The organism is Flectobacillus roseus (assembly GCF_030056595.1).
GTDB lineage: Bacteria > Bacteroidota > Bacteroidia > Cytophagales > Spirosomataceae > Flectobacillus > Flectobacillus roseus.
Map to the genome: position 1 here is coordinate 346,029 of NZ_JASHIF010000007.1, position 57,671 is coordinate 403,699.

The 57,671-nt window shown below is 37.9% G+C and carries 43 protein-coding genes (2 of these 43 cut by a window edge); 19 read left to right on the forward strand and 24 right to left on the reverse strand.

Going from position 1 to position 57,671, the window contains the following annotated elements:
• The 4 genes from QM524_RS08440 to QM524_RS08455 form a co-directional block, all read left to right on the forward strand.
• Positions 1-231: the 3' end of a sugar porter family MFS transporter gene (locus tag QM524_RS08440; RefSeq protein WP_283344220.1), read on the forward strand. 1,098 nt of this gene lie to the left of the window's left edge; 231 of the gene's 1,329 nt are visible here — the last part of the coding sequence; its start codon lies beyond the left edge, outside the window; it ends in the stop codon at positions 229-231.
• Between the two features lie 12 nt (positions 232-243).
• Entirely contained in the window at positions 244-1,158 is a 915-nt protein-coding gene (locus tag QM524_RS08445) for a carbohydrate kinase family protein (RefSeq protein WP_283344221.1), read from the forward strand.
• Between the two features lie 129 nt (positions 1,159-1,287).
• On the forward strand, positions 1,288-4,434 hold the full coding sequence (locus tag QM524_RS08450; protein WP_283344222.1) for a SusC/RagA family TonB-linked outer membrane protein: 3,147 nt from the start codon (positions 1,288-1,290) through the stop codon (positions 4,432-4,434).
• A 144-nt stretch (positions 4,435-4,578) separates the two neighbouring features.
• Positions 4,579-6,285: a RagB/SusD family nutrient uptake outer membrane protein gene (locus tag QM524_RS08455; RefSeq protein ID WP_283344223.1), complete on the forward strand. Its 1,707-nt coding sequence runs from the start codon at positions 4,579-4,581 to the stop codon at positions 6,283-6,285.
• Between the two features lie 406 nt (positions 6,286-6,691).
• Here the strand turns inward: QM524_RS08455 and QM524_RS08460 are convergent, their stop codons facing one another.
• On the reverse strand, positions 6,692-8,143 hold the full coding sequence (locus tag QM524_RS08460) for a glyceraldehyde-3-phosphate dehydrogenase (protein ID WP_283344224.1): 1,452 nt from the start codon (positions 8,141-8,143) through the stop codon (positions 6,692-6,694).
• Between the two features lie 567 nt (positions 8,144-8,710).
• Between QM524_RS08460 and QM524_RS08465 the strand changes: the two genes are divergently transcribed.
• A complete protein-coding gene (locus QM524_RS08465) occupies positions 8,711-10,084 on the forward strand; it encodes an MATE family efflux transporter (protein WP_283344225.1) in 1,374 nt (457 codons plus the stop codon).
• A 215-nt stretch (positions 10,085-10,299) separates the two neighbouring features.
• On the opposite strand, the gene QM524_RS08470 is transcribed toward QM524_RS08465, so the two are convergent.
• The 4 genes from QM524_RS08470 to hemN all read right to left on the reverse strand — a co-directional run bounded on the left by QM524_RS08470 (position 10,300) and on the right by hemN (position 15,621).
• Positions 10,300-10,815, reverse strand: coding sequence for an ankyrin repeat domain-containing protein (locus QM524_RS08470; RefSeq protein WP_283344226.1), 516 nt, complete (start codon positions 10,813-10,815; stop codon positions 10,300-10,302).
• Between the two features lie 12 nt (positions 10,816-10,827).
• Positions 10,828-12,042 carry a glutamyl-tRNA reductase gene (gene hemA / locus QM524_RS08475; protein WP_283344227.1) on the reverse strand — a complete coding sequence of 405 codons (1,215 nt, stop codon included), beginning with the start codon at positions 12,040-12,042 and terminating at the stop codon, positions 10,828-10,830.
• Between the two features lie 177 nt (positions 12,043-12,219).
• Entirely contained in the window at positions 12,220-13,743 is a 1,524-nt protein-coding gene (locus QM524_RS08480; RefSeq protein ID WP_283344228.1) for a catalase, read from the reverse strand.
• Positions 13,744-14,112: 369 nt separating this feature from the next.
• Complete coding sequence (hemN, locus tag QM524_RS08485) at positions 14,113-15,621, reverse strand: oxygen-independent coproporphyrinogen III oxidase (RefSeq protein ID WP_310586444.1); 1,509 nt, start codon at positions 15,619-15,621, stop codon at positions 14,113-14,115.
• A gap of 213 nt (positions 15,622-15,834) precedes the next feature.
• On the opposite strand from hemN, the gene QM524_RS08490 reads away from it, so the two are divergent.
• The 4 genes from QM524_RS08490 to QM524_RS08505 all read left to right on the forward strand — a co-directional run bounded on the left by QM524_RS08490 (position 15,835) and on the right by QM524_RS08505 (position 19,447).
• Entirely contained in the window at positions 15,835-16,362 is a 528-nt protein-coding gene (locus QM524_RS08490; RefSeq protein WP_166580096.1) for an RNA methyltransferase, read from the forward strand.
• Positions 16,363-16,613: 251 nt separating this feature from the next.
• Positions 16,614-17,000: a hypothetical protein gene (locus QM524_RS08495; protein ID WP_095167403.1), complete on the forward strand. Its 387-nt coding sequence runs from the start codon at positions 16,614-16,616 to the stop codon at positions 16,998-17,000.
• 159 nt (positions 17,001-17,159) lie between these two features.
• On the forward strand, positions 17,160-18,080 hold the full coding sequence (locus QM524_RS08500) for an ABC transporter ATP-binding protein (protein WP_283344229.1): 921 nt from the start codon (positions 17,160-17,162) through the stop codon (positions 18,078-18,080).
• Between the two features lie 41 nt (positions 18,081-18,121).
• On the forward strand, positions 18,122-19,447 hold the full coding sequence (locus QM524_RS08505; protein WP_166580095.1) for an ABC transporter permease: 1,326 nt from the start codon (positions 18,122-18,124) through the stop codon (positions 19,445-19,447).
• A gap of 340 nt (positions 19,448-19,787) precedes the next feature.
• On the opposite strand, the gene QM524_RS08510 is transcribed toward QM524_RS08505, so the two are convergent.
• The 7 genes from QM524_RS08510 to QM524_RS08540 form a co-directional block, all read right to left on the reverse strand.
• The gene (locus QM524_RS08510) at positions 19,788-20,549 is read right to left on the reverse strand and encodes an MBL fold metallo-hydrolase (protein ID WP_283344318.1); all 762 of its coding nucleotides are present in this window, start codon (positions 20,547-20,549) and stop codon (positions 19,788-19,790) included.
• Between the two features lie 157 nt (positions 20,550-20,706).
• The gene (locus tag QM524_RS08515; RefSeq protein WP_095167395.1) at positions 20,707-21,078 is read right to left on the reverse strand and encodes a response regulator; all 372 of its coding nucleotides are present in this window, start codon (positions 21,076-21,078) and stop codon (positions 20,707-20,709) included.
• Positions 21,079-21,347: 269 nt separating this feature from the next.
• The gene (locus tag QM524_RS08520) at positions 21,348-22,541 is read right to left on the reverse strand and encodes a TlpA family protein disulfide reductase (protein WP_283344230.1); all 1,194 of its coding nucleotides are present in this window, start codon (positions 22,539-22,541) and stop codon (positions 21,348-21,350) included.
• Positions 22,542-22,752: 211 nt separating this feature from the next.
• Positions 22,753-23,271, reverse strand: a complete 519-nt coding sequence (locus QM524_RS08525) for a DUF2911 domain-containing protein (protein ID WP_095167391.1) — start codon at positions 23,269-23,271, stop codon at positions 22,753-22,755.
• A gap of 119 nt (positions 23,272-23,390) precedes the next feature.
• Positions 23,391-24,221 (reverse strand): SdiA-regulated domain-containing protein, encoded by an 831-nt coding sequence (locus QM524_RS08530; RefSeq protein WP_283344231.1) that lies wholly within the window; start codon positions 24,219-24,221, stop codon positions 23,391-23,393.
• Positions 24,222-24,362: 141 nt separating this feature from the next.
• Complete coding sequence (locus QM524_RS08535) at positions 24,363-24,671, reverse strand: SelT/SelW/SelH family protein (protein WP_283344232.1); 309 nt, start codon at positions 24,669-24,671, stop codon at positions 24,363-24,365.
• 128 nt (positions 24,672-24,799) lie between these two features.
• On the reverse strand, positions 24,800-27,031 hold the full coding sequence (locus QM524_RS08540; protein ID WP_283344233.1) for a DUF5916 domain-containing protein: 2,232 nt from the start codon (positions 27,029-27,031) through the stop codon (positions 24,800-24,802).
• Positions 27,032-27,513: 482 nt separating this feature from the next.
• On the opposite strand from QM524_RS08540, the gene QM524_RS08545 reads away from it, so the two are divergent.
• Positions 27,514-28,926, forward strand: coding sequence for an APC family permease (locus QM524_RS08545; RefSeq protein WP_166580089.1), 1,413 nt, complete (start codon positions 27,514-27,516; stop codon positions 28,924-28,926).
• Positions 28,927-29,346: 420 nt separating this feature from the next.
• Here QM524_RS08545 and QM524_RS08550 read toward each other — a convergent pair whose 3' ends face one another.
• From QM524_RS08550 to QM524_RS08560, 3 genes are all read right to left on the reverse strand, one after another.
• Complete coding sequence (locus tag QM524_RS08550; protein WP_095167379.1) at positions 29,347-30,012, reverse strand: HAD family hydrolase; 666 nt, start codon at positions 30,010-30,012, stop codon at positions 29,347-29,349.
• A gap of 228 nt (positions 30,013-30,240) precedes the next feature.
• A complete protein-coding gene (locus QM524_RS08555) occupies positions 30,241-31,410 on the reverse strand; it encodes a trans-sulfuration enzyme family protein (RefSeq protein ID WP_283344234.1) in 1,170 nt (389 codons plus the stop codon).
• Positions 31,411-31,572: 162 nt separating this feature from the next.
• The gene (locus QM524_RS08560) at positions 31,573-32,916 is read right to left on the reverse strand and encodes an APC family permease (protein WP_283344235.1); all 1,344 of its coding nucleotides are present in this window, start codon (positions 32,914-32,916) and stop codon (positions 31,573-31,575) included.
• 486 nt (positions 32,917-33,402) lie between these two features.
• Here QM524_RS08560 and corA point away from each other — a divergent pair, with 486 nt between their 5' ends.
• The 3 genes from corA (at position 33,403) to QM524_RS08575 (ending at position 36,972) form a co-directional block, all read left to right on the forward strand.
• The gene (corA, locus tag QM524_RS08565) at positions 33,403-34,347 is read left to right on the forward strand and encodes a magnesium/cobalt transporter CorA (protein ID WP_166553680.1); all 945 of its coding nucleotides are present in this window, start codon (positions 33,403-33,405) and stop codon (positions 34,345-34,347) included.
• Positions 34,348-34,436: 89 nt separating this feature from the next.
• A complete protein-coding gene (locus QM524_RS08570) occupies positions 34,437-35,192 on the forward strand; it encodes a DUF4241 domain-containing protein (RefSeq protein ID WP_283344236.1) in 756 nt (251 codons plus the stop codon).
• Positions 35,193-35,901: 709 nt separating this feature from the next.
• Positions 35,902-36,972, forward strand: coding sequence for a mechanosensitive ion channel family protein (locus QM524_RS08575; protein ID WP_283344237.1), 1,071 nt, complete (start codon positions 35,902-35,904; stop codon positions 36,970-36,972).
• Between the two features lie 300 nt (positions 36,973-37,272).
• Here the strand turns inward: QM524_RS08575 and QM524_RS08580 are convergent, their stop codons facing one another.
• Positions 37,273-38,637, reverse strand: coding sequence for an HAD-IB family phosphatase (locus tag QM524_RS08580; RefSeq protein ID WP_283344238.1), 1,365 nt, complete (start codon positions 38,635-38,637; stop codon positions 37,273-37,275).
• A gap of 304 nt (positions 38,638-38,941) precedes the next feature.
• Here QM524_RS08580 and QM524_RS08585 point away from each other — a divergent pair, with 304 nt between their 5' ends.
• From QM524_RS08585 to QM524_RS08595, 3 genes are all read left to right on the forward strand, one after another.
• On the forward strand, positions 38,942-39,634 hold the full coding sequence (locus tag QM524_RS08585) for a hypothetical protein (protein WP_283344239.1): 693 nt from the start codon (positions 38,942-38,944) through the stop codon (positions 39,632-39,634).
• Between the two features lie 315 nt (positions 39,635-39,949).
• A complete protein-coding gene (gene fumC, locus QM524_RS08590) occupies positions 39,950-41,353 on the forward strand; it encodes a class II fumarate hydratase (RefSeq protein ID WP_166580131.1) in 1,404 nt (467 codons plus the stop codon).
• Positions 41,354-41,541: 188 nt separating this feature from the next.
• Complete coding sequence (locus QM524_RS08595) at positions 41,542-42,372, forward strand: inositol oxygenase family protein (protein ID WP_095167362.1); 831 nt, start codon at positions 41,542-41,544, stop codon at positions 42,370-42,372.
• Between the two features lie 545 nt (positions 42,373-42,917).
• Here QM524_RS08595 and QM524_RS08600 read toward each other — a convergent pair.
• From QM524_RS08600 to QM524_RS08635, 8 genes are all read right to left on the reverse strand, one after another.
• Positions 42,918-43,253 carry a helix-turn-helix domain-containing protein gene (locus tag QM524_RS08600; RefSeq protein ID WP_095167360.1) on the reverse strand — a complete coding sequence of 112 codons (336 nt, stop codon included), beginning with the start codon at positions 43,251-43,253 and terminating at the stop codon, positions 42,918-42,920.
• Between the two features lie 462 nt (positions 43,254-43,715).
• Entirely contained in the window at positions 43,716-44,537 is an 822-nt protein-coding gene (locus QM524_RS08605; protein WP_283344240.1) for a universal stress protein, read from the reverse strand.
• 221 nt (positions 44,538-44,758) lie between these two features.
• Positions 44,759-45,967: a nucleoside permease gene (locus QM524_RS08610; RefSeq protein ID WP_095167356.1), complete on the reverse strand. Its 1,209-nt coding sequence runs from the start codon at positions 45,965-45,967 to the stop codon at positions 44,759-44,761.
• A gap of 286 nt (positions 45,968-46,253) precedes the next feature.
• Positions 46,254-47,654, reverse strand: a complete 1,401-nt coding sequence (locus QM524_RS08615; protein ID WP_283344241.1) for a hypothetical protein — start codon at positions 47,652-47,654, stop codon at positions 46,254-46,256.
• A gap of 11 nt (positions 47,655-47,665) precedes the next feature.
• The gene (locus QM524_RS08620) at positions 47,666-48,556 is read right to left on the reverse strand and encodes a hypothetical protein (protein ID WP_095167352.1); all 891 of its coding nucleotides are present in this window, start codon (positions 48,554-48,556) and stop codon (positions 47,666-47,668) included.
• Positions 48,557-48,845: 289 nt separating this feature from the next.
• Entirely contained in the window at positions 48,846-49,874 is a 1,029-nt protein-coding gene (locus tag QM524_RS08625) for a hypothetical protein (RefSeq protein ID WP_166580128.1), read from the reverse strand.
• A gap of 530 nt (positions 49,875-50,404) precedes the next feature.
• Positions 50,405-51,190, reverse strand: a complete 786-nt coding sequence (locus tag QM524_RS08630; RefSeq protein WP_283344242.1) for a Fic family protein — start codon at positions 51,188-51,190, stop codon at positions 50,405-50,407.
• A 141-nt stretch (positions 51,191-51,331) separates the two neighbouring features.
• Complete coding sequence (locus tag QM524_RS08635) at positions 51,332-54,751, reverse strand: PAS domain S-box protein (RefSeq protein WP_283344243.1); 3,420 nt, start codon at positions 54,749-54,751, stop codon at positions 51,332-51,334.
• A 177-nt stretch (positions 54,752-54,928) separates the two neighbouring features.
• Here QM524_RS08635 and rsmA point away from each other — a divergent pair, with 177 nt between their 5' ends.
• The 3 genes from rsmA to mgtE form a co-directional block, all read left to right on the forward strand.
• The gene (gene rsmA / locus QM524_RS08640; RefSeq protein ID WP_283344244.1) at positions 54,929-55,744 is read left to right on the forward strand and encodes a 16S rRNA (adenine(1518)-N(6)/adenine(1519)-N(6))-dimethyltransferase RsmA; all 816 of its coding nucleotides are present in this window, start codon (positions 54,929-54,931) and stop codon (positions 55,742-55,744) included.
• 2 nt (positions 55,745-55,746) lie between these two features.
• On the forward strand, positions 55,747-56,778 hold the full coding sequence (locus QM524_RS08645) for an AI-2E family transporter (RefSeq protein ID WP_283344245.1): 1,032 nt from the start codon (positions 55,747-55,749) through the stop codon (positions 56,776-56,778).
• A 418-nt stretch (positions 56,779-57,196) separates the two neighbouring features.
• On the forward strand, positions 57,197-57,671 hold the start of the coding sequence (gene mgtE, locus QM524_RS08650; protein ID WP_095167495.1) for a magnesium transporter. It continues 872 nt past the right edge of the window; only the first 475 of its 1,347 coding nucleotides appear in the window; its start codon is at positions 57,197-57,199; its stop codon lies beyond the right edge, outside the window.

Sequence of the window (57,671 nt, forward strand, 5' to 3'; positions counted from 1 at the left end):
CCCAACGAGGTGCGTGCCTATGGACAAGCGATTGGGAGTTTCACCCACTGGATACTGGCAGCCATCATCACCTTTACCTTTCCCTATTTGGCCGAAACCCTCGGAGGAGGTGTCACCTTTAGTTTTTTCGCTTTGATGATGATTATTCAAGGATTTTTTGCTTGGAAAATCATGCCTGAAACCAAAGGTACTAGTCTTGAAAATTCTGAAATAATCGTTTTAGCTCATTAAACCCTATTTCAAATGAAACAATTTGTATGCTTTGGCGAGATGCTTTGGGATATGCTTCCTAGTGGAAAAATCCCTGGTGGTGCTCCTATGAACGTAGCCATTCATCTCAAACATTTTGGTCATCAGGTATCTATTATCAGTCGTATCGGGAGCGATGACCTAGGCAAAGAGTTAATAGATTTTGTCAAAAGTAAAGCACTCAATTGTCAACTCATTCAGCAAGGCAATACCCATTTGACGGGCGTTGTAAAAGTCAATATGGATGACAAAAGCAATGTGACTTATAAAATCGTCAAACCTGTGGCATGGGACTATATACAGTCCGAACCTCTTGCCTTGGACACTGTTGCTCAGGCAGATTGTTTGGTATTTGGAAGTTTATCGGCACGCTCACCACAAAGTTTTGAAACACTAAAAGAGCTTTTGCAAGTTGCCAAATTCAAAGTACTAGATGTAAATCTCCGACCGCCATATTATGATACCACCACACTTTCGTATCTGATGACACAAGCCGATATGGTCAAGCTAAATCATCATGAGTTAGCAGAAATCTGTTCTTGGTTTTTTGTAGAAAATACCCTCGAAGAACAAATTTCAAGGTTAGCGACCCATTTCCAACTCAAGACGATATGTGTCACACTGGGTGCCGACGGGGCTGTGCTTTATCATCAAGGTTTGTATTATCGAAGCGAAGGTTTTCCAGTTGAGGTATGTGATACCATCGGTAGTGGCGATTCATTTTTGGCGAGTTTCCTATCTAGTTTTTTACAAAATGATAACTATGAATATGCCTTACAAAAAGCCTGTGCCGTTGGAGCGTTGGTAGCTACGCATCACGGTGCTACGCCATTTATTTCTGAAGAAAGTATTGAAAAATGTTTAGCGGAAAAGGCGCAAACAGATAAAATAAATGTGACGATGTCGTAAGGTAGTAAAAGCGTTTCAAGCCATATCTCCCAGAAAAGCTTTGTATCTCTTCGACATAGAAACACTCGATGCCTTTGTGCCTTTGCCACTTTGTCCCTCAAAAATCTTTAACTAATAAATCCTAAAATAATGAGAAAAAATTTATTACTCTTTTTCCTCTTGTCGATGTTGGGACTTTCCCAGCAATCACTTGCACAACAACGCACTATTACGGGTAAAGTAATAGCTGTCGAAACCAGAGAAACCTTGATTGGTGCCAATATCCAAATCACAGGCACAACCAAAGGAACATCTACAAATGCCGAGGGCTATTTTACGTTGACGGTTCCAGAAACGGCCAAAAGTTTGACGGTTTCTTATGTTGGTTATACCACACAAACAGTTACTATTGGCACACAAACCAATCTGGTTATTGCCCTTGAATCTAGCAATCAGCTCAACGAAGTTGTTGTGGTAGGTTATACTTCTTCACGCAAGCAGGATCTCACAGGCTCGGTTGCAGTGGTAGATATGAAACCGCTCAAAAATATTAGTTCGGGTAACCCAATGCAAGCCCTACAAGGTCGTGTGGCTGGTTTGTATATCGAAAAAGATGGCTCGCCTAATGGCTCAAACAGCCGTATTTTGATTCGTGGTGCCAATACCTTGGGCAATAACGACCCATTGTACATCATCGACGGTATTCCGACAACACGTCCAGAAGTTTTCCAAAACATTAGCCCAACCAATATCGAATCAGTGCAAGTATTGAAAGATGCCTCCGCTGAATCTATCTATGGTGCTCGTGCATCAAACGGGGTAATTATCGTAACGACCAAAAATGGTGGAAATACCAATGGAAAAGTAGAGTTCCAGTTCAATAGCAGTGTTTCTTTCCAGTCAGAAAAAGCAATGCGCTTCAAAATGCTTAATGCCGTTGACCGCGGTAGAGCCCTTTGGCAAGCATCCATAAACGATGGACAAGACCCAGCTTCGGGATATGGGGAAATTTACAATTTTGATTGGAACAAAAACTTTAGCAATCCTATACTCAATAGCGTTACGCCAAAACCTTTCGTGGGCGGCGACCCAAACACACCTGTTGGCGATACAGATTGGCAGTCGGTGATGTACAAAATGGGCGTAGTAACTCGCAACGACTTTACCATTTCGACAGGTAATAAAACGTCATCGTTGGAGGTAAACTTTGGTCAGTTGAAAAACACAGGTATGCTTCGTTTTACCAATTATGACCGTTTGAGCGGAAGTATCAATGCTATGACTCGTGCCTTCAATGATAAAGTTCGTATTGGCTTAAACCTTCGCGTGGCTAACTCAAACGAAACTCTTACTGCTACCGACTTGGGTGGTGCAACTACTACAGGTTTGGCAGTGAGTTTGGTACCAACTATTCCTGTGTACCAAAAAGACGGTGTGACGTATGCAGGTGCTTCAGGTGGTGGTTATTCTGACCGTAACAACCCGCTTCACATGCAGGATATTGCCAAATGGAACAATGCTAATCGTTTGAGTACTTTCGGAAATATCTTTATTGAAGTTCAACCTATTAAAAACTTATTTTTCAAAACCAATTTAGGGGTAGATAACGCTAGTTACCAAAACAAGATTATTACGCCAACTTTTTCAGAGGGAGCTTTTAACCGTACTACTAACAGTTTGACCTTTGACCAAAACCAATATTTGAGTTTAACTTGGTCAAATACACTTCGCTATAACTGGGATTTGAACGACAAACATCAATTCAAATTCTTATTGGGTACAGAATATATCAAAACAACACTCAATACGCAATTCTTGAAAAAAGAAGGATATGCCTTACAAAACGAAGACTATTTCACTTTGAGTGCAGGTACAGGTAATACAACACTTACAGGTAACGTAACAGGCAATATCCTTTTCTCTCAATTCGGACGTGTAGATTATACTTACAGCGATAAATATTTGGCAGCATTAACGGTTCGTCGCGATGGTTCGTCAAGATTTGGTACTGACAACCGCTATGGTATTTTCCCTGCGGCATCGTTGGGTTGGAAATTGGATAAAGAAGATTTCTTGAAAAACAATAATACTGTTTCTGAACTAAAACTTCGTGCAGGTATTGGTCGTGTAGGTAACCAACAAATTGGAGATATTGCTCGTTTTGGTTTGTTTGACACTCGCTATGGTACTACGCAAGCACAATTAGTAGGTGGTTTCTGGGAACAATACATGAACATCGGGACTGCTTATTCCTTATCTGGAGCTAATACAGGTACATTGCCATCAGGTTTTGTACAAACGCAAGCAGCCAACGCAGGTTTGAAATGGGAAACTACCGACGAAGTAAATGCTGGTATTGACTTTGCTTTTTTGAACAATAAATTCTTTGGTTCATTCGATTACTTTACTCGTCAAACTACTGGTATCTTGATTACTCCTCCAGTAGCAGCAACATTAGGCGAAGGCCAAACCAAAGCGGTAAATGGTGCATCTAAATCAAACAAGGGTTGGGAATTGGTATTGGGTTATCATGGTGAAGTAAACAACGGTTTGAAGTATAATGTATCAGCCAACTTTGCTCATTTTAGAGATAAAATCACTGAATTACCTGAAGAAGTTCGCCCAGCCTATCCTGGCAACTTAGTAAGCACTATTATCGGACATTCGCAGTTTGATATTTTCGGTTACAAAACTGCTGGTTTATTCCAGTCACAAGCTGAAGTAGATGCTGCGCCACAGCAAGTAGGTGCTGCCCCAGGACGTATTCGCTATGTAGATATTAATAATGATGGTAAAATCGACGACCTTGACCGCACTTGGATTGGTACTACTTTGCCAGCATTGGAATACGGTATTCGTTTTGATATGACTTACAAAAACTTTGACCTGTCCTTGTTTGGTTCGGGTATAGCGGGACGTACAGGTTTTGATGTGTACACCACTTATAACAACCTCATGCGTAGCCGTGAAAACGTAGGACCTGGCGTATTCGATGCTTGGACTCCGCAACACACTAACACAACAGTGCCAGCGCTTACCTTGAAGGACAATAACAACGAGACTCGTACTTCGGACTATTTTATGGTAAATACTTCGTACTTCAAAATGCGTAATGTTCAAGTGGGTTATACGCTTACACCAAAAGCTGTTTTCTCGAAGCTACGTGTGTATGTAATGGGCGAAAACTTATTCTGGATTAAAAGCAAAAGCTACCAAGGTCCAGACCCTGAGCGAATCGACATCAACCCTGTACCAATTCCACAAACATTCACATTCGGTGTAAACGCATCGTTTTAAAGCAATAGGCTCTAGGCGATAGGCTATCGGCATCAATAGATATTTTGACGCTAGTATTGAAAGTACACTACGTAAATCATTTAGGCTGTAGTTCTCATTGCTTAAAGCATACAGCTTACAGCCTAAAGCAACCATTGTAAACTCATGAAAAGAAAAATATTTTCCCTCTTATTTGTCACTGGCTTACTTACCATGAACTCGTGTAAAGATGCCCTTGATTATACACCAAAAGGTGTGCTGTCCTCATCTGATTTAACCTCTCCTACGGCTGTGGAAGGCTTAGTAACTGCCGCTTATGCCGCTATTGGCAATGGCGACATGATTGGTCCGATTTATAGTAACTGGGTCTACGGAAGTGTACGCTCCGATGATGCCTACAAAGGCGGTGGCGGTACAGGCGACGTTGGTGAAATCGATGCCATTGAGCATTATAACCTCGTTACGCCCTCTATTAACTCGTTTGTAACTCGTACTTGGCAAAATCTATTTAAGTCGATTTCAAGATGTAATGTAGCATTGCGTGCAGTAAACTCACTTAGCGAAGCTAGCTATCCTAACAAAAAGACTCGCTTGGCTGAACTTCGTTTCTTACGTGCACATAGCTATTTTACGATGAAGCTTTTGTATAAAAATATTCCCATTTTTGACGAAAATGCTTCAGCTGAAGAAATACTAAAGGTGTCAAATAGCTTAAGTAACGAGGAGTCATGGAATAAAATTGCGGCAGATTTTCAGTTTGCCATTGATAACCTTCCAAGCTCTCAGCCAGAATTGGGTCGTGCCAACAAAGTGGCAGCTCAGGCCTATTTGGCAAAATTGCGTTTGTACCAAGCATACGAACAAAATGAAACACACCAAGTTGTCAATATCAATAAAACTCGTTTACAGGAAGTAGTTAATTTAACTCAGGCAGTAATTTCTTCAGGTAAATACAGTTTGAGTAAAGATATTGCTGATAACTTTTTGGCAGAAACTGAAAATGGCTCTGAATCGATTTTTGCTATTCAGTTTACCATAAATGACGGTACGACTTCTGGACGCTTGAATTTTGAAGATGGATTAAATTATCCTCACGGAGCACCTCAGTATGGCTGTTGCGGATTTCATGCACCAAGCCAAAACTTGGTAAATGCCCACGCTACAGACGAAAATGGTTTACCAAAATTTGATACCTTCAACGATTCGAATATCGACTTGAATACCGCTACTGTCGACCCACGTCTTGACCATACCGTAGGTATTGATGGTCACCCGTACAAATACGATAACACCAAGCCATTCAGTAATAGCTGGGTGCGTGATGCTGGGGTTTATGGTAATTTTCACTCGATGCGTGCTCAACAATTAGCAAGTAGTTCTTCGTATTTCAAACTTGGACCATTTATGGGAACTGCTAAAAACTACGATATTTTGCGCTACGACGATGTATTGTTAATGCAAGCAGAAGCCTACATCGAATTGGGACAACAAGCAAGCGCATTGCCACTTATCAACCAAGTGAGAAAACGTGCATCAGAAAGTACTGGCAGACTCAAAAAAGCAGATGGCACTTTTGCTTCGAAGTATTTGGTAAAAGAATACACTACCACAGGCTGGACACAAGCTTATGCTCGTAAAGCCTTACAATGGGAACGTCGTATGGAGTTTGCTACTGAAGGTCCTCGCTTCTTTGACTTGGTTCGTTGGGGTATCGCCGAACCTACGTTGAATGCCTATATCAATAAGGAAAAAACCAGACGTACCTTCTTGAATACTGCCAAATTTACCGCAGGTCGTGATGAGTACTTACCGATTCCTCAAGCAGAAATTACCTTTACCAATGGTTTATACAAACAAAACCCAGGTTACTAAAGGTATTGTGTGAATTGGTGGTTGAGAAAATGAGTGATTTATCTGATTATAGGACAAAATGAGTAAGGGACATTCAGATGTTTGGACTTCACCACTGAATTTTATGAAAACAGTTTTAAAATGTTTAAAAGGTGAGTCCAAGACTAAGTCTTGAACTAGGAACGACTAGAAACTTCAATTTTGTCCAGTAAAGAGAAAATTCATATAAATTGGGAAAAATGGAGACTTTAGGGGGAGCGAAGGTTTTAAGCATTGGTTTGGCCACCTCCTTCTACTGTTCTTTTGTTTGATATTTCCCACAAAAAAGCCCTCAAGAAACATCTTGAAGGCTTTTTACTTATCTATCCCTTTTTACTTAAACAAATGATACAGGTCTCATTGTAGCAACCTAAACCATCAAACTAACTCAATAATACATTAACCTTAAAACACCAGAAATATTCTTAGCAACTTTCAACGTTTGTCTTGTATAACCATATTCGTTGTCGTACCAAACATATAGCACAACGCTTTTTCCATCTTTTGACACAATCGTCGCTCTACTATCAAATACAGATGGACTTGGGCTTCCGATAATATCAGAAGAAACTAATTCTTCGGACATAGAATACTGAATCTGCTCAACTAAATCTCCCTTGAGTGAAGCCTTACGAATTACTTCATTTACCTCCTCTTTTGTTACCGTGCGTCCTATTTGTAGGTTCAATACGGCCAAAGAACCATTAGGCGTTGGCACACGAATCGCATTTCCAGTCAATTTGCCTGCCAACTCAGGAATTACTTTGGCTACTGCTTTGTCTGCCCCAGTTTCGGTAATTACTAAATTTTGTGCTGCCGAACGACCTCTTCTTGATTTTGGATGATAATTATCCAACAAGTTTTGGTCATTAGTGTAAGAGTGAACCGTTTCGATATGTCCTCTTTCTATGCCTAATTCTTGATGAATAACCGACAAAATCGGAACGATGGCATTTGTAGTACATGAAGCAGCCGAAAATATATTTTCACCTTCTTCATACGCCAAATTATTGACCCCAGCTACAATATTCGGAATATCGCCTTTGCCTGGCGCTGTCAATAATACTTTGCTAACTCCTTTTGCCAGAAGGTGTTTACTCAACCCCTCTCGGTCTCGTTTTACACCCGTATTATCAATCACCAAAGCATCATCAATATCGTATTGTGTATAATCAATCGACTCAGGCGAAGAGGCGTTAATCATTTGCACACGTTGTCCATTGATAATCAGGCATCTATTTTCTTCGTCAACGGCAACTGTTCCAGCAAATGGACCATAAATAGAGTCATTTCTGAGCAAATCAGCACGTTTGTAAATATCTTCTGCCGAACGGTCACGGGTTACGATGGCTCTCAAACGCAACTGTTCGCCTTTGCCTGCCATACTTACCAACATACGTGCCGCCAAACGACCAATACGTCCAAAACCATATAAAACCACATCTTTGGGCGTCAAACAAAGTCGATCTTTTCCAATAAAATCGCCCAACTTAGTTACGACAAATTGCTTGGCATTATCGTATAATACAGATTCTTGCAACCACTCACTTCCCAAACGCCCCATGTCTATGCGTGATGGTGAAATTTCTATCTCATGAATAGCCTGAGCCAATTCTAATGTTACTTGTACTGTAATAGGTTGACCAATAAAATTCTGTGCGTAATCATGTAAACTTAACAAGCCCGAAGAGCTCACATCAAACATTTGGTTTCTAAAAAGCAGCAATTCTACCGATTTTTCAAACCAAAGTTTACCTACCACATTTACCAATTCCAGCGCTGCTTTTTCATCTTCAATCCAATGACTCAGTTCTTGTTCATAAATAGATTCTTGTATCATGATTTACTCGTTTCAAGGTTTGTTTTGTTATAAGAAAAGATTTGTGACAAATCTTGATACAAAAGTAAGATGGCGGAATATTAATTCTAAGCGAAATTTCGCTAAATATCTATAGGTATAAATACTGAGGATTTTTCGTTCATACCAAACTTACGCCATATCGAATAGATTGGATGTATAAAGTCCTTCTGAATGTTTAATTTTTTATTAAAATCCTGCTAAATTTTATTTAAACGCCATTTTTCAAGGAAACTCTTCACTATCTTGACTTGTTTTAGGTTGTAAATCCTTTATTTCAAATCATTTAGCTGTGTAGAGAAAGACAAAATACTCTTTATTTCTTTGAAAAGATTTTTTAGAACATTCTATAAAAAGTCCTAAATCCTATTACCTTTGCAACACCAACCTCAAACAGGCTTTAAGCCGTAAATGCCCATGATTTTCTAATATTTAGTCCCTACGTGGTACTTTATTTTCCCCTCTTATTTTCCTAGTCAAAAACTAGGCTTTTCTGCTTTATAAAAAGCTATATTATTTTACCATTATCTTATCGTATCGCAATTCTCAATGAAAAAATACATTGAACTATTCCTCGAAGCTATTCGTGGAGAAGAACAGAATTATACTCAAATGAGCATTAATCGAGCGATTTTTCTTTTATCTATTCCTATGATATTAGAAATGATCGGAGAATCGCTCTTTGCAATTGTTGATGCCTTTTTTGTATCTAAAATTAGCATAGAAGCCATCGCTACCGTTGGGTTGACCGAATCGGTACTTACCCTGATTTATTCGGTTGCCATAGGTCTTAGCTCGGCAGCTACCGCCATTGTCTCACGTCGAACAGGCGAAGGAAACCCCGAAGCGGCCGCTCATGCCGTATCTCAGGTAATTCTTATTTCCTTAGTTTTATCGGCGCTCGTTGGAATTCCTGGGGCAATTTTTGCTGAACAAATCCTCGCACTTATGGGTGGCGAACCTCATTTGATTGAGCAAGGAGCCTTGTTTACTCGCTTGATGTTTATTAGTAGTCCTGCTGTAATTTTACTTTACACACTCAGCGGTGCATTGCGTGGTGCAGGAGATGCCTCTACGGCGATGCGTTCGATTATTTTGGCCAATATCATCAATATGGCACTCGATGCTCTCTTGATTATGGGGTTAAAGTTTGGGGTAGAAGGCGCAGCCATTGCCACTACTACAGGTAGAACTATTGGCGTATTATACCAATTATGGTCTTTACAAAAAGGGCAAGGCAACCTTCGCTTAGAATTGAGATTACTCAAACCAGACTGGGCTGTCCTCAAAAACTTGATTGCTATTGGTTCGGGTGGTACAGGGCAATTCTTGATTCAGTCGGCAAGTTGGATTTTCTTAACGCGTATTATCTCAAGTTTCGGAAGCGACGCCGTGGCAGGTTATACTATTGCTATCAGAATTATCGTGTTTACGATTTTGCCAGCATGGGGTATGGCGAATGCCGCCGCTACCTTGATGGGACAAAATTTAGGCGCTAAACAGCCTGACCGAGCTGAGAAATCTGTTTGGAGAACCGCTTTTTACAATATGATATTTCTATTGTTGGTAGGCTTATTGTTTTTAGGTTTTGCGGAGAACTTCATTTCAATTTTCAACAATAATCCCAAAGTCGTAGAAGTAGGTGTTTTATGTTTGCAAATCATGAGTGCGGGCTATCTCTTTTTTGGCTACGGAATGGTCATCGGACAAGCACTCAATGGTGCTGGCGATACTCGCACGCCAACGATTATGAACTTTATTTGTTTCTGGCTCATCGAAATACCTTTGGCTTATCTGATGGCGCAATACTGGCATTGGGGGCCGCTTGGGGTATTCTTATCCATCGCCATTGCCGAATCTATTTTGGCACTGATGGGCATTTATTTCTTCAAAAAAGGTCGCTGGAGAACGATGAAGGTATAAATTGAGTGATTGTAAAAATCGAATTCCATCAGTAGAGACTCAATGATTGCGTCTTGAGAGGTATCTTTCTGAAATATAGTATCAAAAAAGGGGTTGGAATTTATTTTCCGACCCCTTTTTTTGATATGTGACTCAACCTTAGACGCAAAGTATGGCGTCTCGCCTGAAGGCATACAAATTTTTACAATAATGACTCATGTGTGTTAAACTCTATTTTACTTCAAAAGCTCTGCTATTTCGGTATTTTCCTGCATCAATGCATTTTTGAGAGGGGTGTTCCCAAAACGATCTTGGAGACGCTTGTTGGCTCCTGCCTGCAATAATACTTTGACTAAAGAAAGATGCCCAAAAGTAGCTGCAAAACTCAAAGCTGTAGCGCCATTACCATTTTGAATATTAGGATTTGCCTTTTTTACTAATAATAATTGTGCGATTTCGGTATATCCTTTAAAAGTAGCTCCCATCAAGGCCGTATTGCCAGAGGTATCTGCAATATCAGGATTTGCGCCTTTTTCTAATAAATATTTTACTAAATCTGTTTGTTGATTATACACTGCCAAGATTAAGGGTGTAAAGCCTTTATGGTCTTGAGCGTCAATAGAAAACCCTTGTTTTAATAAAGATTCTACGGTTGTTTTATCGCCTTCACGACAAGCATTCCAAATAGATTGTTGTGCCTGTGCTGTATGTATGATGAGAGTGAAACACAATACAAAAAGTATATTTTTCATAAAATGAAAAGCCTAAAAGTGGTAAATATTATTGAGCTGTTGAACCGATGAAACAGATTCTGGTAAATTCATATTCTTCAGACTTACAGCTGGTGTTTTGAGCAAAGCAGCCACGATAGAATCAATAACTCCGTCTGGTAGCTCTTGCTTATGTTGTTGTAATTTTTCTTGAATGGTAGATTTATAATGTTGTTTCAAGGAAGCTAAAAACTGGTTGATAGGTAATGAATCATACCATTTCATAAATTGTGCTAACTCTTGCTCAATAATCGTTTGAACTTCGGTAACTGCTGCTTGGCTTTCGGTCTTGTTCACCTGAATTTTTTCAACCAAAGTATCAATATTGATTAACTGAACCGACTGCTTTGTTTGTTCAGATATAGAAATACTTGCTGGAACAGCTAAATCAACCAATACTTTAGGAAAAGTAGATTTACGGAAAAAGGTATCTTGAATTAAATCTTTCACGCCAATACTTGAAATAACCACATCAAAATCAGAAAAGTATTGAGGTATTTCCGAAAAAGGAAAGTAAAAGTAAGAATCTCTCGATTTAGCAAGTGCTTGGGCTTTTTCGAGAGTGCGATTGGCAATTACCACATTTTCAAAACCTTGTGAAACCAAATATTTGACCACATCTTTAGCGATTTCTCCAGCTCCCAATAACAATACTTTTGCTTGTTTGCCTACGAGTCTTCTGGCGTGCTCCACTGCCAAATAACTCGTAGATTGAGAGCCTTTCAAAAAGGCGGTTTCATTACTAATTCGCTTAAATGAACGAAAAACTTGTTGAAACAAGCGCTCAAATGCTCCCGAAATAAGCCCCATGCTTTGACTCTGTAAATAAGCACTTTTGACTTGCTGAATAATTTGTTTGTCGCCCAAAACCATTGAATGTAATCCCATCGCCACCTCCATCATATACTGAGCTGACTCTTGAGTAGTTTCAATAACTTTAAGCAAATGTCCACCAATCCATACATTCTTAAAAGTCAACATCTGTTCAATCATGTCTTTAGCGGATGTAGTTTCGGACTCGAAATACAATTCAGTTCGGTTACAAGTTGATAGAAGCATCAAGGATTTGACGTCTTCATGAGCTTGAAAATTTGCCAAAAAGGTTTGCACCTCCTCCTCCGAGAACTGCAATTGTCCACGAACTGCAACATCAGCAGTTTTATATGAAAGCGATATGACTTTGATAGATGGCATGGTATGATGAATCATTTTTATATTAGTGGTTAGGCAATAGGTATTAGCTTAAACATTCGTTGACAGTATTGTTTTACTTTTCAAAATACGCTCCTAAATCCTGCCCGATTTGGTTTGATATAAAGAAAAGCAAATCAAGAGCTATCAATAAAATGATGACTAATTCCTATTGCCTTTTGGCCTAATTATAACTTATTTTCTAAACAAGGCTTCAACTTCCTCACGGCTAAAGTTGAGAGCTTTAGCCAAACGAGTACCGTAATCCGCATCAGCTAGGTAGAAATAGCCTACCATTTTGCGAGCTACATCTTTGTTTTTGACAGCCGCCAAATCACCAGATAAGTTTTTAATCAAACTTACTTTATCTGTTTCGGACAAAGAGCGGTAAAAATCACCTGCTTGCTTAAAATCATTAGGCTTTGTGATTTTTTGCTGAACTGTAGTCACATTGGTAAACTTCGAAACTGAGTATTTATATTGTGCATTGTCAGTTAAAGCATCAGCCGCAACACTTGGTTGATAGTTTACATCAGAAGTTTTGTGGCGATTGCTGAAAGCACCATCTTGGTTGTATGTATTCACAGCCGCTCTTGGTGCATTAATAGGAAGCTGTTGAAAATTGCCTCCTATGCGGTGACGTTGCGTATCGGTGTAAGAAAATAAGCGACCTTGCAAAAGTTTGTCTTCAGATGGCTCTATGCCTGGTACCAAATTGGCAGGCGCAAAAGCCGACTGCTCAACTTCTTCAAAGAAATTATCAGGTACACGGTTTAAAGTCATTTTACCAACCTTTGTCAACGGAGCAATTGACTCTGGCCAAACTTTTGTAACATCTAGTGGATTAAAATCGAATTTATCTAAATCTTCTGGCTTTAAGATTTGTACAAATAAATCCCAAGAAGGGAAGTTTCCTTTTTTAATATTATCATATAAATCTACCGTAGCATGCTGGAAATCTTGGGCTTGTACTTTGGCAGCTTCATCAGCAGTAAGGTTTTTCACACCCTGATTCGTTTTCCAAGTATATTTTACATAACTCACTTCGCCAGCTTCATTTACCCACTTGAAAGCATGAACACTCGACCCATCCATTTGACGATAATTAGCAGGGATACCAAAGTCCGAATACACACGTGTCAACATGTGTGTTCCCTCTGGAATATGTGAGAAAAAATCAAACACACGGTTGGGATCTTGCTTGTTATAAATAGGCGATGGTTTGAAAGCGTGTACCATATCTGGAAACTTGATGGCATCGCGAATAAAAAATACAGGAAGGTTATTACCAACGATATCATAATTGCCTTGCTCGGTATAAAACTTAGTAGCAAAACCACGTGGGTCACGCAAGGTTTCTGGTGAACCATTTCCATGAACTACGGTAGAAAAACGAACAAAAACTGGTGTTTTTTTACCTTTAGCCGCAAACAAAGCCGCTTTGGTATATTTTGAAAATTCGCCTTCTGAGACAAATTCACCATAAGCCCCAGCGCCACGTGCATGTACCACACGCTCAGGAATACGCTCACGGTCGAACGAGGCTAGTTTTTCAATCAAATGGATATCTTCTAGCAACACTTGTCCATTTTGTCCGATTGTTTTAGAGTTTTGATTATCTCCAACAGGAGAACCATTGTTAGTAGTTAGGGGAGTTTGTGCAACTGCAACAGTCGATGATAATAGCGCCAGAGCAGCAATTTTTATGGATTTATTCATGTGTTTGTTAATAACTGTTATGTTATGTTTACATGACAAAATTGCTGACTCGAGAATTATAAATCAAATTGATATTTTATATATAATTATAGATTTAAACTATATTTTATTTTTAAACTATAGTTATAACTTATATTACAAGGACTTAAAGGGAGGGACAGAGGGGCAGGGGCAGAGGCACAAAGGCACAAAGTGAAGTTACTACTCACTTTATGCCTTTGTGCCTCTGCCCCTCTTTCTTTACCTAACCTCTATCCTCTCTCCCCTTGCCCACTCTGTGCCTTTGTGCCCGTTCCCTCTGCCCCTCTTTGCCTATCCCCTATCCCCTCTTCCACTTTGTGCCTTTGTGCCTGTTCCCTTTGTCCCTCCTCATATCGTCTGCGAAAAAAGCCTGTGTTGGGGATTTTCTCTAATCATGCGCATATCAAATGCCATACAGATATTGCGGATAAACGTTTTGCCAGCTTCCAAAACCTCTACGCCGTGGTCGTGCAAAACAATTAAATCGTCTTCTATAAATGGTTGAAGTCTTTCGAATAAGGCTTCTTTTTCTTCAGAAGTCCAAGTATTTGTATCCCAAGTAGTCTTGAATCGACAAATCAGATTGAGGATTTGCTCACGAACTTTGAGGTCTTCTTGATTCAAAATATGTCCACGATGAAGCGGAAGTTTATTTTGGTTGATACTATCCATGTAGGTCTCAATCTCTTTTACATTCTGAGCAAAAGCAGTCCAAGAGTCACTGATAGAAGATACACCCAAACCAATCATCACTTTGGTCTTTGTGGTGGTATAGCCCATAAAATTACGATTAAGCGTGCCATTTTGTCGAGCTACATACATCGAATCATTAGCCAATGCAAAGTGGTCCATACCTATTTCGAAATAACCATTTGCCTCCAACATCGCTCTACCCTTTTCATATAACTGACGTTTCAAAGCAGGACTTGGGAGATCTTCATCCTTAAATCCTCGTTGACCATTGCCTTTAATCCAAGGTACGTGAGCGTAGGAATAAAACGCAATACGGTCGGGTTTAAGAGCAATCGTTTTTTGAATGGTATCTTCAATACTGGCTAAAGTCTGAAATGGTAATCCAAATACCAAATCATGGCTGATAGAGGAATATCCTAATTTTCGGCTCAATTCTGTCACTTGTTTTACCTGTTCAAAAGGCTGAAAACGGTGAATTGCCGTTTGAACTCGCAAGTCATAATCTTGCACGCCGTAACTTACACGCGTAAAACCTAATTGATGCAATACCTCCAAATGTTCGGCTGTGGTATTGCCTGGGTGTCCTTCAAAACCAAATTCTATTTCATCTGCTAATGTAGCTTTTGCTAAAATGCCTTTTACCAAACGAGCGAGATTTTGAGGCTTGAAAAAACTTGGTGTACCACCTCCAAAGTGTATTTCGGCGATTCGTGGAGTTTCGGATAATAAAGCGGTGTACATATCCCATTCCTTCAAAAGGGCGTCGATATAAGGTTCTTCTACCGAGTGGTTTTTAGTAATACGCTTATTACAACCACAAAAAGTACAAAGACTTTCGCAATATGGCAGGTGGATATAAAGACTGATTCCTTGATGATTGCTTTCGGCAAAACTTTTTTGCAAGCTTTCTATCCAAGCTTTTTCTGTAAACTGTTCTACTTTCCAGAACGGAACCGTAGGATAACTTGTGTAGCGTGGACCAGGAACATTATATTTTTGGATAAGGCTAATCGTTGTCATAATATTGATTACATGATTTTCTCTCAAAACTAAAATGAAACGAAAGTCTTCAGAATGATTTTTATCATATGTAAAACTGATTAGGATAACCAAGCCCAAGCAAGCAACTCCTTTAGCTTGAATATATCTTTGCTTGAAGTTCAAAAATCTTTGGTTTTCATATCCTTGTCGTAACTTTGCTCTTACAACGAAACAGATACATGGCTGGTTGATTTTTGATAAGAGTAAGAAGATGAATAGTTGTTGCACAATCGGACGCAAAATTTAAGCTAACTTCTCACTTTGTGCCTATGTGCTTTTTCACTTAATCCCTTTTAAAAATTTACGAACCAGCAATAATATTTTAAATCGAAAAAAATGCGTAAATTATCCATGGATGAGCTCAATCGCTTGTCTGCCGAAGAGTTTAGAGCTATCGAAAAATTGCCTTATATTTTGATTTTGGATGACATCAGAAGTATGAACAATGTAGGTTCTGTGTTTAGAACAGCTGATGCTTTCAAAGCTGAAAAAATCTATTTATGCGGTATTACAGCAACACCTCCTCATAGAGAAATCCAGAAAACAGCGCTTGGTGCGGACGAAACCGTTGATTGGGAACACGCTCCAGATGTGGTTGAGTTAATCGAAAAGTTACAAGCAGAGGGCTATACAGTCATTGCCATTGAACAAGTAGAAGGTAGTACCTCCTTGCTAGATTTCCAGCCGAAAAAGACCGAAAAATATGCTTTTATCTTCGGAAATGAGGTTTTTGGAGTAAATGAAACAGCCGTAAAAAAAGCCAATTATTGTTTAGAAATTCCTCAATATGGTACTAAACATTCCTTAAACATTTCGGTAACAGCAGGCATTATTTGTTGGCATTATGTAGCAGGAATTCAATAAGTGTAGAGTTCAGAATGTTGAGTTTTGAGTTTTTTACAAAATATCTACAAACGTTTATTAAAACAGATTTTGTAAATACCTTTCTTGCCAAAACCCTTTATTATTCAAGCATTTCTAAGAAAAGGAATAATCTAATGTTAAATTTTGAGCCCAAAGTGAAAACTTAATACAAATTACTTTTTTCGCTTTGGGCATTTTTATACTTTCGATTTATTAATAATTATTTAACAATATCTTAATATTAACCTGTCATGAAATCTGATAAAAAGCAACTCGTTGACGAAATATCGGCTTTGATTTTGTCTAACCTCAAAGGCCTTAATGAAAAAAGTGCTAAGAAATTAGTAAAAACTGTAGACAAGGCTTCTGAAGAAATCGCAAAGAAATATGCGAAACTTCAAAAAGATGAAGAAGAAGCCAAAGAAAAAGCTGAGAAAAAAGCAGCAGAAAAAATTAAAGAACAATCTAAAAAAGTAGCAAAAGCTAAAGCTAAAGAAGCCGAAAAAGCAGCATTTGATGCAAAAATCGCTCTTGTTACAGGCTCAGAAGCAACTGAAGCTCCTGCCAAAAAATCTTCTAGCAAAAAATCATCAACTCCAGCCGTAGAAGAAGCTCTATCTTCAGAATCAGCAGAATAATACTGAAACAAATACCTTTTATCACAGGAATAGAAGAGTTTGTCAAAAAGAATTACGACTTTTGACAAACTCTTTTTCTTTTGTATCCTAATAGGAACAACGATAAAAGAAAATTTCGTTCAAACCTATATTTATTCCAAAACTAAACCCTCCTAGCTTATGTCAATTATACTTGAAGCGCAAAATGTAGTTAAGCGTTATGCTGGACATACTGCTCTCAGTGGCGTTTCGATTCAGGTACCTCAAGGTTCAATCTTTGGTCTATTGGGTCCTAATGGCGCTGGCAAAACTTCTCTTATTCGAATTATCAATCAAATTACTGGTCCAGATGAAGGTCAAATTATCTTGGATGGTGAAAGACTCCAACCCAAACATATCGAAGTAATTGGCTATCTTCCAGAAGAACGTGGTCTTTACAAAAAGATGAAAGTAGGCGAGCAACTTTTGTACCTTGCCCAACTTAAAGGTATGCCTAAAGCTGAGGCGGTTGAAAAACTCAAAGCTTGGTTTATCAAATTCGATATTAAAGGTTGGTGGGACAAAAACGTTGAGGATTTGTCGAAAGGGATGCAACAAAAAACACAGTTTATTGCCACCATTGTACACGAACCTAAACTGGTGATCCTTGACGAGCCGTTCTCAGGCTTCGACCCTATCAATGCTAATTTGCTAAAAGATGAGATTTTGGCTTTGAAAGAAAAAGGAACTACCATCATTTTTTCAACGCACCGTATGGAGTCTGTCGAGGAACTATGCGACAATATTGCTTTGATCAACAAATCTAAAGTGGTATTGAGTGGAGAAAAGAAAGAGGTAAAAAATCATTTTAGAGACAATACCTTCAACCTTGAATATTCGGGAGCGCTTGCTCCTATTGAAGGAGTTTTTGAGATTCTCAGTGCCAAAAATGTAGAAGGTATTACCAAAGCAAAAGTACGTTTGTTGGACGGTACTAATGCCAATCAATTTCTTGGTCAAGCTATTCAGCAAGTAGACTTAAAAGCTTTCAACGAAAATATTCCTTCTTTCAACGAAATATTTATCAAAGTTGTGGGCGAAGATGCCAATACCATTTTATAGTCCATCAGTTATACCTACAACAATTTTAAACCTCAACTATCATGAATAAGATTTTACTGATTATACAACGGGAATACATTACCAGAGTTAAGAAAAAATCGTTCTGGATTGCCTCGATTTTGGTTCCTTTTCTGATCGCAGCAGTGTATACTATTCCAGTATTGTTATTTGTCAATTCTGATGATTCCAGAAACGTTATCGTATTGGACGACAGTAAATTGTTCAAAGGCAAACTTAACTCGGAAGGTGATTATACCTATATCTACAGTGAAAAAACCTTAGAGGAAGCCAAAAAAGATTTGAAAAAAAGCAATGATGATATTGTTGTTCATATCGAGAAAGACATTCTGACGAACCCTAAAGGTGTTCAAATTTTGGGTAAAAAAACCGTTGGAATTGGCACACAGCACGCCATTCAAGGCAAAATCCAGAATGAGCTAAGGAATATTAAGCTCAAAAATGCGGGGATTGACCTTAAAGTTCTTGAAGATAACAAAATCAATGTCGATGCTCAAACTTATACACTCAATGAAGATGGCGGCGAAAAATCGAGTAATTCGGGTGGTGCTATGATTTTGGGAGGTATCTTTGGATTCCTTCTTTATCTCTCTGCCTTCTTGTATGGTTCGCAGGTAATGAATGGCGTTATTGAAGAAAAAAGCAACCGTATTATCGAAGTCGTAGTTTCTTCGGTAAGACCATTCCAATTAATGCTTGGCAAAATCATCGGTGTCGGTATGGTAGGTCTTACTCAGTTTTTGTTGTGGGGAGTTTTGACCTTCACGGCTTCAACGGTTACCTCTTCCATCATGTCGGGTAAAATTGAGGAGAAAGTACAAGCCAAAGTAAAAGCAGGTCTTAGCAAAGACGAAATCAAGAAGTTTGAAGCAAGCGTAAAATCCGAAAATCCATTGAATAGTATCAGCGATGCTATCGAAAATGTATCGTTAGGAAAAATGATTTTCTGCTTCATCCTCTACTACTTAGGCGGCTATTTATTGTATAGCTCGCTATTTGCGGCAATCGGTTCGGCCGTCGAAAGCCCGTCCGAAGCGCAACAATTTATGTTCCCAGTTACGATTCCTATCATTTTATCTTTTATATTAGCACAATTTATTTTACAAAAGCCTGATAGTCCTATTGCCTTCTGGGCTTCTATCATTCCACTAACTTCCCCAATCGACATGATGGTGCGTTTGCCATTCGGTGTGTCAAACTGGGAAATAGCCTTATCACTAACACTCTTAATACTTGGATTTATTGGAACCACTTGGCTCGCAGGTAAGGTGTACCGTGTAGGTATCTTGATGTATGGTAAAAAACCAAGTTGGAAAGAAATCACAAAATGGGTGTTTTACAAGGGATAATTGTAATAGCTTGAGGTCGAGAATATCCCACAGAACAACAGTGTTTGTTCAATTCAATTGCCAATTTTAGTTTGTTAATAACTGTAAATCCTACTGTCTTTGACGGTAGGATTTCTTTTTGAGCCATCATTTCGGAATAAAAAAAGCCCTTCACAAGGAAGAGCTTTGGGTAATTTCTTACAATAAATTATTGGTTGCGTATTTGGAAGGTTAGCATTATTTAACCTTACAATATCGCTATCAAATTAGTTTGTTAACAACTGTAAAACCAGTCATTAACAAAAGTTAAGCAATTTCTTTGGATTATCAAATGGTGTTCCGATATTTTAACTTTCTGAGTTTACAGAACAAGAGATAACCCATCATAAGCCAATCGAATATTAGTAGGCAATTCTTCTTCTACATCAGAGTGCATACCCATTTGGTGACTGATATGCGTAATATAACCCATCTCTGGTTTTACTTTTTCAAAAACCTCAATAGCTTCAGATAATGAAAAATGTGAAAGATGTTTTTCTCTACGAAGGGCACCCAAGACCAATACCTTCACGCCTTTGACTTTTGCCAACTCATGCGCCGAAATATAATTGACGTCGGTAATGTAGGCAAAATCGCCGATACGATAGCCAAAAACGGGAAGTTTGTAATGTAATACCTCTATAGGCAAAAAACTCACACCTTCTATTTCAAAAGGTTGATTTTCGATGGGACACAAATTAATTTGAGGAATACCGGGATAGCGGATTTCGGCAAAAGCGTAAGCAAACTCTCTTTTGATTTGTTCCAATACCTGCTCACGACCGTAGACTGGCATATCTTTTTTCTGGAAAAAATTATATGCCCGCACGTCATCGAGTCCGGCGGTATGGTCTTTGTGCTCATGCGTAAAAATCACGGCATCGAGCTTATGGATACGTTCCCTTAACATCTGCTGACGAAAATCCGGTCCAGCATCAATCACAAAACTTTTTCCATCAACCTCAATATGGATCGCAGTGCGAAGACGTTTATCACGATAGTCCAATGATTGACACACTTCACAATTGCAGGCTATGACCGGAACGCCCTGTGAGGTACCTGTACCAAGAAAGGTAATTTTCATGTAGAATAGCGTTGGGAAGTTGGCAAAACCAACCCGTATCAAACAAAAATACCAAAGGACTAGTCAAGAAAACCAATCCTTTGGGACATCTTTTTATCAGAACATTTTAGGTAAATAATGACAAAACTGAGGTTTTGTTTATTTACAAAAACTGGTATTATTTCTCTGTAAGAGCCTTCACTTGAGCTACTAGCGCGTCGAAGTTTAATGGCTTAGCCAACATATCGTTGAATCCCGCAGATTTAAAGTCATCCATCGTATAGTTACGAGCATTTCCTGTAATCGCGATAATTGGGATATTGGCTTTTTCAGCATCTGCCAACCCACGTACAGCTCTGGCGCAGTCCATTCCGTCCATAACTGGCATGTTGATGTCTAGCAATAAAATATCAAAATCTTCTTTTTCCATTGCATCTAATACCTGTTGGCCATTTTTCACAGAATGGATTTCAAAGTTTTGGAATTCCAAAATCTTCTTAGCAAGGTTTTGAATGACTGAGCTATCTTCAGCGATGAGGACTTTCTTCATATTTTTATGATAAATATTTGATTATTTTCGGGGTAAAGATATTACGACTTCAAAATTGAAATTTTACTCCTTTTGTCTATAAAAGACTTAATTTATGTAAAAATACTTATTATTATGCAACTCTCTATCAATTTTTGAGACAAATTATCTTGAATTAAATGCAATTTGCAACACCATTTAAGAGAATTTAGCTGCTTTTGAATACTTCTTTTTGTGGTAAAGATTTATCCAAATGTTGACCAATTTAATAAAGATTTAGGAACTTTCCGTTATGGTGCGTCCTTAGTTATCTTTTTTTCTTCGTATAAAATCAAACAGTTCAAATCTACTGTTCGCTCAGTTCCTTTCAATCCCAAGGTTTTCAGCTTATTAGGTACCACATCGTTGTAGTTTTGAAACCAGTCCAAATCTATCAGCGTAGTATCAGGAAGTCCTGTTTGGTTTAATACTGCCAAATTATTGACTAAGTGGGGGTTACTTTCCAAATAGCTCACTAAATCTCTGATTGTAAGTCCTTTCTGAATAATTCCCGTGCTATCGCTAGTACTTACAACAACGCTCGAATCTGCCTTTTCCAAAACGAAAACCATTTGACTTCTTGACTCAAATTTTGCCTTGAGTGGAAACAATTGCGCAAGTTGGTTCAAAGCTAACTCAGGAACGTTTTTATCCATGCTCTCTGGTATATGAACTGTCAAACAATATTGATTGTTGGGGTCAGAAGCGTATTTGTTTTCGTCAGGCACTTCTAATTTAACCCTACTTTCTTTTTGATCGTATAGTATCTGATACATCAAAGGCAAGGTACAATTGGTAAATACCCAATGCTTTTCGGATTCTTTGATAAATTCAGTAGATTTCCCTTCAGCGTATGGACTCAAACTGATCCGTAATTCGTTGACATCAGGTGTGTTTTTTATATTCGAAAAAACAGTAGAAACTTTGTTTGAAGATGCAACATTATTAGTAGTAGCCATCGAATTGGTGTTTTGAAACTCCTGTTTCATCACAATGTCTACTTTTTGATTTCGAATCAACTTTCCTACGATTTCAGCATCGATTTCGTCAGGAGCAGTAAATGCTTTTACGACCCCATTTTTATCGATTACAACCGTATGCGGAATAAAATGATGGAAAAAGAGTTCGTTGAGTTTATGCCCCCAGTCCATCCCAAAAAGGACATTATGAATATTGCGTTTGGCAATAAAAGCATCTACCTTATCACGGTTTTCGTCCGAAATAGCTATAATTTCGACAGCATTGCCATATTGTTTTTTGATTCGTTCAAAATGGCTCAAAGAAGGAATACAAGGAGCACAATAAGTAGCCCAAAACTCCAGAATAACAACTTTTCCACGAAGTTCATGAAGGTTGATTACTTTCTCATTTCCTGTCGGAGTAATGACAGATACCCCAAAGTCGGGGCAAACTTTGCCAATAGTTGGAGGATCCACTTGCGACATAAAAGTTTGTGCCAAAGCGGACGTGGAAAGAAAAAGGAAATATAAAATAAAGGCTATATAACGCATAACAAATCTACAAGTCGTAGTTAGGTTATTCAAAATTACAGTAAAGCGTAGAATATTGAAAATATTTTTGGGTATAGCCTATAAAAACAAAGTCTTTTGCCAAACAGACAAAAGACTTTGCATATCACTCTAAATAACTGATTTCTTATTTTACGTTAAAAGCTACTGCAGCTTTATCCCAAGCCAAAGTTACTTTACCTGAGTTTTCAGCAGTAATTGTAAATTTCTCTGTCATAGCACCTGCTTTTGCTGGTACTGTTACACGCAATGCATCGTCTGACTCTTTGTAGTCATACGCACCCCATTGGTTTGATTTTTTGTTGAAAATAATCACCCATTCTTTTTCACCAGGGATAGAGAACAATGCGTATTTACCTGCTTTCAATGCTTTTCCTTCAACTGTTACGTCTTTCGAAACTTCAAAAACAGTAGCTTCGTTTGCACCTGTACGCCATACTTTGCCATAAGGAGCCAAGTCACCAGCCCATACGTTACGACCTTTTACCGATGGTTGGCTATAGTCGATTTTGATTGTAGCGCCGTTTACTGTAGCTGTAGCAGTTGCTGGAGGTGATGGTCTTTTAGCTTTGTCACCTGCGCCATGTTGTGCTTTACCTACAAAAGCAATAAGAGTTAATAAGGATAAGAAAAGTAATTTTTTCATTTTGGAAAATGGTTTTGATTGAAAGTACAATATGCTATTTCATTTAAGGTATTAACGAAATTTGCGTCGAAAGTTCTTTAAAAACTTACTGAGTTTTTGATTTTTTCCCTGAACAACACCTATTTCACGCTTTTCGGAGAAAATTGTAAGATATAACCCGACTTCCCATTTCCTTCCGAGGAAATAAACAACTCACCCTGAGGCGTAAAGCATATTCCTTCGGGCTGTGTATATAAGCTTGGGTCTAAATCTACAATGGCTTTTTTGTGACCATCTTCTGCCAACACCAGCAGTTTTTTGCCTTGTGAGGCTATGATGTACATATCCCCCGTTAAAGGATGAATGGCAATCCCTGAAGGACGAAATTCCTTACCACCTTTATCGGTTTTTACTTGAGATTCGGGGATACCAATGTATTTGAACAAAGATTGATTGTTGAGATTATAGGCATAAATCATCTTTACATCGTCTTTGTCTTTGCTTCTTTGCTTGGCAGCCAATAACAAATAATTCTTTTTAGGATCATAGCTCAAACCTTCGTATTCTTTGACGTCTTTGTGCGAACAATCGAGGTCTCTTTCAAACGGTTCTTCTATTTTGAAACTATGGATTTTACCATTGCTTTTCATGACAAATATTTCGTCGCCTACAACCTCTACACCCTCATAGTCTCCCGACTTACCAAAATCGACTTTTTTGACAATTTCTTTTTTGACAAAATCATAAATGAATAGCGTTCCTTCTTCGTCGTTGACACAAGCCAATTGGTTTTTCTTGTAAAAGGACAAACCCGAAATCTCGTCGAGCGCTCTAGGTAATAGGTATTTTTGTACGGGTTTATTTAAGTTATAGGGAATACTTTCACCTTTAACCTCTTCTTTTTCAGCTTTTTTGGCTGAACAAGCTACTAAGAGACCAAGTGCACAAAAGCCCAAAACAAGTTTTTTCATGGAAGTTTCTTTATAAGTGATGAATTATTGGATTGCGGGTTTCGGATGTTGGATTTCGGCATCATCAAATACTGTATTTCAAACACTTCCGAAATCAATAATCCCAAATCCGCAATTGCTACCGTTCTTCTGACAGAGCCATTATTTACTTTGGTTTTGATTTTTATCCGAATGCCCAAGGCTTTTTTCAGGACAAACTTTATCGCGCACCAATTGCTTTAATTCTTTGATTTCGGGAAAACGTCCTTCTCTTTTTCGGTCAAAAAGAATTTCATCTTCGACCATAATAGTAAATCGCCCTGCAATTTCGGAAGGAATAAGCGCCACTTCGCCCAAATCCTCCTCAAAGGTAGTCAATAACTCTTGAGCCATCCAAGCCGAGCGCATCAACCAGTTGCATTTCGGACAATACTCTATCGACAAACGAGGTTTTGTTGGGATTGTTGTCATTTTAGTTTTTAATAGGGATCAGGCATAAGGCACAGAGGCACAAAGGGAATTGTTTTCTGTCCTTGGTTATAACTATACACTTTTCACTTACCCCTGTTGCCTTTGTGCCTTTGTACCTGTTGCAGGCATCACACATTCCACCAATACGTCATTTTCAAAACGATTGCTCGGTCTTTGATACCGAACGAATTAGGCACATAGTTGTCGGTATATACCAAGAAAATATCCGATGCTGGTTTATATCGCCATTGAATACGGGTATTGAGGTTTACATTTTTTTGCTGTTCGTTGTATTGAAAATACGTTGTCCAATACAAATTATTAGTAAACGTAATATCTACTTTTGAACGAATCAAGAAAAATTTCGCTGACTGTTTAGATATAATATCATTGGCACTATTTGCTACAGATACATTGCGAATATCGTTATAATCGGCTCCTACCGAAAAGCTCACGTACGGTTGAAAACGATACCCAACCAAGCCCGTAATACCCACACGTGTACCATCGCCATAATAACCGCCCACACGCGTAGATAGCGTATAAGTCAACAGGCGCTTAGACGTTGACACATAATCAAATCCTGCCGAATGCCACGAGTGTTCACTTTGATTGGCGACGTAATACTCAGAGGTATAAGGATTTAATGGATTAAATTTGAATTGTAACTTTACATAATCTTTAGCAGTCCAGAGGGTTAAAGCACTTCTATTTTTCATCTGAATACCATAAGCAAATATATTGGTATAGTCTGTCAACTTACTACTGGTATTCCAGTAATTGACAGATTCTACAGTCGGGCCATGAACAAATACCTTACTTGTAGGACTTTTTGGATATAGTAAGTAGGTCAAAGCTGGGTCTATTTTGAAATAACCCACACGAGGTACATATCCTACTTCGGCATTGTAGTTTTTGCCTACGTATTCATGTTGCCATTGTATCACCCAGTGTGTGCCATTATGCGAGAGGCTAGTTGCTTGCACGAAGTCATCACCCGATGCAGTATTAGTACTGTTAGTAGCTTTTGGCGTGAATGATTTTAGCACCAAAAACTTACCTGTCCACAAATTACTGGCAGAAGCTAGATTATATTCAAAACCAAGGTTACGGTTGTATTTGGTATATCCTACATTTTTATTTTCGTCAAAATTGAGCGCTTCTTTATTCAAAAACATCAAACCTATATTTGACCTTGAAAATACTTTTTGTTGAAGAACCAAGGTCGAAAAGTTTTGTGTAGGTTTTCCCAACGCACTATTAGGGTCGGTTTGCATATTCATCAAACCAATACGCAAGTTATTATTGAGTTTTCCACTTAAACGAGCCCCAAATTGAATCGGTGAACCTAAACCTATCCTTCTGGAGAAAAATGGACGAATAGATTTGAAACCAAAATTGTTAAACAAGTCAGAATTTTCTAAGAAAAACTGTCTTCTTTCAGGAAAAAACAACTCAAAACGATCTAGGTTTGTTACTTGCTGGTCGACATCTACCTGTGAGAAATCAGGGTTTACCGTCAAGTCTAAATTCAGTGCCGAAGATACTGCGATTTTGGCATCTACTCCAACGTCTTTTCTGATCGTCGCATCAGTTCCCTTGGCGTAGTCTTTGTTTACACCCGTCAAGGCATACGGAATAATCGAGAAATTGTTTTTTGGCGTTGGTGGTGGAGTATCCCATACCAATGAACCTGTATACGCCAAAGTAATACTAAAGAACTGCTTAGGAATACGAGCCCAACAAGACTTTTCATTAGATTTTAAATCCAAACGACTAAAGTTCATCCCCCAACGCGTTTCGCCAGCTTTGTAACGCAGTGTTTTGAAAGGAATCGCAGCTTCCATTACCCAATGATCGCCCATATACTTGGTTGATGAATACCATTTATTATCCCAGTTGGCATTGAGATTGGTTCCTTCCGAAATAATCCCGTCAAATTGTGCTCCAGCCGCATTTGTACCAAACACAAACCCATTTGTAAGATCATTGAAAGGCTCTAAAATCAACCAGAGGTTGTCGTTATTTCCAAAGCTAAAATCTCGCTTTAGAGATTCTACGATATAGGATTTGTTTTTGATGGATTCATGGCAAATAGCCGCCACGTACAAAAAATTCTCGTCGTAAGTAAAACGAAATTCCGTTTTGCCTTTGGCCTTGGCGGTATCAGTCGGCGTAATCATCCAAAAATCTCCACCCAACTCGGTATCTTTCCAAGCGGGGTCTTCAAGGTTACCATCAATATTGATTTTCCCTGTTGCAGGCTTGATATGATATTGAGTTGACTCGTTGATTTTTTGGGCTTGTGCCGATAAAATGTTGATGAAAAGAATAGTAAGAAGTAGTAAAGTTTTCTTCACAGTTTAGCTGTTGTTAAATGTTAAGGTAATCTAGCAAAGGTAAAATAATTACTCAGAAATCTACGATATATGTGTGATGTCTTATGAGGGAAATACTCATAGGATAAGTACTTAAAGCTCAAATGAAAAACACTTGAATAAACACTCTTTCAAATATAATTCTTCACTTATCCATCATTTAATCAGTAGTAATACATAGTAAACGCCTCAAAATTAAGCCAGCTTTTTCGAATCACCGCCACAATTTCAAGATTGTTTTTAACTTTCAATCATTTAATGACAAATGTCTCTTGGTTTTTCTATAGCAAAGCACTTACCAAAGTAGCTCGTATTCTATAGAATTTGGAACTCAAAGGCTTATTGACTAATTTGTATAAACTTGTTTTTCAGAAAAGCAGTCTTCGGTATTGCTTTAGAAAAAATTGAATACATTTTTCACCAACTAAATTTTGTCTTATCTCCCCAATAACTCAAACCACACTATGCAAAACCCTTCCGATAATCAAGGAAAATTAGTACGTTCTATTGGACTCACCTCCGCTATTGTACTCGTAATCAGTTCTGTAATTGGTACTGGAGTATTCAAAAAAATTGCCCCCATGTCGGCCGAACTACAGTCGCCAGGGCTTGTCCTTACCGCATGGTTGGTTGCGGGATTAATTAGCTTAGCAGGTACGCTCAGCAATGCCGAAGTAGCTAGTATGTTGGCAGATTCGGGAGGAGATTTTGTGTACTATCGTAAAATTTACAATCGCTTTTTTGCTTTTCTTTTCGGCTGGACCAACTTTGCTGTGATTCGTACAGCCTCCATTGCGTCCATTGCTTATGTGTTTGCACAATCTTTGAATAGCTTAGTTCCTATTCCTAACTCGTCGCCCGAAATGAGCGAAATGAGTTTTTTAGGACTACATTTTCTGGATAATTTAGGCATCAAGTTTATCGCCATTGCCCTAATCATATTTCTAACCTATTTTAATACCAAAGGCTTAAAGTTGGGCGAAAAACTCAGTAATACTCTCGTGACGCTGATGATTATCGTTATGGTTGGTATTATCATTTTGGGGCTTACTTCTAGTGTGGGTAACTGGGAATATCTCAAACTAAACAGTGCCAAATTTAATCCAGAGGAAATGCAAGGCGGTACCTTGTTCAAAGCCTTGGCGTTAGCGTGTTTGAGTGCATTTTGGGGGTATGAAGGCTGGAATAGTGTGGGCTATATTGGTGGCGAAATCAAAAATCCACAAAGAAATCTTCCCTTGGCACTGACCATTGGGATGATTATCATTATTGCAATGTATATGATGATGAATTTTGTGTACCTCTATATTTTACCAATTGACGAGTTTATCAAAATTCACGAGACCAAAAACGGCATTGGTGCTGTGGCGGTGGTTACGCATTTTCTTGGCTCATGGGGAGGCGTCTTGATTTCGTGTTTGATTTTGGTAACTACCTTCAATTGTACGAGTAGCACAATTTTGTTGGCTTCGCGTCTTTTTTATGCCATGGCACACGAAAAAATGTTCTTCAAACAAGTGGACTATATTCATCCAAAATACAATACTCCATCAAAAGCATTGACATTACAAGCAGTTTGGGCATCGTTATTGGTACTTTCGGGCACTTTCGACCAACTGACAGATATGTTGATTTTTGCCGCCTTTATTTTTTATGGCGCTACGACTTTTGGGGTATTTATTTTACGTAAAAAAATGCCCGATGCACCACGTCCATACAAAGTAATCGCCTATCCATTTGTCCCTGCGATCTTTATACTTTTTTGTATTGTTCTTTTAATAAATACCTTGATGGAGCGCCCAAGCGAAGCCATAATTGGTCTAGGACTTATGGCAACTGGTCTGCCTTTTTATTTTTACTGGAAAAAGGGGGATTAATTTGATGATTTGAAAATTTGGGAATTTGATAATTTGAAGATTTGAAAATTTTAGGATTTGAGGGTTTGGAGATTTGATGATTAGAAAATGGAATTATTGATGAGGTAGTTCAATATATTGGCATTAAAAGGTGTAGTTGCAACCCGTGCGGTTGCCGTACTCAAAAATCTTATTTTATACAGTATCAATCAAAACAGGCGGTAAAACTTAGTTTTTTACCGCCTGTTTTGATTAAAGCTATTCCAGCATTTTCGTCATGGGTGAATAAATTCACCCACTAAGTGGAATTATTGGTCGAGGGCTGGTTATGTTATTATCTTTAACGCTAACCAATTATGAGATTTTCAAAATTCTAAATCGTCTAATCCTCTAATCCTAGAACTTTCAAATCTTCAAATCCTCAAATTTTCAAATCTAGAATTATTCCACACCCAACAACTCCACTAAAGTATCGTAGCTGATGGTCGTAAAATCTGGTGCTTGTAGGTGCGTATGAGCTAGCTCCTCTGCGGTATGTGAGGTTGTGATACCGATTACTTTCATTCCTGCACTCAAACCAGCTTGAATTCCTTGCATAGCGTCTTCTGCTACTACACAATGTTCGATTGGTACACCTAATTTTTCGGCTGCTTTCAAATAAATATCTGGCGCTGGTTTGCCATGTTTTACCATCGAAGCATCCACAATTTCATCAAAATAATGACGAATGCCTGCGTTATCCAAAGTAAAATCGACATTGGCAGGAGGAGCAGAAGTACCAACAGCCAATTTCACACCTTTAGCTTTCAATGATTCCAAAAGCTCCACCAAGCCATTAGCAGGTTTGATATGTGGCAAATAAATTGAGCGATAAATGACTTCTTTTTCTTCGTTTAGGGCATGTGCCAATTCTGGTTCTACCTCACGTTTGAAGAAATAATTCATGGTATCTTGTGCGTTTTTACCATTCAAATTTTGAAAAAACTCCTCACGATTTAAAGGAATGTTTTTATCGGCACAAAACTCCAACCATGCTGTTACATGAAACTCAAGGTTATCAACTAAAACCCCGTCCATGTCAAAAATAAATGCAATTTGTGTACTCATAGAGATTGGGATAAGTTTGTCGTAGCAAAGCATTATCCATTATTGAAAAAAATAGTTTTTAAGCGTGAATAAGTGATTGCGCACAGTTAGATTCAAATTGTGTGATTTAGGAATTAGGTAAAGAGTTTTAACATGTTTTTTAACAACCATAGACAAGCTTTTTCCCAAAGCCCACAGCCGAAAACCCATACCTGAAAGCCTGAGGCTCAATAATTATTTTTTTGTGTACTAACTTATCACCTCTAAGGCTTGGTTCAAATCTTGTTGAAGCTCTTCTACACTTTCTAAACCAATATACAATCGCACCATTCGGTGTTCCTCATTACTCGAATCATAATTTTCTGGACGAATTCCTGCGGCCTTGGGCATCACTAAAGATTCATGTCCACCCCAGCTAACAGCCAACAAAAAATGTTTGAGTCCTGTCGCAAATTGCTCAATTTGCTCATAAGTTACTGGCGGAAGCACAATTGTCAACAATCCGCAAGCACCCGTCATTTGTTTCCGAGCCAATTCGTACTGAGGGAAATCGGTATCGAAAGGAAATATCACTTTTGCGATTTTCGGGTGATTTTTCAAAAATGGCAACAAAGCCATCGTGCTTTCAGTAATATGCTTCAAACGGATAGGCAAAGTTCGCAAGCCACGCAACAAAAGCCAAGCATTAAATGGAGAAAGACTTGTTCCTGAATTGGAAAGTTCTGAATCAAATATCTTTTTCAACCGAACCTTCGAGCCAGTAATTACACCCGCAACAGTATCCGAATGCCCTGATATATACTTAGTTGCCGAATGCAAACACAAGTCAATCCCGTAAGCATGAGGATTCTGAAAAAGCGGTGTACAATAACTGTTGTCTATAATAGTAGTAATGCCTCTGGCACGAGCAAAGTTCCCAACCGCCTCTAAATCCTGCAACTCAAAACTAAACGAATTAGGTGATTCGAGATAAATCAGGGTGGTGTTTTCTTGCAAAGCCTCTTCAAAATTGCGAATATCTCTACCGTCTACATAGGTATGTGTGATATTGAATTTTGGCAATACAACCTCAAACATATTTCGAGCCCAAGAATAGGGCTGGCGAACCGAAATAATATGATCCCCAGCTTTGACATTTGCCAAAATCGAACAAAAAATAGCCGAACTCCCAGAGTTAGTCACCAGCGCATCTTCAGCACCTTGCAAGGCTGCTAATTTGAGTCTGAGCATATCTACCGTAGGATTTTTGGCTTTAGTATAGATATAATCGCCAGCATATTCGTCCTCAAAAGTTGAGCGCATACTAGCAAAATCCTTAAACGCAAAATTGGAGGTTTGCATAATTGGCGGAGAAACAGCCTGATAATACAAATCACGCTCCTCGCCAAGTTGGTTAATAATTAAAGAAATGTCTTCCATAAGTTTTGTTTTTGAGGCACTTGTCACATCATGAATATCCCCGCTTTTAATGATAACTTTACTCTTTATATCATTTTTGTGCCTTTGTGCCTTTGTGCCTTTGTGCCTTTGTGCCTTTGTGCCTTTGTGCCTTTGTGCCTTTGTGCCTTTGTGCCTTGTACGCTATATTTTCAAATTATCCATTGCTTTTTTCAGAATATAATACAGCGGTAAGCCACCCAAAAATAGACCGATAGCAGTTGGTAAATTCTCCTTATTCTCAACCAAAGAGCTAATCGCAACTACCGTATATACAGCTATAAAAATGACAGGAAAAAGGACTTTCCCAAAACCAATCGTATAGGTTTCGCCTAGTATCTCTTTGCTCTTTTTTCTTAGCAAAAAAATCGTTGCTGCCGAGGTAATCATACCTACAGAATCGCAAAACATTACATAGTTTAATAATTCTTTGAAGGAATCTGCAAAAAAGAGGAATAGCACCAAAAACGAAGCAAAAACTGTCAAAGCAAATTCCTGTACTTGTGATTTATCATTTTGCTTTTTGAAAACCTGCGGCAAAACGCCATCTTCTGCCATCGCAAAGTAGACTCTTGGATTCGTCAGCATAGCAGAGTTTACAAAAGTTAGTACCGAAATAAAGAGCAATACCGACGTGAATTTGAAGCCAATTTCCCCAAAGAAAACCTTCGCCAAATCAGCCGTTAATGATTTTGACTGCGCAATACCTTCTATTCCTAAAACTTTGTAATAGGCAAAGTTGATAGCCAAATACAAAAACATGACCAAGCTACAACCAATAAAAATACCCTTAGGCGTATTGCGTACAGGATTTTCGATGTCAGTACCAAAGTTGATAGTTTGTTGATAACCTCCGTAGGTAAAAAAGATAGGAATAAAGCTCACTGCCAAGGCTTTGAGATAATCGGTAAACTGCCAAGCCTCTTGACTAATAGCAAAATTAGTATGACTTACAGGAGCAGGGTGACCAGCAAAAATAGTCAGGATTAATAATGCCATAAGTACCATTTTGATCATCGACAATAGATTTTGCGTTTGAGCAGAAAGTCTAATGCCCACAAAATTGATGATATACAAAATGACAATCGTTGAGATCGAAGTGATTTTTATTCCCATCGGATTCTGTAATGAGGCTGGCATAATGATAGGATTGATGTACTCTGCGCCCACAATAGCCACAATAGAGGTTGCTCCTGCATTGGAAATTACTAACATCCAGTTGACCATAAAGGCAAAAGCTGGGTGATAGCAATACGAAAATATTTTGTAAAAACCGCCTTTTACGGCATATCTCGACCCAATTTCGGCATAGGTAAGTCCTCCAAAAAAGCTAACGACTCCGCCCAGAATCCAAGCTAGAAAAAAGATTGAAGGGCTTTGTGCAGATTTGGCTACTTCGACTGGATTACGGAAAATTCCCATTCCAATAATGAGACTTACCACCAGCATGGTGGTATCAAACAGATTTAATTTATTCTTTGCAGACATAGTTTGAGGATGAGCGTACGACGAGTACTTGGGTTAATTTAGTTTGGTTTAGGTAAAGTATAACCAGTCTTATCTTACCGAAGAGCTCAAAAAGTTTTGGATTCTCCATACTCCTAGGTTTTGACTTGTTGTTTTACACATGAAAAAGAAATTTACTAAATTCTCTTCAAAAAGAGAATAGCCCAAAAGTTGAGTGAATGGTATATATAAATTAAGCACAGCACCGTTTTTTATAATCAACTAACACACAATAACTTACCACAAAATACAGCTTTGTAAAGTTTTAAAAAGATAGGATTTTTCTGAGTTGATACCCTACAGTACCCTCCAAAAACCCATAGATTGCTTGTATTAATGTAGGATGTTTTATATTTTCAGAAGCTCATTAGTAGCTAACCTAATTCATAAACTATATCTCGGTTGCCTCAGTGCAACGAGTGTTGAACAAGTCTTGGATATGACTCCAACGCCAAAACAACTACTGACATGGTAAGAATCTTTTATAAGGAGAAAAAACAAATCAGAAAGGAAAACGACGTGAGAATGCTCTCGCAAATTCCGAATGTGATTTGGGTGGACTTGCAATCGCCAAGTCCCGAAGAGGAAGAATGGATAGAAAGCAAATGCCAAGTTAGTTTTCAGACACCGCAAGAAATTGTGGAGATTGAAAGTAGTGCTCGTTTTTTTGAACAGGGCGATATGATGGTAGCCAACTCCAATTTTTCTAAAATAGACCAGCATGGCTATCATAGTTATCCTGTTTCGTTTTTGATAAAAAATACTACTTTATTTACCTATCGTCAGGGCGATTCAAAAACTTTTGCTGATACTGTAAAAAAGATGCGTGTATATGTAGAACCTTTTGAGACTGGTATTGATATTTTCTTGTTATTGCTCGAAACACGCATCGAAGCCGATGCCGATTTGCTGGAAAATATGTCACGCGAAATTACTAACATCAGTAAATCACTTTCCAACGAAAAAAAGCCAAAACAAGAAATACTCCTCAAAATCAACACTTTACAAGAAAACTCTATGATGCTTCGTGAAAGTATTATCGACAAACAGCGTGTATTATCGAGTATTCAACGAAGTAGATTATTTCCAGAAAGTTACCGTGAAAGATTAAGGATTGTGTTGAAAGATATTAGTTCCTTGACGGAATATACCACTTTCAATTTTGAGCGACTGGAGTATCTTCAAGATACATTTACAGGTTTGATCAACCTCGAACAAAACCAGATTATTAAAATCTTTACGGTTGTGACCATCGTTTTCCTCCCTCCTACGCTCATCGCTGGAATTTTTGGGATGAATTATCAAGTCATGCCAACCATTTTGCATCCCTATGGTTTTTATTTGGCATTGATTTTAATGATGCTTTCATCTACCGCAGTACTGTGGTTTTTTAAACGCAAACACTGGATTTAGGGAATCAAGAAACAACCATTTCGGATATCGGATGTGGGCAGCCATTATATAAAACCGAAACTATCGACAAACTGACTTAATAATTACCAATGGGACTACTTGACAAATTTTTCGGGAGGACCGAACATGATGTACAGCATAAGAAAGTCAAACAAACAATTTTTGACGAAGAAATAGAGTTTGACTATTCAGACTTTGAAAATCTAAAAACCAACAAAAATTATGATAGATTTTTCGCTGGAAATCTTAAATTAACAAGTGGGCAAATCATTTCCGCTGACCCAATGTTTCGAGAATTAGGACTTCCTCAATCTTGGACAGTAAAGCCAGACGAATATCCCGTTTACCTTTACATTGGAATTGATGATGGTTATGAGGGTTATAGCGGACGGGTTGCTTATGCAGAACTAAACTTCAAAGACGAAATTCCAGTTTCTTGGGAACTGTCACTAATCTCGGAAACTTTATTAGCAGACGATTTTGAGAAAAAAATGAATGGAATGTTTCCAGTTGAAAACGGACTTGGCTGTTTTGCAGACTACGAAACTTGGAAGTTATACAATCAAGAAATTGCTGATTTTGACTCAAAAAACAAGGAAGGTAATTTTTACAAGGATGTCTTGGAAAGTCATTTTAAAGAAAATGTAAATATACCAGCGAGTTCAAGAGGAGAAGACTGGATAAATTACACACCGTCAAATGCAAATGCCAACATAATAATGTTTGGTTCTGGTTGGGGAGACGGTTTATATTCTCGGTACGTTGGACTTGACAAAAACGGACAACCAATAAAACTAATTATTGACTTTATTCAACTAACTGACGAAGAGGACGAAGAAGAATAACGGCTACCAACATGGGGTTGTGGCAAGTGGGGCGAACGAAATAAACCTCAACCTTTGGAACTTATCCGCACCTTAGTGTCGGCTATCGGAAACCCATTTCCAAATCGTAAGCAACTTAAAAACAACTATTTACACCACAATACATTCAAGCAAAGGTATTTCAAATTCCACACCTGACCAAAAGTCCTATTCGTTGGATTTCGGAAGTGTAAGCTTCTATTTTTATGACAAATAAAGGCATTTTAGTTTATTTCCATAATCAGCAATCCCAAATCTACAATTGTATAAAAATGCGCTAAATTATTGATTTGGGGCTTTTTTAAATAAAGCCCTGAAGGTTTTCTATCATTAGACAATCTAATTCGATTCTAATTATTTATTAATTGGACTTTAAGTCTGGCGTATTTCCTTTGTATCATCAAATGTAAAGAAGTATAACGCTAAGTAGTGTCTAGTATTTTTAGAACAAGTTTGCGATAAACTTGATAACAATACATATTTCGAAGCTTATTTCGGTGTAAAAAGCTTTATCCATCACAAAAAATGGTGTCCAATTCAAAAGACAGCATTCAAAACCAATCACTCCTACTTATTAAAAAACTTTTCCACTATTTTATCGTATATATTTTAACTCAAGCAACTACTTGGGTTTAATCAATCATGTTAAATCTTTCGCTTATTTCTACTCAAGCGTACAATTTTGGATATTATGTTAGAATCAAACTGGATTATAATAGTATTTCTTTTAGGCTGGATTTGTGCTGGTGTAGGTATCGCCAAAACAGCTCAGACCATTTGGCGAGGACGTGTAAAGGCAGCTTATGGCAACTTTGATACGATTCACTCAGAGGCGAGTTTCAATGATATTTTATTGGTAAGTATCCACAACAATATTGTGCCCTTACTTGCAGCTATTTTCTTGGAAATGGGGGTGGAATATTACAATAAAGAGTTGGGGCATTATCAAATCTATGCAGGCAGAATAGCTCATATTTTTTTAATTTTTAGTATTGCCAAAGCCTGTGCCAATTTTTTCACGAGCTTGGCGAATCAAAAAATGCCTCAAGTAAATGGGTCTGTGCCAACGTCCTCTATCATTACTAATATCATTCGAGTAGCCATTTATATTGGTGCATTAGTAATGATTTTGCAAAGCGTTGGCGTATCAGTCGCACCAGCACTTACCGCACTGGGAGTCAGCGGCTTGGCTGTAGCCTTGGCGCTACAAGACACCTTGTCAAACCTTTTTGCAGGTTTGCAGTTATTAGTGTCAAAGAAGATTCGTCCGCAAGATTATGTACAGCTTTCGACAGGCGAAGAAGGCTTTATTGAAGATATTACTTGGCGAAATACTACAATTAGAACAATGGCAAACCATATTGTGATTGTTCCCAATTCGAAAATCTCGACCAATGCGCTCAAAAATTATAATTTTCCTGATACCGAAACCCCTGCAACTGTTAGTATTGGCATTTCGTATGATTGCGATTTGGAGTATGTAGAAAAGGTTGCCATCGAAGTAGCCACTAGTACAATGCTTAGATTAGAAGGAGCCGTAGAGAATTTTACACCAGTTGTAAGATTCAATTCTTTTGAAGAATCTTCCATTAAAATGACGGTTATTATGAGAGCCAAAACTTTTAGTGATCAGTTTCTCATCAAACATGAATTTATGAAAGATATTCATAAAAAATTTAGAGAAGAATCCATCGAAATTCCATTTCCTACCAGAACAATGATTATGAAATCGCCACAAGAAATGGCCGTTCATGAGGAATAGAAGAAGCTTTTCAATGGTGGATTTTGGATGGCTGATTTAGGAAATATGGGAAATACAATTACCCAAACTCTACATTCAAAATTCATTACTAGAACGATTTATTACCTTCCACTAAATATAGAGTGCTCCCCGCTTTGGGGAGCATTTCTTGTTTATGATAGTACTGTACGAAAGATTGTAAGCAATTTCGGATTTGGGATTTTTGATTTCGGAAATAGAGTAAAATACCTCTATTTTTTACAAAACATAAAAGATTACACTTCCGAAATCAGAAATCCTAAATCCACAATAGTTCATATTCTACTCTACATACGCGAGCATAGGCTCAAAACTCCTTTCTCGAAGCACCACATCAGCCACTAATTCTAAAGCAGGATGACTGGCACAAAACGAAAATCCTAAACCTGCTTTTTGTACCATACACATATCGTTCTCGCCATCTCCAATCACCATTATTTCATCGAGCGTCAATCCCAAAGCTGCTGACACATAAGAAATCACATGGCTTTTGCAATAATCGTGTTTACACTTGGCTTCGTGGTGTCTAAAAAAAGCCGAAGGAATTTTAACTTCACCAGTCGTATTCCCTCTCCAAAACTCTAGATCATTGGCCATCGTAAAATCCAATTGAAATCGGTGCATCAGATGATTCGTCACCAAGCTATAGCTATCGCTTACAATCCCAATCACACAACCTTTTTGCTTCAATGCCTGCACTGTTTGCTCAAAATCTGGCGTTATTGGAATCATATCTAACACCTCGATAATTTCAGCAATCGTATGTCCTTTCATCAATTTGGCAATCTCCTTGGTTCTAATGACAGGGTTGACATATTCAAGAGCAATTTTTCGGAGAGCTTTTTCAAAACCAAAATGGCGTGCCGCAGTTTGAATAAAACTATCCGATAAAATCGTTCTATCCATATCAAATACCACCACCCTATGCTTGAGTGCTGGATTCAGCTCTGCTCGAAGCCCACCAATTACCGACTGATGTGGAACGGCGTGATAAGTCGTATCTGCTTCGGCACGGTTCATAATAGCACGCGTGACTTCTTTGGCCATATTTCCTAAGGATTGCAATGGCTTCATTTTATTTTCGACATAGCCAATATTTACCTCGGCAATTCTGGCATTAGCTTGGTACATATCTATGAGCAAGCCAATATCTACGCCATAATCGTTTTCAAAAACAATATTTTCCAAAAAGCTTCTTTTCCCTGAAACTATTCCACTCAGTGGTTGCGAAAATTGATTCAATTCAGGGAAGTAGATATCCAATAAGGGCTTTGCCAGCAACTCGGTTACACGGCCAGCCTGCCTATCAAAGCATGATTTCACAAAATCAATATTTCCTTCCATCAGAGGATTCGCCATCAAATCAACGATATCTTCAGGATAGGTAGGAATATCGGCATCGAGAAAAACCAAATAATCACCTGTTGCCAACCTGACTCCCTCTTGCATAGATATTCCTTTTCCCTTTTCTGCACTTCCAATCACGCACGCACCAGATAACAATGCTACAGAAACTGTATTATCAGTTGAATCATCATCAATTACCAATACTTCTTTTGTTAATTTAGAGTTAAAGGCTTTTCTTATTACCTCCGAAATAGTTGCCTCCTCATTCCACGCAGGAATGATCACACTTATATTTTTCATAAATCATTCATTTTAAGTGACATAAAACTGTTTCCTCAAAATGTCGATTTTACATTACATTCAGCTTACATAGGTATTAGAATCCCCTTAAAGCTACAGTGCTATACAATTCTAATAAATTTCTAATCTTTTACTAATGATTTGCTGACACTTGGCTTGTAAGTTTGTAATGAAAAAAAACTATTGTCTAAACTTCTAAATTTAGAGTAGTTTTAAAAACGATTACACTTTTACAAATAAACACAATTGCCTATGATTGAAGCGTTTACTATTCTTTACTTAAAATATATTAAAATTTAAGCTTATGAATATTAAACGAACAGTATTTGCTTGTGTCCTATTTATAGGAATATCTATCAGTAATCTAAGTTTTAGTCAAAAAGTTACCGAAAGTATGTATGAGGGAAAGCCCGTACTTACTTCGAGTACAAAAGGTGATAAAAAAAGCCTTTTAAAAGCATGGTGCGAGTATTTAGAAAATAGTTATCATGCAAAAACTAAGCGCAGAAGCAATAAAGTTATCGCCGACGACGTTGTTTTTAGTGATATTACTACTGCTACTGTAAATAGTATATTATATGTTGAAGAAAGTAGAGTGGAGAAAGGAATATTTAATGTATATTTGTACACAAACTCAGTAAGTGAAAAAGCCTCGAGTCAAACCTATACTCCAGAGGAAGTTTTGAAGCTTTCAAGCAATTTAGAAAACTTCTTATCACGCTACCAGTACAATTACCTTTCTGGTCTTTTGCAAGAAGACAGTAAGTCTTTAGATAAAAGTCAGAAAAGTCTCAACAAACTCCTAATCGCAAACACAAAACTTGAAAAACGCATTGAGCGTTCACTGCGAAGCATTGCCAAATCGCAAGAACAAGTAGATGCTGACAAGAAATCAATAGAAGAAAACAAAGCTAAAGTGGCTGATTTGCAGCAACAAATCAACCAACAACGCTCAAAGATATTGAACCTCGAGCAAACTCGAGATCAGAAGAACTAATTTAGTTAAGGTGAAAAAAGTGGAACACCACTCTCTTGTTTTTAATTAAGCAAGAGTTATAATCCCAGGTAAATATATGGTTACCTGGGATTTTTGTTTACTCAAATATAGGGATTTTCTACTAAGTAAAAACATTTGATAAGTAGTTTTTTTGTAAAACATCCCGAAAAAGACCCCTCTCGTCGCACCTATCGATTTTTACCACAAAAAAATAAAAATCATTCTCATTCAACTCATTTGTAGTGTACCTTTGCGTGATTTATTCTTCCTATAACGCAAGTTTAGCGAAACCAATTACCAATTCTCAATTTGACAATGGAATATAGAATAGAAAAAGACACGATGGGTAAGGTGCAAGTGCCTGCCAACGTTTACTGGGGAGCTCAGACCCAACGTTCAATCATGAATTTCCCGATTGCTCAGGACATCAACAAGATGCCGAAGGAAATCATCAAGGCTTTTGCATACCTAAAAAAAGCAGCAGCGTTTGCTAACTTCGACGCTGGTGTATTGCCTGAAGAGAAAAAAAACCTTATCGCCCAAGTATGTGATGAGATTCTTGAAGGTAAATTAGATGACCAATTCCCATTAGTGGTTTGGCAAACTGGTTCGGGTACTCAATCAAACATGAACTGCAACGAGGTAATCGCTTACCGTGCTCACGTAGTAAATGGTGGTTCATTGCTTGACGAACAAAAATTTGTTCATCCGAACGACGATGTAAACAAGTCACAATCTTCAAATGATACTTTCCCAACTGCAATGCACATTGCAGCTTACAAAATCTTGTTGGAAGTAACCATTCCGGGTATCAAAACACTTCGCGATACACTAGATGCTAAAGCTAAGGCTTTCAAAGATGTTGTAAAAATTGGTCGTACTCACTTCATGGACGCAACTCCTTTGACTTTAGGTCAAGAGTTTTCTGGTTATGTATCTCAGTTAGATCATGGCTTGCGTGCTATCAACAACACTTTGGCTCACTTATCAGAGTTGGCTTTGGGTGGTACTGCCGTTGGTACGGGTATCAATACACCGAAAGGTTATGATGTAAACGTAGCTAAGCACATTGCTGACCTAACAGGTTTGCCATTTGTTACTGCTGAAAATAAATTCGAAGCTTTGGCAGCTCACGATGCTATCGTTGAAGCACACGGTGCTTTGAAAACTGTAGCAGCTAGCTTGATGAAAATTGGTAACGATATTCGTATGTTGTCATCAGGTCCTCGTTCGGGTATTGGCGAAATCTATATCCCAGACAACGAGCCAGGTTCTTCAATTATGCCAGGAAAAGTAAACCCTACTCAATGCGAAGCTATGACAATGGTGGCTGCTCAGGTAATGGGTAACGACGTGGCTATCAACATTGGTGGTTCGATGGGTCATTTTGAATTGAACGTATTCAAACCTGTAATGATTTATAACTTCTTGCACTCTGCTCGTTTGATTGGTGATGTTTGTGTTGCCTTCAACGACAAGTGTGCTGTGGGTATCGAGCCATTACACGAAAATATCAAAAAACACGTAAACAACTCGTTGATGTTGGTAACTGCTTTGAACACAAAGATTGGTTATTACAAAGCTGCTGAGATTGCTCAAACAGCTCACAAAAACGGTTCAACTTTAAAAGAAACGGCTATTGCTTTAGGTTACCTAACTGCTGAAGAATTTGACCAGTGGGTAAAACCTGAAAACATGGTTGGCGAAATCAACGTGTAATTCAATTTCATGGTATTTTTCTAAGAAAAGCCTCAAATCAAGTATGGTTTGGGGCTTTTTATTTGTACTTTATTTTGAAATCGATTTCACGAAATATTTCATGATTTTTCAAAATTTCTTCAGTAGCTTAGTATCAAATATTCCTTTTCGATGAAAAATAGGTAAATAAACAAGAAAAATATCATACCATGGAAGATGTATTAGTGAAAGAAAAATCTGAGTTTCGTAACTACGACCAAGGAGACATTACTGCTGCCGTAAAAGAGCACTATCGCAAAATGCGCACCAGACAAACTTACGATTACGTACAGGCAATGAAAAAGAAATACCTTACTTTCGACAAGCCTATGCACTTGTGGGAAGCTATGGAAAAGTTGAATGCCTTGATTGATGTAAGTGACCCAGATTTGAATTTACCTAACGTACAACATTTGCTTCAATCGGCAGAAGGTATGCGTGCTGAAGGTCGCCCAGACTGGATGCAGTTGGTTGGTTTGATTCATGACCTTGGCAAAGCTATGTACCTTTGGGGCTCAGACGAAGATGGCACTTCACAAGCAGAACAATGGGGCTTGGTTGGTGATGTTTTTGTAGTAGGCTGTCGCTTCCCTGATTCTTGTGTTTATCCTGAGTTCAACGAATTGAATCCTGATATGCACGACGAAAGATACAATACTGAGTTGGGTGTATATGAAGAAGGTTGTGGGCTTGACAACTTACATTTGGCGTGGGGACACGATGAGTATTTGTTTCAAGTTTTGCAAAACCATAAAGACAATACGATCCCAGAAGCAGGTATGGCAATGGTACGTTACCACTCGTTTTATCCTTGGCATACAGGAGGTAGCTATACAAAACTATTAAGTAAAAAAGACGAGCAATACAAAGAATGGATTAAGGATTTCAATCAGTACGACTTATATACTAAATGTCCAAAAATCTATAACCTTGACGAAATGAAAGAATACTATTTGCCAATTGCAGAGAAGTATCTTGGTTCAGGCCCGATTTATTGGTAATAGGTTAAAAAACGTTAACGATTAATGGTATATTCGTTATTTGAAAGTTCTTATAATCAACAGCATACCGACATATACATTATTAATTTAATCTCAGTTAAGTGGTAAGTTAGTGGGTAACGTGTGCTTTAGGCAACAGGCACTAGGCAAAGAGTTTAACGTGTTTTTTTTAACTACAGATATCTTTTGCAGAAAGCTAAAACCTTAAATTTTATTTTGCATACTAATTGAAGTAGTAAGAAAAATAAAATTGATAATATATCTGCGGTATAGTGATAGTATACTTCAGATTATGAGTTTATTTTGATAACAGATATACAGTTAACGAATAACTTCTTTTTACTCAAAACTAATAGCATTTTCCGTTTTTACAACTAACACCCAATTTGCTATTTTGTCTAAAAGCACAAAAAGCCAAACAATTAATTTTGTTTGGCTTTTTATATGATTGGCTGACTTACAAGGATATACGTCTTTTAAGCAGCTTTCTTTCTAATATGGCAGTAACCGAAGGTTTTCTTTCTTATGAAGAAAAATTGCTTGGATTAAACCTCGCTTTCGGTCAACTTAGCTAATAACTTGGCTTGCAATTCTATAATCTTGCGTTGCATATCCAAAACCTCTTCGGTTTTCAACACTACATATCCTGCCTGTGTTTCTTGTACGTCAGAAATATTTTGGATTTCAGATTCACCCATCAAATAAGCTACAGTCACGTTTAGAGTACGTGCCATGCGTATTAATTGTGAGTATTTTGCATCGTTTCGATTGAGAATGGCATGAAGTGTTGCCTCTGTAATATTAGATTGAATAGCTAATTGAAGAAGAGTCATCCCCCTCTCAGCGATTAGTACCCTGATTCTATCTTCAACTCGTTTCATAGTGCGTTGTGTGTTTTCATTAATAAAGTTTTAAGATAAGTATAATAAGAATTCGGAATTAAAGAATGACTATTTTATTAGTGGTGAAAAATAATCAGTTACGTATTGTTATCTCTTAATATCTCAATCTCCCATTTGAACTATTTACCTAATTAGTCTTAGGGAAAAGTAGCTTGTATTTTTCATACGTTGGCGAACACAAATATAAAAAAAAATATTATCAAGCGAGACTTGCTTAACAAAAAAAGGATATATGTACTTACATATATTTTTATACAATTCTAAGAGTTTTTAAAAATACAAGAATACATTGACAAAATCAGGCAAAACGATGCTTTATCATTTGTTAATTAATGGATTAATAAAAAACGGTTTTGAGAACCTAGTTTCTCAAAACCGTTTTAGCAATTTTAAACAATAGTGGAAATGGTATAATGGGTATTCTAAGGGTTATTAGACTGATTATGAAAGCGTCATGATTGGTATATCAGAGTGATTGACTACATCCTCGGCAATACTTCCTTTAAACCAATGCGCCAAACCAGTGCGTCCGTGTGTGTACATAAGGATTAAATCTGCTTTGATTTGATGCGCACTATCCAAAATTCCTTCTTCGACATTGGCACCATCCCAAATCTCAAAATGGTAATTTTTTAATTTGAGTTTCGAAGCTACCTTCTTCATATCCTCCTTCAGTGCATCATAATTGATTTGTCGCATGGCGGTGTCGACATATACAAAATGATACTCTATTTCGGGCATATTCAACCATTTAAAAGCTTTTTTTATAAAGTCTGTATTCTCCATATCGGTTGCTACTAACACTTTTTGAATATGGTATTCCTCTTGATTTCCTTTGATGACCAATACTGGGCAATTAGCATGACGCACGACAGATTCAGCATGTGAGCCCCCAAACATTTCTTTAATGCCTGTAGCGCCTGTAGAACCCATCACAATCAAATCTGCGTGATGCTTAAGTAAAGTCGATTCAAAGTTCTCAACACTTTCTTCTACTACCGCTTTAATTTTCAAGCCCAAAAACTTAGGGTTAGTAATTAGTCCATCTAATTCTTTTTGAGCATCGTCCAAAACACCTTTCCAAGCTGTATCAAAAGGAACCGCCACACCCATCGAATAATACGTTCCTAAACTTGCTGAAGGAAATATTTTGACTTGTAACAAGGTAATCTCAGCACCATTGTTTCTTGCCAAATCGGCAGCGACATCTAATGCTTTTAAAGAAATTTCACTAAGGTCGGTTGGCACAAGAATCTTTTTCATAGCTGTATCGTGTTTTGTTTTGTTACGGTTTGGTTTCTTTTATTGGGTTAAGAAAATCACCTCAATCTTTAAACTATCCTATTTCCTTTTTCCTTAACAAATTTTACCCAAAAAACTGAGAATCAATATGATAAGCATTGGTAGTTTTGCTGATTAATATCAAAACAAAAGCCCTCAGAATACATTGATTCTGAGGGCTTTCTGCTATATCTTACTAAGTTTTAGGCTGCCTTAGTTTTGTTTTCACTAAAGAACACAATAAACAACACCAAAACAACTGCCGCAATTCCTGCAGGAACCATCCAAACCGAAGTCCAATCGTGCGTAACTGCACCAGAGGCATCTGTTGTAGAGAATTTATCCAATACGATACCTGAGATTTTTGAACCAATCCCCATACCAATACCATAAGTTGCCAAGGTAATTAACCCTTGTGCTGAGTTTTTGATTTTATCGCCTGCTTTGTTATCTGTATAGATTTGACCTGTTACGAAGAAGAAATCATAACATACACCATGCAATACGATAGCTAAATATAAAATCCATTCTGAGCTAATACCATCGCCATATCCGAAACAAACAAAACGAATAATCCATGCTACTAATCCAACAATAAGCATTTTTTTGATACCAAATTTTGACAAAGCAAATGGAATCAACAACATGAAAAATACCTCTGATACTTGCCCTAAGGACATTTTGTTTTCAACACTACTCATGTGCGATTCTGTCAACGAAAGGTTGGCATGAGCGTAATAGAATGACAATGGAATACAAACTAATACCGATGCAATAAAGAAAATAGCATACGAACGGTCTTTGAATAAAACGAATGCCTCTGTACCTAAAATTTCCCCTAAAGAAGAAGCTTTGGCTGTTGCTTTTGGAGGAGTATCTGGTAAAAAGAAAGCAAAAATACCTAAAGCCAAAGATGTAAACATTGAAATTTGGAAGATAGTAACCTTGTCACCAATGGCATAATACCCAACAATATTGGTTACCGCAATCCAAGCAATCGTACCCAATACACGAATCGATGGAAACTCTTTCTCAGGATTTTGCATTTGGTTCATGGCAATTGAGCTCGAAAGCGCCAAGTTGGGTGCAAAAGACAAGGTATAAGCCAAAATGTACCAGAAAAATGCATCTGGATCTTTTGTCTGAATCAAGAAATAAAGTATCCCTGCGCCGATGATATTAAGTACACCCATTACTTTCTGTGCCGAGAAATAACGGTCAGAAATCATTCCCACAAAAAATGGGGCAATAATAGAGGCAATTGAAAAAGTGGCATAGGCATTCCCTGTCTGGTCACCGCTAGCACCAAGTCCAACGATTAGGTATTTACCCATTTGACCATACCATGCTCCCCATGTAAAAAACATCAGGAACATCATAACCATCAATTGAATTTTTGTAGTAGTACGCATTGTTATTTTTTATAGTTTTTGTTGGATAGAGGAGACGGCATTGGGTGTACACTCGTACGAGCACGTTTCTCCTAATTCTTCAAATATACGATTTGAGTACGATTTATTTATATGGATTTGGAGAATACAAGACAGGAATCAAGGAAATGTATAACGATAGAAGGTCTATAAGTTTGAAAACTCATAAAAAAAGAAAGTCCAAGTCTGAAGACTTGGACTAGTTACGCTTAATACTTCCAATTAGCGGGTGAATTTATTCACCCGTAATCTGATGTGGAAATCTCCCCTATTGAGCAGACGGAATATTCTTTAAAAAAGTACAAATCACTTTATCATCCTTAAAACATTCAGGGTTTCTTTTGATCAGTTCGGCTTTGTAGGCAGGCTTTTGATTACCATATATGCTAGTTATATCTGTTTTGTTTTTGGCAAAAATCAAATTCACCACGCTATCTGCCGTTTGATTCTGAATCGTACTATTTTTGAAAGTATAGGCTATATCTTTTTCTTTCAAAACTGATTTTGGCAAAGGATTCAAAGGTGGAATTTCTACCTTTGGAGGCGCTACCGGAATGGGCGCTGGGAGTACTGGTGTTACTGCTACCGTTGGAGCCGTTGATACGGCATTGTATCGTTCATATTCTCGGTAGCCTGCATATCCACAGGTGAGCAATAAGACGATAGATAAGCCTCTCCAAAATTGATATGAGCTTAGTATGGAGGTATCCTCCTCCTCAGGATAACTGATATCGGGTGATTCGAAGGGATTATCCGTTTTGGGCTTACTGTTGGATAATTGTTTGAGTTGTGCTTTCAACTCATTATACTTTTTGACTAAATCGTTGTGTTCGGCAATGAGCTTATTTTGATTTACTTTTTTCTGAAAAATAGATACATCCCAATTTCTTGGGGTGATTTCTTCAGGAGTATTCTTCTCTGGTGAGGTATTTTTATTTTTCTGAAAAGAAGGGTTTTTACTTTTTTGTTGTTCAAAACGCTCTATTTCCTTCGCTGCTTTTCTTTTTTCTATTTCTGCTAAAAATTGCTCAGAATTGATGAAAGTATATAGACCTTTTTCAATCACATAATTGGCAATATCGACCGAGTCGGTGAAATAAATAGTATCAAAATCGCTGAGTAAATAGGCACTTTTTTGTAAAAATAGATTTAACTCTGAAGACAAATCACAATAGACTACCAGAAAATTATTTCTTGTTTTTTGAAATAAAGTGGCATCTAAAGCTTTAAAATTTAAGTCAAGCTTGTTGAGATCTTTGGGCTCACGAACAATCAATTCGTCAGAATGCTTCACTTGAAGCACATGGTTGATAATATTACGCTGTTCGGCAATAATATCAGCATGAAACTCGTCGAGACATGAAATCACCAAAGGCTCTTCACAGTTGGTGTTGAAAAAAGTAATACTCGACCCAATAAAAGTGCCTCCTCTATCGGAGTGCTGTTCGCGTGCAAACGAATATTGAGTATAAGACAAAGCCTTGGCACCGTTGGCAACTTCTTTTCTAATCGAATATAAATTTGCCTGAGGGTAAATTGTAATCGCATTGGTATTGAGGTCAAATGACTTCAAATAGCGAGAATTCGGGTTATTTAAAAAGAAGGTTTGCTTAAATCCGTTAGGAATTCCAAAAGTACCAAAAGCCAATAAATCAATCGAAGTGGACATAGTCAAGTGGTTTATTTGCCAAAAAATCTTTCCCAGAATGTACCTTCATAGTTGATATCGACACCCACAATGCTACGATACAACCATTCGGACAATACTTTTGCGGTTTGGAGATTCAACTTGGTTAGTCGCTCCTCGCCTATCGAGTTTTTCTCAATATGTCCGATTGTATAAAAAGATTTGTTTAAACCGTAGGTATCCATTCGTTGGCTAGTCATAGGCATACGGTCACGAATAAAATTATCTAGCTGTTCGACACTCGATACACCCATCGAGCCAGATTTATCCCATTTTGACACCACTAATATAGCATTGACTGATTTCAGACTTTTTCCTTTTCTTTCGAGTTCGTTCAAAAAGCTCATCATCAAGGCATCGTCATTGTGTGCAGTGTCGTAGTCTGTCACCAAAATAAAATTAAGAGGAATATTGGCATTCAAGTATTCGTCGATACTGCTATGGTAATTGCCTCCACGACGAATTTCGTAGTGATTTTCGCCAGAAGTTTCCAAAAAAGTTAGCTTGATAGGCGGTACTTTTTTGGATTTATTATTAGGTTCAAAAATCAAATCAATACGTGTCACACGGTCACGGGTGGTACGATTGGGTAAAACTCCTTTTCGGATATTATCCAAAAAATCAAATAGTAAAACCTCTGCTTCTTTGCTATTGGGCGTATCAAGTTTGGGACGTAAAACACCAGCCTGCGAACTTAAATAATACAACATCGAAGACAAAATCACCGACTTCCCACTTTCGGCAGTACCAAAGAAAAACACAAAATTACTATCCTGCATTTGTATAGAAGGAGAAGTAGTTTGAGCCATAGGTACAAAATCGCTGTCGTTATCCATTGGCGATTTGGTACTGATGGGAGTTAATATCTTTTTATCGTTATTCATGGAGAAAAATTAAGTTAATATTACTTGCAATAAGCAATAGGCTTTCGGCTTTCAGCTGTGGGCATTCGGCAAAAACATATCTGTGATTAACTCTCTGCCTAGTGCCTATTGTTGGCAACATTGATTTTATTTTGCTGACCTACTTAATATGCTATAATCTTTAAGCCAAAAAGCTTCATTGAATTCATAGGGAATATTTTTGCCGAAAGCCCATCGCTGAAAGTCGAAAGCCCAAAAATTGCATTTTAAAACTCTTTGCCTAGTGCCTGTTGCCTATTCCCTAAATATTCTAATTATTCGGAATCAGTACATTTCCACTTCTTTTGTGGGTGAATACACTTCCGCCATTGTTGTTATTATCGCCTGATTTGGTAACTAATAACAAAATAATAGGAATGATAAAATCGAGAAGAATACAGCCCAACAACACGACCAACTGATATACGCCAAAGTTTTGAACCGCGTGGTCGAAAGCATAACCGATTTTGCCAATATCTTGCGTATTTGATTCTTTAGGCTCAAATTTGAATTTTTCTTCGCCTAAAATATTCGTGGCTTTTTGACCAAGCTTGTTGTATTCTGCCAAAGATTGGTCAATAACGCCTTGTGCTTGTTCGTCTTTGTCCTTTTTAGGTAATAATAATATCTCCTGAATCTTATCACTCCATTTCTTAGTAGCAGCACTCAAATCTGTTTTTAACTTAGCTTCCTCTGGCGAAAGGTCAGAAACGATACCATCTATTTGTCGGCCCATACGGTCGGCCAAATCGGCGTAGTCATTACCTACAGGACGAAGAATATCAACTTTTTGACCCAATAATTTTTCCAAATCCTTTATCAACATACGAGCACGATTTCCCATGCCAGGATTTCCTTTGTCCTGAATCTGCTCCATCAATTGCTTTTTCTTAGTTTCTACATTCTGAGCAGTCGCTTTATCATATTTATAGTTGAATTTGGCATTCACATCCGCTTCCAGCTTGTCGAAACGAGCGTTAATATCGCGCAGTTCGGCAGTGTAAATATCCGTGCGCATGAAGCGTGTGTACAAGGCATTGAAGTTTGCCATAAAGCAAAATAGTGCAATAAACGAATACACTGCCATTAATTTGCCTGTTGGGCGACCCGTAAGTTTGGCTTCACGAAGCAACCAACATAGGTAAAGTAACAACAGGGACAATGCAAGCGAAATAACAATAGCCGCATGACCAAAAATCTGCTCTAATCCTTGCCAAGTTTGATAAAAACTTACACTTACCAATAGAAGTGCTAAACCTCCCAAGAATAAATCAGACGCAGTGATTCTTTGATTTCCCATAAATTTTGACTGTTTGAATTTTAACATTTCACCTATTACAAAGTGAACCAAGTTTATTTTGTTTGATTGAAAAGATGCTATCCGTTAATAGTATTATTGTTGTTAGGAGTCACTCAAGGTCAAAGAGTTAAGTCTCCGATTTGGCACAAAAACACTACTTTATTTCCTATAGGACAAAATGGATAGTTGGCGATAGTATAACGTCTGATGCTTCGAAAAATTGGTTGAATTTCAGAAGAATACAAGCCCCGTTATATATGTCTAAATTAGGACTTGCTCAAAGACTGTTATACAATTAAATGATGTATGCCAATAAATGCTCGTTGGATGGTAAAATGACTAGCTCAATAGTTGGAGAGCAGCAAAGATTATTGAAAAGCGTTGAGCAAAAAGTGATTGGAGTATTAGAAAAGCACATGATTATACAAGAGATAAAGTGAATAGTCGATAAATTGATTTATCTCTAAATATAACGCCAGCCAGCCCCTCAAAGGCATAGGCAGGATAAGGTTTGGGATGAATTTGGGGTTTTATGGGGTGAAAAGACTGTTAGGCAACATTTGTAGAAAAGGTAGCGCTTTGGCATAATCTAGTTCTGTATATTCTAAACCTAATAATCTTATATTTTGATAGTAGGTATTATGATGTTGGTAATAGTACTTTTCGGACTGAATAAACCATGATTTCTCTCCCAAAAAATGGGCTAAAAACCATTTTTCTAATAACCTTGCACTTCTTCCGTTGCCGTCATTCCAAGGATGGATTTTGACAAAAACTAGGTGCACCATACTCGCAAAATAAAATACCTCTTCAAAACTTAAATCTTGCTTAAGCAAATTATCTAAGTCTTCATAAAATAGCTCTAACTCTCTATTCACAATAAAGGGAGAGGCAGCCACATACTCTATTCTACCATCGGAGGTAGTTACATACATATTTTGTGTGCGAACTCGACCGTGATAAGCCTCCGATAGAATGTGTTTACTGAGCAACTGATGAACAACTTGGATATGCTCCTGATTCATATCATGACTCTTGGCGTAGGTATAGGCGTTATACAAATCGTCAATTTTTTTTGTATAATCAGGTAAAAACTCTAATCCAAATCTTTTGTACTTGATATAAGAATCTAACTCTATTTCCTCCCCTTCTATTTTGCTAGAAAACACAGAAGCTACTGAGGTATAAAAACTAAAAGTATCTGTTGATATTTCGGCATCATGCAACTGTTCAAAAGCCTCCTTGACCTTCACTGGAAAGGATTCAAGATATACTTCTAACAAATCTGTTGGGATAATTTTCAGTTGGTTTTCCATAAAACAACAATTTTCAATGTATGATACAAAGGTATTTCGGTTCACGTTCTCTTCCTAAATCGTTTGACTCCTTTTTAGTATCTCTGTTTTAAATAAAAAAACTGCACAAGTCTTTCAATTCTTGTGCAGTTTTGATAATTACTAGCTTAGTTTTTTGTAGGCTTCTTTGAAATGCTCAAATTCGGTTTGTAAAATTTTCATTTCTGACTCAAAATATTGGAAATCACAAACTTTAGCTTTGACTTCAATATGCCTTGTTATTTCATGCAAGCGCGAAGCACCGAGTGTTCCAGAGTTACCCTTGAGCGTATGAAGTTCGCCTTGTACTTTTTTGCAGTTATTTTCATAATATCCTTCTATCGCATTTTGGATTTGCTCTTCAGCCTCAGCTTCAAATCCTTCCAAAATCGAAGCGACAAATTCCATATCTCCACCCACACTATCAGACAATTGTTTAATGATTTCAGTATCTATCACAGGAAAAATATCTGATACATGAAAATCTGAAATCAAGGAAACGGTTGCATCTTCTGCTTTGGAATGCTCCGCTGCTGGTGTCTCAATTATTATAGGAACTTCTACTTTTGCCTCCGCAGTCTCTGGTTTTATTTCTACAACCTTAGGCTGTTTTGGTCGTTTTGTAGCATTTCGGTCTATCCATTCTTGCACTTTCCTGACCAAAATTTCTGCTCTGATTGGTTTTGCTACATAGTCATTCATTCCTGCCGCCAAGAAGCGATCACGGTCTTCTTTCATGGCGTAAGCTGTCATGGCAATGATTGGTGGTAAATCTATAGATAATTTTCTCAAATGCTGGGTAGTTTCGACACCATCCATTTCTGGCATTTGAATATCCATAAAAATCATATCATACGCTCGATCAAGATGCGAAGCTTCTACCAACTGAATGGCTCGTGTACCGCTATCGGCCGTAATTACCTCACAACCTGATTTTCGTAAAATTTCACTGGCTACTTTACGGTTTGTGGCATTATCGTCGACCAACAACAAGTGAGGATGGTATTCTTTGAAATGATTTACTACTTGGAATTGCTCTTCTTTCTTTTTCACCGAAACAGGACTAATATCAGTCTGCTTGATTTCGATAATAAACCAAAAAGTACTACCATGTCCCCAATCAGACATAACGCCAATATCACCTTTCATCAAGCGACAAAGCTCTTTTGAAATAGCCAATCCCAAACCAGTTCCTCCAAATGATTTCTTGGTAGAGTTATCTACCTGCTGGAAGGCATTGAAAAGCATTTTGAGATTTTCTTGGGTAATACCAATTCCTGAGTCTTTTACCTCAACCTTGATTCTATTGAATTTACCTCGTTTTTCAAGTAAGCTCACATTGATATCTACCGTACCATTTTCGGTAAATTTCAAGGCGTTCGAAGTAAGGTTTGATAAAATTTGTAGTAAACGAGTTTCGTCGGCAATGACATATTCAGGGATATTTGATCCAAAATTACAATGAATTCGGTTACCTTTATTAGCTGCGATTTGAGAGAACAATGCCAATAATCTGTCAAATACATCCTTGAAAACAATAGGCGCTTCATGCAAGACCATTTTACCTGCCTCGATTTTTGCCAAATCCAAAATATCATTGAGGATGTGTAATAACGTTTCAGATGATTTTTTGATCGTCAATACATAATCCTTTTGTTCTTCGTCAAGCGAGGTATCATTGAGCAAATCAATCATACCGATTACGCCGTTCATTGGCGTACGGATTTCATGACTCATGTTCGCCAAGAAACGTTCTTTAACCTTTAAGGAGCGCTCGGCTTCATCTTTGGCTTTTACGATGTCTTCTTGATACTTTTTGAGGTCAGTAATATCACGTCCGATACCCGATACCTCTTCAATCATACCGTTTTTGAGCAAGATCGGATTCAGGTAAATTTCTACCCATTTCTCTTCACCTTCAACGGTTTCTAGCTGAATCTCGAAATGTTGTTTCTCGCCTCTAAAAGCTTCCTTATATCTATCTTCTAAGATTTTACGGTCTTCTTTGGTCACCATTTGAAAACCTAACTTTTCGGTACTCAAAGTTAATTGAGGACGAATTTTGATACGATTTTCAAGCAAACGAGAATATTCTTGATTGAAAGATGTCAGCAACATTTTGCGATTGACCGACCACATTAAGTGCGAACTACCTTCAAAAATGGCATTCAAACGAGCTGTTTCGCGTGCTAAAGCATCTTCTGCTTGTTTACGAGCAATTGCCAGCGCCACCTGCCCCGAAATAAAGTCGAGCAATTCCAAATCTCGTTGCTCATATTTATTTTGGCGCTCGTAGGACTTCACACCAATGATACCCGTAGTTCTGTCACCAATTTTGAGCGGTACGCAAAGCATGACCTTCGGCACTGTTCCGTACAGGTAAATCTGTTTCGAACGCCCTAGCTCCTCTATTTGCTCATCGTACAACATCAATGGTCGATTGGCAGCAATCGCATATTCCGTCAGACCATTGCCTAATTTACGCTTGGTAAAATGTACACGGTTGTCGAAATACTCATCGACGTAATAAGGAAAATATAAATAGCTTTGCTGTGGGTCGTATTGAGCAATAAAGAAGTTTTTTACGTCAATTACTTCGCCTAGTTCTTTATGAATATTGGAATACAAATCATCCAAATTGGTCGAATTGATAGCAGCTTGAGCAATACTTGCATACAGTTTGGAAGCACGCTCGGCACGAACTTTAGCGGTTGAGTTGTGGAAAATACAACGAAACGCTGTGGCTTTATCACCTTCAAAACGACAGTTAACCGAACCCGACAAATACAATCGACGACCATCTTTGCGACGGAAAACGGTTTCGAAATCGGCAATTTTTTCCCCGTTCTTGATTCGTTCAAATTTCTTGAGCGTTTCGTCTGCAAAATCTGGGTGCAATACATCACGCAGATTAAGACTCGCCAGCTCGTCAGACTCGTAACCCATTTTTTCTTGCCATGACTTATTGACATACAAGAAACGACCCGATATGCTGATGATTTGAATTAAATCGGAGGTATTATTTACCAAATCCTGTAATTGTGAGTTGGAGCGAGAAAGCGCCTCTGCTACCTTTTTGCGCTCAGTAATATCCTCGCCAATGATTGTGAGATATTTTGCTTCGTCAAAATCATTAAATATCACGGAGTTGAGCTCCACATGACGCATTTGCCCGTTTTTGGCAAGCATCGTTCTTTCTTTTTGGTCAAATACCCCTCCATTTTCCATGGCAGTACCAAAAGCCAAAATACGAGCATTACGCTCGCCTTCTGGCACCAAAAATTCAAAGAAATTTTCCCCAACTAATTCTTCAGATGTATAACCTAATAATTTGGTCGCATAGCTATTACAAAAAACAATTGTACCATCTTCTTCCAGAATCATCCCGAAGAGGTTCATACTATCGACGGTTTTTCGTAAATCAAAAACGGTATTACCTGCAGCCGAATTTGCTTTTTCGTTACTCTCTAAAACGTGTAGTTCTTTTTTGAGATGACGAATTTCTAAAATGAGTTCTTCTTTTGTTTTGTGAGACCAACGCATAATTAATCAGACTAGAGATTAGGAGATTGTGATTGGAAAGTATTCAATCAAATGATTTTCTCGGTATCATTATACCTTAAAAGTACAAAATTCGCCGTAATTTTATGGAATAAATTTACAGTTGCGTCATGTAGTGTACTTGAGACACTCTCTGCAACCAAAAGATACTCATATAATTTGGACAAGGTAAAAGCAAAAAAGAACCTAGGTCAGCATTTCTTGCGCGACCTATCGGCGGCTCAACGTATCGTAGAGCTGATGTCTTGCCACGGAGGATACAAAAAAGTCCTTGAGATTGGCCCGGGCATGGGAGTTTTAACACAATATTTACTTACGCATAAAGAGTACGAAACATCTGTTGTCGAACTTGACAGAGAATCTGTGGAGTATCTCAAGGTTCATTATCCAGATTTAACGCCAAGAATTCATTCTGCAGACTTTCTGCGTTTGAATTTGAACGAACTTATGGGCAATGAAATTTTTGGAATCGTAGGAAACTTCCCATACAATATCTCTTCTCAAATCTTTTTCAAGGTTTTAGAAAATAAAGATATGATTCCTGAAATTGTGGGAATGCTCCAAAAAGAAGTTGCTGTGCGTATTGCGTCAAAACCTGGCAATAAAGATTATGGTATTTTGAGCGTATTGCTTCAGGCTTTTTACGATATTGAGTACAGTTTCTCCTTAGGACCGGGGGCTTTTGACCCACCTCCAAAAGTAAACTCGGGCGTAATTCGGTTGCGTCGTAATGGCGTTACAGACTTAGGCTGTGATGAAAGAAAGTTTTTTGCCGTAGTAAAAATGGGCTTCAATCAGCGCCGTAAAACTTTGCGTAATGCCTTGCGTGCTATGCAAATCGCTGACCATCCTTTATTGAACAAACGTGCAGAACAATTGGGTGTAGCCGAGTTTGTGGAACTTACCAACATGATTGGCACAAAGGTTATTGAAAGTCCTGAAACAGAAGAATCTGGCGAAGAAGAGCAAGAATAATTATGAAATTTGACGTTTTATCCAACACCCTATTAAGACAAATCGCCCTCATCTTGAGTATTTTGTTACTCGGAGGCTTATTGTTTACGCACCTCGGTAGCTTTATTCCAGCGCTGTTGGGAGCGTACACACTTTATATTTTATTAGGAGGTTGGGTAAAGAAAATGGAGGAAAAATGGAAACTCTCAAGAATCATCGCCATTGTTATTGTGATGCTTGGTTCTTTCTTGATGTTTTTACTTCCTCTGTACTTTGTTGGACAAGTTTTATTCCATAGTCATACACTTGCTTTGGATCAATACAGTTCGTTTTTCAAAGCTGTAAAAGGTTTTGTCGAACAAATTGAAGTCAAATATCAGGTAAACTTATTGGATGAAAAGTCGCTTGACAAAGTCTTTTCATGGCTTACGCAAAGTGCTACGCAACTCCTTAATGGGGCTGTTAATGGCATCACGGGTATTTTCTTGAGTTATCTCATATTGTATTTCATGTTGCGTGAAAGAGAATTGCTCGACAAAACACTTATCAAGATTTTTCCGCTCAATCAAGAAAACTCTGAACAGCTTTTAGGCGAAGTCAACAAACTAGTATTTTCTAACGCCATCGGTATTCCAGTGATTGGGATAGTTCAAGGCGTCACAGGTTTGTTGATTTATTTAATTTTGGGTGTTCCCAATGCAGTTTTATGGTTTTTGGTGACATGTATCGTTTCAATGATTCCTATTTTGGGGTCAGCATTGGCCTATATTCCAGTATCTATCTTATTATTTGCTAGCCACGAAAACGTAAGAGGTTTCATTATGCTACTTTATGGTTTTTTCGTTATAGGTTCGGTAGATAATATTTTTAGAATCTGGTTACAAAACAAATTAGGCGACACTCACCCTTTGATTACGCTTTTTGGGGTAATCGTCGGGGTACAACTCTGGGGTTTTACAGGACTCATATTTGGTCCTATCTTATTCTCTCTTTTCCTATTGTTGAGCACTTATTATGGAAAAGAGTTTCAAGGTAAGGATGAAAATAACCCCTAGGGCTTAATGTAGAATTGTGGATTTGAGATTTCTGATTTCGGAATTTCTGCTATTAATCTTGTACGAAAAATTAGTTTTGTCTTGAAAACAAAATTGCATTAATACGCTTTAGGTCATAAGCAATAGGCTTTAGGCAAAAGATGTATTAATGATTTTATTAGAAATACTCTTAGCTCATGGCATATAGCCTAATGCCTATCGCGGGTAAACTAATATCTTTCTTTCGTACAGCCCTAATCTGCTATCCGAAACTCTACATGAAGCGTTATGAGCTAGGCTAAACAGCTTAGCAACATTCTGCCAAGTGCCGAATGCCCATACATAGCCCAAACCTCCACTTTGTCTCTTTGTATCTGTTCTCTTTATCCCTTTAATTAAACATTTTATCACTTCAGCAATGGAATTAACGAATCAACATCTGCCTTTTGAGCTAACGAAAGAGTACCTAGAAAAGATACAGGCAGCCATTTCGGAACAGAATAACGAGTTTATCCGTACCGAAATGGAAGAGCTATTTCCTGCTGATATTACCAATATTTTATATGAGCTTGAAGGAGAAGAAGCTCATTATCTTGTTACGCTTCTAGATACCAAACTGGCTGCCGAAATTATCATTAATCTCGACCCAGATGACCGCAAGAAATTCCTCAAAAACTTTACCTCACAGCAAATTGCGGAATACGTCGACTTGCTCGACTCAGATGATGCGGTGGATATCCTCAACGAACAACCTGTGAATGTTCGTGAAGAGGTAATAGCCTTGGTAAGCGACCGAGAGCAAGCTCGCTTTATTATTGACCTTTTACACTACGATGAAGATTGTGCAGGAGGTTTGATGCAAAAAGAGCTGGTAAAAATCAACGTAAAACAAAGTGTAACTGAATGTGTAGAAG

Coding starts and splice junctions, on each gene's coding strand:
- QM524_RS08445 (WP_283344221.1), top strand. CDS start 244: ATGAAACAATTTGTATGCTTTGGCGAGATGCTTTGGGATATGCTTCCT.
- QM524_RS08450 (WP_283344222.1), top strand. CDS start 1,288: ATGAGAAAAAATTTATTACTCTTTTTCCTCTTGTCGATGTTGGGACTT.
- QM524_RS08455 (WP_283344223.1), top strand. CDS start 4,579: ATGAAAAGAAAAATATTTTCCCTCTTATTTGTCACTGGCTTACTTACC.
- QM524_RS08460 (WP_283344224.1), bottom strand. CDS start 8,143: ATGATACAAGAATCTATTTATGAACAAGAACTGAGTCATTGGATTGAA.
- QM524_RS08465 (WP_283344225.1), top strand. CDS start 8,711: ATGAAAAAATACATTGAACTATTCCTCGAAGCTATTCGTGGAGAAGAA.
- QM524_RS08470 (WP_283344226.1), bottom strand. CDS start 10,815: ATGAAAAATATACTTTTTGTATTGTGTTTCACTCTCATCATACATACA.
- hemA (WP_283344227.1), bottom strand. CDS start 12,042: ATGATTCATCATACCATGCCATCTATCAAAGTCATATCGCTTTCATAT.
- QM524_RS08480 (WP_283344228.1), bottom strand. CDS start 13,743: ATGAATAAATCCATAAAAATTGCTGCTCTGGCGCTATTATCATCGACT.
- QM524_RS08490 (WP_166580096.1), top strand. CDS start 15,835: ATGCGTAAATTATCCATGGATGAGCTCAATCGCTTGTCTGCCGAAGAG.
- QM524_RS08495 (WP_095167403.1), top strand. CDS start 16,614: ATGAAATCTGATAAAAAGCAACTCGTTGACGAAATATCGGCTTTGATT.
- QM524_RS08500 (WP_283344229.1), top strand. CDS start 17,160: ATGTCAATTATACTTGAAGCGCAAAATGTAGTTAAGCGTTATGCTGGA.
- QM524_RS08505 (WP_166580095.1), top strand. CDS start 18,122: ATGAATAAGATTTTACTGATTATACAACGGGAATACATTACCAGAGTT.
- QM524_RS08510 (WP_283344318.1), bottom strand. CDS start 20,549: ATGAAAATTACCTTTCTTGGTACAGGTACCTCACAGGGCGTTCCGGTC.
- QM524_RS08515 (WP_095167395.1), bottom strand. CDS start 21,078: ATGAAGAAAGTCCTCATCGCTGAAGATAGCTCAGTCATTCAAAACCTT.
- QM524_RS08520 (WP_283344230.1), bottom strand. CDS start 22,541: ATGTCGCAAGTGGATCCTCCAACTATTGGCAAAGTTTGCCCCGACTTT.
- QM524_RS08525 (WP_095167391.1), bottom strand. CDS start 23,271: ATGAAAAAATTACTTTTCTTATCCTTATTAACTCTTATTGCTTTTGTA.
- QM524_RS08530 (WP_283344231.1), bottom strand. CDS start 24,221: ATGAAAAAACTTGTTTTGGGCTTTTGTGCACTTGGTCTCTTAGTAGCT.
- QM524_RS08535 (WP_283344232.1), bottom strand. CDS start 24,671: ATGACAACAATCCCAACAAAACCTCGTTTGTCGATAGAGTATTGTCCG.
- QM524_RS08545 (WP_166580089.1), top strand. CDS start 27,514: ATGCAAAACCCTTCCGATAATCAAGGAAAATTAGTACGTTCTATTGGA.
- QM524_RS08550 (WP_095167379.1), bottom strand. CDS start 30,012: ATGAGTACACAAATTGCATTTATTTTTGACATGGACGGGGTTTTAGTT.
- QM524_RS08555 (WP_283344234.1), bottom strand. CDS start 31,410: ATGGAAGACATTTCTTTAATTATTAACCAACTTGGCGAGGAGCGTGAT.
- QM524_RS08560 (WP_283344235.1), bottom strand. CDS start 32,916: ATGTCTGCAAAGAATAAATTAAATCTGTTTGATACCACCATGCTGGTG.
- corA (WP_166553680.1), top strand. CDS start 33,403: ATGGTAAGAATCTTTTATAAGGAGAAAAAACAAATCAGAAAGGAAAAC.
- QM524_RS08570 (WP_283344236.1), top strand. CDS start 34,437: ATGGGACTACTTGACAAATTTTTCGGGAGGACCGAACATGATGTACAG.
- QM524_RS08575 (WP_283344237.1), top strand. CDS start 35,902: ATGTTAGAATCAAACTGGATTATAATAGTATTTCTTTTAGGCTGGATT.
- QM524_RS08580 (WP_283344238.1), bottom strand. CDS start 38,637: ATGAAAAATATAAGTGTGATCATTCCTGCGTGGAATGAGGAGGCAACT.
- QM524_RS08585 (WP_283344239.1), top strand. CDS start 38,942: ATGAATATTAAACGAACAGTATTTGCTTGTGTCCTATTTATAGGAATA.
- fumC (WP_166580131.1), top strand. CDS start 39,950: ATGGAATATAGAATAGAAAAAGACACGATGGGTAAGGTGCAAGTGCCT.
- QM524_RS08595 (WP_095167362.1), top strand. CDS start 41,542: ATGGAAGATGTATTAGTGAAAGAAAAATCTGAGTTTCGTAACTACGAC.
- QM524_RS08600 (WP_095167360.1), bottom strand. CDS start 43,253: ATGAAACGAGTTGAAGATAGAATCAGGGTACTAATCGCTGAGAGGGGG.
- QM524_RS08605 (WP_283344240.1), bottom strand. CDS start 44,537: ATGAAAAAGATTCTTGTGCCAACCGACCTTAGTGAAATTTCTTTAAAA.
- QM524_RS08610 (WP_095167356.1), bottom strand. CDS start 45,967: ATGCGTACTACTACAAAAATTCAATTGATGGTTATGATGTTCCTGATG.
- QM524_RS08615 (WP_283344241.1), bottom strand. CDS start 47,654: ATGTCCACTTCGATTGATTTATTGGCTTTTGGTACTTTTGGAATTCCT.
- QM524_RS08620 (WP_095167352.1), bottom strand. CDS start 48,556: ATGAATAACGATAAAAAGATATTAACTCCCATCAGTACCAAATCGCCA.
- QM524_RS08625 (WP_166580128.1), bottom strand. CDS start 49,874: ATGGGAAATCAAAGAATCACTGCGTCTGATTTATTCTTGGGAGGTTTA.
- QM524_RS08630 (WP_283344242.1), bottom strand. CDS start 51,190: ATGGAAAACCAACTGAAAATTATCCCAACAGATTTGTTAGAAGTATAT.
- QM524_RS08635 (WP_283344243.1), bottom strand. CDS start 54,751: ATGCGTTGGTCTCACAAAACAAAAGAAGAACTCATTTTAGAAATTCGT.
- QM524_RS08645 (WP_283344245.1), top strand. CDS start 55,747: ATGAAATTTGACGTTTTATCCAACACCCTATTAAGACAAATCGCCCTC.